This is a genomic window from Streptomyces sp. NPDC004721 (assembly GCF_053601495.1).
The window spans coordinates 114,879-170,473 of the sequence record NZ_JBSGBZ010000013.1 but is presented as its reverse complement, the minus strand read 5'-3'; the positions used below and the strand labels follow the sequence as shown (position 1 = coordinate 170,473).

At 73.0% G+C, this 55,595-nt stretch carries 52 protein-coding genes and 2 pseudogenes (2 of these 54 cut by a window edge); 23 read left to right on the top strand and 31 right to left on the bottom strand.

All coding sequences use genetic code 11. From position 1 onward, the window contains the following. Window positions 1-146 carry the end of a cytochrome P450 gene (locus tag ACWEK3_RS14995; protein WP_450541078.1) on the top strand. Its footprint begins 1,114 nt before the window's first position, so 146 of the gene's 1,260 nt are visible here — the last part of the coding sequence; its start codon lies off the left edge, out of view; it ends in the stop codon at window positions 144-146. 141 nt (window positions 147-287) lie between these two features. Here ACWEK3_RS14995 and ACWEK3_RS14990 read toward each other — a convergent pair whose 3' ends face one another. From ACWEK3_RS14990 to ACWEK3_RS14935, 12 genes are all read right to left on the bottom strand, one after another. Beyond that, window positions 288-1,514: a cytochrome P450 gene (locus ACWEK3_RS14990; RefSeq protein ID WP_453249828.1), complete on the bottom strand. Its 1,227-nt coding sequence runs from the start codon at window positions 1,512-1,514 to the stop codon at window positions 288-290. Between the two features lie 155 nt (window positions 1,515-1,669). Further along, window positions 1,670-2,254, bottom strand: coding sequence for an NUDIX hydrolase (locus tag ACWEK3_RS14985; protein WP_453249827.1), 585 nt, complete (start codon window positions 2,252-2,254; stop codon window positions 1,670-1,672). An 87-nt stretch (window positions 2,255-2,341) separates the two neighbouring features. Further along, complete coding sequence (locus tag ACWEK3_RS14980) at window positions 2,342-3,196, bottom strand: urease accessory protein UreD (protein WP_450541083.1); 855 nt, start codon at window positions 3,194-3,196, stop codon at window positions 2,342-2,344. Then, window positions 3,196-3,894 carry an urease accessory protein UreG gene (ureG, locus tag ACWEK3_RS14975; protein WP_450541084.1) on the bottom strand — a complete coding sequence of 233 codons (699 nt, stop codon included), beginning with the start codon at window positions 3,892-3,894 and terminating at the stop codon, window positions 3,196-3,198. The genes ACWEK3_RS14980 and ureG overlap by 1 nt, the downstream gene beginning before the upstream one ends. Continuing rightward, entirely contained in the window at window positions 3,884-4,627 is a 744-nt protein-coding gene (locus tag ACWEK3_RS14970; protein WP_453249826.1) for an urease accessory protein UreF, read from the bottom strand. Before ACWEK3_RS14970 ends, ureG begins: the two co-directional genes overlap by 11 nt. Before the next feature lie 22 nt (window positions 4,628-4,649). Beyond that, the gene (locus ACWEK3_RS14965; protein ID WP_453249825.1) at window positions 4,650-6,359 is read right to left on the bottom strand and encodes an urease subunit alpha; all 1,710 of its coding nucleotides are present in this window, start codon (window positions 6,357-6,359) and stop codon (window positions 4,650-4,652) included. Further along, complete coding sequence (locus tag ACWEK3_RS14960) at window positions 6,352-6,663, bottom strand: urease subunit beta (protein WP_100567204.1); 312 nt, start codon at window positions 6,661-6,663, stop codon at window positions 6,352-6,354. The genes ACWEK3_RS14965 and ACWEK3_RS14960 overlap by 8 nt, the downstream gene beginning before the upstream one ends. Before the next feature lie 176 nt (window positions 6,664-6,839). Beyond that, window positions 6,840-7,142 (bottom strand): urease subunit gamma, encoded by a 303-nt coding sequence (locus ACWEK3_RS14955; protein ID WP_365419634.1) that lies wholly within the window; start codon window positions 7,140-7,142, stop codon window positions 6,840-6,842. A 95-nt stretch (window positions 7,143-7,237) separates the two neighbouring features. Beyond that, window positions 7,238-7,729: a hypothetical protein gene (locus tag ACWEK3_RS14950; protein ID WP_376606632.1), complete on the bottom strand. Its 492-nt coding sequence runs from the start codon at window positions 7,727-7,729 to the stop codon at window positions 7,238-7,240. A gap of 169 nt (window positions 7,730-7,898) precedes the next feature. Beyond that, a complete protein-coding gene (locus tag ACWEK3_RS14945; RefSeq protein ID WP_453249824.1) occupies window positions 7,899-9,629 on the bottom strand; it encodes an N-acetylmuramoyl-L-alanine amidase in 1,731 nt (576 codons plus the stop codon). 435 nt (window positions 9,630-10,064) lie between these two features. Then, window positions 10,065-11,747, bottom strand: a complete 1,683-nt coding sequence (locus tag ACWEK3_RS14940; RefSeq protein ID WP_453249823.1) for a hypothetical protein — start codon at window positions 11,745-11,747, stop codon at window positions 10,065-10,067. 2 nt (window positions 11,748-11,749) lie between these two features. Beyond that, the gene (locus ACWEK3_RS14935) at window positions 11,750-12,112 is read right to left on the bottom strand and encodes a hypothetical protein (protein ID WP_453249822.1); all 363 of its coding nucleotides are present in this window, start codon (window positions 12,110-12,112) and stop codon (window positions 11,750-11,752) included. Between the two features lie 144 nt (window positions 12,113-12,256). On the opposite strand from ACWEK3_RS14935, the gene ACWEK3_RS14930 reads away from it, so the two are divergent. The 3 genes from ACWEK3_RS14930 to ACWEK3_RS14920 all read left to right on the top strand — a co-directional run bounded on the left by ACWEK3_RS14930 (window position 12,257) and on the right by ACWEK3_RS14920 (window position 15,696). Next, window positions 12,257-14,239 (top strand): histidine kinase, encoded by a 1,983-nt coding sequence (locus tag ACWEK3_RS14930; RefSeq protein WP_453249821.1) that lies wholly within the window; start codon window positions 12,257-12,259, stop codon window positions 14,237-14,239. Continuing rightward, complete coding sequence (locus ACWEK3_RS14925) at window positions 14,227-14,868, top strand: response regulator (RefSeq protein ID WP_453249820.1); 642 nt, start codon at window positions 14,227-14,229, stop codon at window positions 14,866-14,868. The genes ACWEK3_RS14930 and ACWEK3_RS14925 overlap by 13 nt, the downstream gene beginning before the upstream one ends. 132 nt (window positions 14,869-15,000) lie before the next feature. Beyond that, window positions 15,001-15,696, top strand: coding sequence for a ScbR family autoregulator-binding transcription factor (locus tag ACWEK3_RS14920; protein WP_453249819.1), 696 nt, complete (start codon window positions 15,001-15,003; stop codon window positions 15,694-15,696). A 70-nt stretch (window positions 15,697-15,766) separates the two neighbouring features. Here the strand turns inward: ACWEK3_RS14920 and ACWEK3_RS14915 are convergent, their stop codons facing one another. Together ACWEK3_RS14915 and ACWEK3_RS14910 are read right to left on the bottom strand one after the other, a co-directional pair. Beyond that, complete coding sequence (locus ACWEK3_RS14915; RefSeq protein WP_450541100.1) at window positions 15,767-16,135, bottom strand: MazG-like family protein; 369 nt, start codon at window positions 16,133-16,135, stop codon at window positions 15,767-15,769. Window positions 16,136-16,285: 150 nt separating this feature from the next. Continuing rightward, on the bottom strand, window positions 16,286-16,831 hold the full coding sequence (locus ACWEK3_RS14910; protein WP_450541101.1) for a DoxX family protein: 546 nt from the start codon (window positions 16,829-16,831) through the stop codon (window positions 16,286-16,288). 142 nt (window positions 16,832-16,973) lie between these two features. Between ACWEK3_RS14910 and ACWEK3_RS14905 the strand changes: the two genes are divergently transcribed. From ACWEK3_RS14905 to ACWEK3_RS14895, 3 genes are all read left to right on the top strand, one after another. Then, window positions 16,974-17,300, top strand: coding sequence for a nuclear transport factor 2 family protein (locus ACWEK3_RS14905; RefSeq protein WP_361409124.1), 327 nt, complete (start codon window positions 16,974-16,976; stop codon window positions 17,298-17,300). 29 nt (window positions 17,301-17,329) lie between these two features. Next, on the top strand, window positions 17,330-18,364 hold the full coding sequence (locus tag ACWEK3_RS14900; protein ID WP_453249818.1) for an aldo/keto reductase: 1,035 nt from the start codon (window positions 17,330-17,332) through the stop codon (window positions 18,362-18,364). 158 nt (window positions 18,365-18,522) lie between these two features. Continuing rightward, window positions 18,523-19,719 (top strand): D-alanyl-D-alanine carboxypeptidase family protein, encoded by a 1,197-nt coding sequence (locus tag ACWEK3_RS14895; protein WP_450541105.1) that lies wholly within the window; start codon window positions 18,523-18,525, stop codon window positions 19,717-19,719. A 317-nt stretch (window positions 19,720-20,036) separates the two neighbouring features. Here the strand turns inward: ACWEK3_RS14895 and ACWEK3_RS14890 are convergent, their stop codons facing one another. Both ACWEK3_RS14890 and ACWEK3_RS14885 read right to left on the bottom strand, forming a co-directional pair. Further along, a complete protein-coding gene (locus tag ACWEK3_RS14890; protein ID WP_453249817.1) occupies window positions 20,037-20,795 on the bottom strand; it encodes an SDR family oxidoreductase in 759 nt (252 codons plus the stop codon). A gap of 78 nt (window positions 20,796-20,873) precedes the next feature. Next, complete coding sequence (locus ACWEK3_RS14885) at window positions 20,874-21,914, bottom strand: Gfo/Idh/MocA family protein (protein WP_453249816.1); 1,041 nt, start codon at window positions 21,912-21,914, stop codon at window positions 20,874-20,876. 148 nt (window positions 21,915-22,062) lie between these two features. On the opposite strand from ACWEK3_RS14885, the gene ACWEK3_RS14880 reads away from it, so the two are divergent. From ACWEK3_RS14880 to ACWEK3_RS14860, 5 genes are all read left to right on the top strand, one after another. Beyond that, a complete protein-coding gene (locus ACWEK3_RS14880) occupies window positions 22,063-23,370 on the top strand; it encodes a multidrug effflux MFS transporter (protein ID WP_453249815.1) in 1,308 nt (435 codons plus the stop codon). Continuing rightward, complete coding sequence (locus ACWEK3_RS14875) at window positions 23,319-24,506, top strand: serine hydrolase domain-containing protein (RefSeq protein WP_450541113.1); 1,188 nt, start codon at window positions 23,319-23,321, stop codon at window positions 24,504-24,506. The genes ACWEK3_RS14880 and ACWEK3_RS14875 overlap by 52 nt, the downstream gene beginning before the upstream one ends. Window positions 24,507-24,953: 447 nt before the next feature. Continuing rightward, window positions 24,954-25,949, top strand: coding sequence for a small ribosomal subunit Rsm22 family protein (locus ACWEK3_RS14870; RefSeq protein ID WP_453249814.1), 996 nt, complete (start codon window positions 24,954-24,956; stop codon window positions 25,947-25,949). A 69-nt stretch (window positions 25,950-26,018) separates the two neighbouring features. Then, window positions 26,019-26,648 carry a TetR/AcrR family transcriptional regulator gene (locus tag ACWEK3_RS14865; protein WP_450545315.1) on the top strand — a complete coding sequence of 210 codons (630 nt, stop codon included), beginning with the start codon at window positions 26,019-26,021 and terminating at the stop codon, window positions 26,646-26,648. Window positions 26,649-26,748: 100 nt separating this feature from the next. Further along, window positions 26,749-27,483, top strand: a complete 735-nt coding sequence (locus ACWEK3_RS14860) for a bifunctional DNA primase/polymerase (RefSeq protein WP_384424955.1) — start codon at window positions 26,749-26,751, stop codon at window positions 27,481-27,483. Window positions 27,484-27,546: 63 nt separating this feature from the next. On the opposite strand, the gene ACWEK3_RS14855 is transcribed toward ACWEK3_RS14860, so the two are convergent. From ACWEK3_RS14855 to ACWEK3_RS14835, 5 genes and pseudogenes are all read right to left on the bottom strand, one after another. Further along, window positions 27,547-28,548 (bottom strand): hypothetical protein, encoded by a 1,002-nt coding sequence (locus ACWEK3_RS14855; protein WP_450545313.1) that lies wholly within the window; start codon window positions 28,546-28,548, stop codon window positions 27,547-27,549. Further along, window positions 28,508-29,380: an iron uptake transporter permease EfeU gene (efeU, locus tag ACWEK3_RS14850; RefSeq protein ID WP_450545311.1), complete on the bottom strand. Its 873-nt coding sequence runs from the start codon at window positions 29,378-29,380 to the stop codon at window positions 28,508-28,510. Before efeU ends, ACWEK3_RS14855 begins: the two co-directional genes overlap by 41 nt. Before the next feature lie 3 nt (window positions 29,381-29,383). Further along, entirely contained in the window at window positions 29,384-30,643 is a 1,260-nt protein-coding gene (efeB, locus tag ACWEK3_RS14845; protein WP_450545309.1) for an iron uptake transporter deferrochelatase/peroxidase subunit, read from the bottom strand. 10 nt (window positions 30,644-30,653) lie between these two features. After that, complete coding sequence (gene efeO, locus ACWEK3_RS14840; protein WP_453249813.1) at window positions 30,654-31,790, bottom strand: iron uptake system protein EfeO; 1,137 nt, start codon at window positions 31,788-31,790, stop codon at window positions 30,654-30,656. A 189-nt stretch (window positions 31,791-31,979) separates the two neighbouring features. Beyond that, window positions 31,980-32,629, bottom strand: a pseudogene (locus tag ACWEK3_RS14835) (heme ABC transporter ATP-binding protein); the annotation flags it as partial. Window positions 32,630-32,688: 59 nt separating this feature from the next. Between ACWEK3_RS14835 and ACWEK3_RS14830 the strand changes: the two are divergent. Both ACWEK3_RS14830 and ACWEK3_RS14825 read left to right on the top strand, forming a co-directional pair. Beyond that, window positions 32,689-33,183: pseudogene (locus ACWEK3_RS14830) on the top strand (HtaA domain-containing protein); the annotation flags it as partial. Between the two features lie 64 nt (window positions 33,184-33,247). Continuing rightward, complete coding sequence (locus ACWEK3_RS14825) at window positions 33,248-33,892, top strand: PhzF family phenazine biosynthesis protein (protein WP_453249812.1); 645 nt, start codon at window positions 33,248-33,250, stop codon at window positions 33,890-33,892. 37 nt (window positions 33,893-33,929) lie between these two features. On the opposite strand, the gene ACWEK3_RS14820 is transcribed toward ACWEK3_RS14825, so the two are convergent. Together ACWEK3_RS14820 and map are read right to left on the bottom strand one after the other, a co-directional pair. Beyond that, complete coding sequence (locus ACWEK3_RS14820) at window positions 33,930-34,577, bottom strand: biliverdin-producing heme oxygenase (protein ID WP_450545304.1); 648 nt, start codon at window positions 34,575-34,577, stop codon at window positions 33,930-33,932. 157 nt (window positions 34,578-34,734) lie between these two features. Further along, window positions 34,735-35,592 carry a type I methionyl aminopeptidase gene (gene map / locus ACWEK3_RS14815; RefSeq protein ID WP_384424975.1) on the bottom strand — a complete coding sequence of 286 codons (858 nt, stop codon included), beginning with the start codon at window positions 35,590-35,592 and terminating at the stop codon, window positions 34,735-34,737. Between the two features lie 58 nt (window positions 35,593-35,650). Between map and ACWEK3_RS14810 the strand changes: the two genes are divergently transcribed. Next, window positions 35,651-35,890 (top strand): hypothetical protein, encoded by a 240-nt coding sequence (locus ACWEK3_RS14810; RefSeq protein WP_453249811.1) that lies wholly within the window; start codon window positions 35,651-35,653, stop codon window positions 35,888-35,890. Between the two features lie 37 nt (window positions 35,891-35,927). Here ACWEK3_RS14810 and ACWEK3_RS14805 read toward each other — a convergent pair whose 3' ends face one another. Together ACWEK3_RS14805 and ACWEK3_RS14800 are read right to left on the bottom strand one after the other, a co-directional pair. Continuing rightward, entirely contained in the window at window positions 35,928-37,238 is a 1,311-nt protein-coding gene (locus ACWEK3_RS14805) for an MFS transporter (protein WP_450545301.1), read from the bottom strand. A 57-nt stretch (window positions 37,239-37,295) separates the two neighbouring features. Then, on the bottom strand, window positions 37,296-37,895 hold the full coding sequence (locus tag ACWEK3_RS14800) for a hypothetical protein (protein ID WP_361409178.1): 600 nt from the start codon (window positions 37,893-37,895) through the stop codon (window positions 37,296-37,298). A 107-nt stretch (window positions 37,896-38,002) separates the two neighbouring features. Here ACWEK3_RS14800 and npdG point away from each other — a divergent pair, with 107 nt between their 5' ends. Both npdG and ACWEK3_RS14790 read left to right on the top strand, forming a co-directional pair. After that, entirely contained in the window at window positions 38,003-38,707 is a 705-nt protein-coding gene (gene npdG, locus ACWEK3_RS14795; protein WP_361409180.1) for an NADPH-dependent F420 reductase, read from the top strand. Between the two features lie 87 nt (window positions 38,708-38,794). Then, window positions 38,795-39,007: a hypothetical protein gene (locus ACWEK3_RS14790; protein ID WP_361409183.1), complete on the top strand. Its 213-nt coding sequence runs from the start codon at window positions 38,795-38,797 to the stop codon at window positions 39,005-39,007. On the opposite strand, the gene ACWEK3_RS14785 is transcribed toward ACWEK3_RS14790, so the two are convergent. Continuing rightward, on the bottom strand, window positions 38,997-39,806 hold the full coding sequence (locus ACWEK3_RS14785; protein ID WP_453249810.1) for a site-2 protease family protein: 810 nt from the start codon (window positions 39,804-39,806) through the stop codon (window positions 38,997-38,999). The genes ACWEK3_RS14790 and ACWEK3_RS14785 overlap by 11 nt on opposite strands. 153 nt (window positions 39,807-39,959) lie before the next feature. Between ACWEK3_RS14785 and ACWEK3_RS14780 the strand changes: the two genes are divergently transcribed. After that, window positions 39,960-43,427, top strand: coding sequence for an AfsR/SARP family transcriptional regulator (locus tag ACWEK3_RS14780; protein WP_450545319.1), 3,468 nt, complete (start codon window positions 39,960-39,962; stop codon window positions 43,425-43,427). Between the two features lie 25 nt (window positions 43,428-43,452). Here ACWEK3_RS14780 and ACWEK3_RS14775 read toward each other — a convergent pair whose 3' ends face one another. The 3 genes from ACWEK3_RS14775 to panB form a co-directional block, all read right to left on the bottom strand. Then, on the bottom strand, window positions 43,453-44,334 hold the full coding sequence (locus tag ACWEK3_RS14775; protein ID WP_450545297.1) for an ABC transporter permease: 882 nt from the start codon (window positions 44,332-44,334) through the stop codon (window positions 43,453-43,455). After that, window positions 44,331-45,356, bottom strand: coding sequence for an ATP-binding cassette domain-containing protein (locus tag ACWEK3_RS14770; protein ID WP_390724884.1), 1,026 nt, complete (start codon window positions 45,354-45,356; stop codon window positions 44,331-44,333). Before ACWEK3_RS14770 ends, ACWEK3_RS14775 begins: the two co-directional genes overlap by 4 nt. A gap of 277 nt (window positions 45,357-45,633) precedes the next feature. Further along, on the bottom strand, window positions 45,634-46,500 hold the full coding sequence (gene panB, locus ACWEK3_RS14765) for a 3-methyl-2-oxobutanoate hydroxymethyltransferase (protein WP_365426812.1): 867 nt from the start codon (window positions 46,498-46,500) through the stop codon (window positions 45,634-45,636). Window positions 46,501-46,692: 192 nt separating this feature from the next. Here panB and ACWEK3_RS14760 point away from each other — a divergent pair, with 192 nt between their 5' ends. The 4 genes from ACWEK3_RS14760 (at window position 46,693) to ACWEK3_RS14745 (ending at window position 51,679) form a co-directional block, all read left to right on the top strand. Continuing rightward, a complete protein-coding gene (locus tag ACWEK3_RS14760) occupies window positions 46,693-48,291 on the top strand; it encodes an MFS transporter (RefSeq protein ID WP_453249809.1) in 1,599 nt (532 codons plus the stop codon). 121 nt (window positions 48,292-48,412) lie between these two features. Then, window positions 48,413-49,039 carry a TetR/AcrR family transcriptional regulator gene (locus ACWEK3_RS14755; protein WP_450545294.1) on the top strand — a complete coding sequence of 209 codons (627 nt, stop codon included), beginning with the start codon at window positions 48,413-48,415 and terminating at the stop codon, window positions 49,037-49,039. Window positions 49,040-49,215: 176 nt separating this feature from the next. Further along, a complete protein-coding gene (locus tag ACWEK3_RS14750; protein ID WP_450545293.1) occupies window positions 49,216-50,271 on the top strand; it encodes an endonuclease/exonuclease/phosphatase family protein in 1,056 nt (351 codons plus the stop codon). A 109-nt stretch (window positions 50,272-50,380) separates the two neighbouring features. Further along, window positions 50,381-51,679, top strand: coding sequence for an MFS transporter (locus tag ACWEK3_RS14745; protein WP_453249808.1), 1,299 nt, complete (start codon window positions 50,381-50,383; stop codon window positions 51,677-51,679). Window positions 51,680-51,728: 49 nt separating this feature from the next. Here ACWEK3_RS14745 and ACWEK3_RS14740 read toward each other — a convergent pair whose 3' ends face one another. Beyond that, a complete protein-coding gene (locus ACWEK3_RS14740) occupies window positions 51,729-53,483 on the bottom strand; it encodes an NAD+ synthase (RefSeq protein ID WP_450545290.1) in 1,755 nt (584 codons plus the stop codon). A 395-nt stretch (window positions 53,484-53,878) separates the two neighbouring features. On the opposite strand from ACWEK3_RS14740, the gene ACWEK3_RS14735 reads away from it, so the two are divergent. Further along, window positions 53,879-54,760: an alpha/beta hydrolase gene (locus ACWEK3_RS14735; protein WP_453249807.1), complete on the top strand. Its 882-nt coding sequence runs from the start codon at window positions 53,879-53,881 to the stop codon at window positions 54,758-54,760. Between the two features lie 7 nt (window positions 54,761-54,767). Here the strand turns inward: ACWEK3_RS14735 and ACWEK3_RS14730 are convergent, their stop codons facing one another. Beyond that, window positions 54,768-55,595, bottom strand: the end of a protein-coding gene (locus ACWEK3_RS14730) for a S53 family peptidase (protein WP_453249806.1). It continues 1,107 nt past the right edge of the window; 828 of the gene's 1,935 nt are visible here — the last part of the coding sequence; its start codon lies beyond the right edge, outside the window; it ends in the stop codon at window positions 54,768-54,770.

Genomic DNA, 55,595 nt, shown 5'->3' with positions numbered 1-55,595 from the left:
TGGCGCGGACGGCGGTCGAGACGCTGCTGGAGCGGCTGCCCGACCTGGTGCTGTCGGTGGAGCCCGAGGAGCTGGCCTGGCGCCCGTCGATCTGGATGCGGGGGCTGACGGCGCTGCCGGTGCGGTTCACGCCGGTGGTGCAGTAGGCGGGCGCCTGCTGGTGCCGTGGAGTGGGCGCCCGACAGCGCAGTGGACGGGCGCCTGGTGACGCGGCAGCGCGGGCGGGCACATGGGCCCCTGGAAGGGCCCATCACCTCGGCGGTGGTGCCGGTCGGACGGTCGGGCGGTCAGGCGGTCACGGGCGTGAACCGTACCGGCAGGCGCTGCGGGCCACGGGTGAAGACGCCCTCCTCCACCGGGTCGAAGCCGTCGGCGAGACGCATGTCGGGCATGGCGTCCAGCAGCTGGCTGACGCCGATCTCGACCTCCGCCTTGGCGAGCAGCGCGCCCACGCAGAAGTGCCGGCCGAGCGCGAAGGCGAGGTGGTCGGCGGCGGCGGAGAAGGCGGTCGTGGTGGTGAGATCGTCGCGGAAGATGTCGAAACGGTCCGGCTCGCGGTAGCGGCTCTCGTCGCGGTTGGCGGCGCCTATCAGGCAGGTGACGGTGACGCCCGGGGGTATGGTGCCGCCGCTGAGCTTCACCTCGGTCGCGGACTGCCGCATGATCATGTGGACGGGCGGGGTGTAGCGCAGGGTCTCGGCGAAGGCCCGCGGGATCAGGTCGCGGTCCGCGCGGACGGCGGCGAGCTGGTCGGGGTGGAGCAGCAGGTTCGCGAAGATGCTGGCGATCGCCTTGTCGGTGGTCTCGCCGCCGGCGGCGAGCAGCAGGCTGCAGAACGCCTTGATGTCCTCGTCGCTCATCCGCACGCCGTCGACCTCGGCGGCGCACAGCGTGGACAGCAGGTCGTCGCCCAGGTTCTCGCGGCGTTCGCGGATGATCGGCAGCATGTACTCGGCGAACTCGACACGGGTCCGCTCGCCCGCCGCGGCCACCTCGGGGTCGCCCGAGAGGTTGCCGAGGAAGGCGATGACGGTCGTGTACCAACGGTGGAAGCGCGCGTGGTCGGCCTTGTCGAGGCCCAGCATGTCGGCGATCACGTTGACCGGGAAGCGGGTGGCGTAGTCGTTGACCAGGTCGGCGGAGCCGGAGTTCCGGAAGGCGTCGATCAGTTCGCGCGAGTTGCGCTCGATGACGGGCAGGAACTTCTCCTGGAGGTCGGCACCGCGGAAGGCGGGGGCGACGAGGGCGCGGCGCACGGCGTGCTCACGGCCGCTGAGCTGGAGGATCGTCTTGCCGTGCACGGGCTCGATCTGCCAGTCGTAGTTGTCGGTGGTGAACTCGCCGTTCTTGTCCTTGAAGACGCGCTCGACGTCCTCGTAACGCGAGATGATGTAACTCTGCGTGGCCTCGTGCCAGATGAGGGGCGCGGTGTCGCGCATCAGGCGGTACGCCGGGTAGGGGTCAGCGGCGAACTCGGGCGAGAGGATGTCGGGCACCTGCTGCGCGGTGGACATGGGGCTCCCTCAAGGTCAGTGACTGGCTTACGGCACAAGGTAATTGATCAACCGTCAACCAAGACAGCCCCACTCCCTCACCAGCCGCCCCACAAGCACCCGTTGGCCGAAACCAGCCCTGAACGTGGCCAGAGCGACCAGGCCGTGGCGCTACGTCAGCTCGACGGGCCCGTACGGGGCGACGGACCGCCGGCCACGAGCTTGGCCCGCAGCGTGAGGGAGCCGACCTCCGCGAACGGTCGCCATGCGGCCCCGGAAACCTCCTCGTCCTGCAAAGCGACCGCCGGCGGCCGGTCGGCGGCGAGGTGGAACGCGAAGCGGAAGTCGTAGTGCTCGTGCGCCGGTTCGTCCTTGGCCGGACTGGCGTCGATGCGGTGGACGTCGATGCCGATCGGAGCGTCGAGGAACTGCGGCGTCGGGCAGAGATCCTCGGGCCGGATCCCGGTCTCCTCGCACACTTCCCGCAGCGCCGCGGCCAGGAGGGTGCGGTCGTCGGCCTCGACGTGCCCGCCCGGGGCGAGCAGCAGCCCGGTTGCCCTGTGCACGATGTGCAGCACGCGCCGGTCGCGGTCGATGACGACCGCGCTGCAGGTGACGTGGCCGGGCAGCGTCGTACGGCTGCACGGGTCGGCGGGACCGTCCAGAAGGGCCGGCAGCCCGGACAGGGCGTCCCGTTCTCCGGGGTGGCGGTTCAGATATGCGTCGACGACCTGGCGGATGTGGGAACGGGTGGGCGGCACGTCATCACCTCACGCTCGACGGGGACTTGCTGCCGCCGGCGGGGCAGGGTCCGATCGTGAAGTGACCAGCTTCTCAATCGCCTGACGTCACACGGTCTTTGGACACGTGTGTGTTTCGGCCGGTTCGGGAAGCCCGCCGCCGCGCTGCGTGGCGCAGTCGGTCGGCAGGTCGGTCATGCCCCGGTCGAGGTGCCGGCGCAGGGTGAGGGCGTCGTCCGCCAGGGCGGTGAGCAGGGTGGCGGTGGGGGTGAGGCGCATGACGGCCGTGTCGGCGTCGGTGGGGGCGGGGTTGGCCGGGCGGGTGTCGGCCGGGCTGTCGGGGGTGATGACGAGCAGGGTGCCCAGGGCCCGGTGTCCGCCGGTCACGGCTGGGCCGTGCCAGCCCGGGATGCCGGGGCCGACGGCGAATTCCTGGTCGTGGAGGGGACGGCCGGCGAGGGTCACCCGCAGACGCTGGCGGACCGTGCCCGGGGTCTCGCCGTGGCGGCCCAGGAGCAGTTCCTCGCGGGCGAGCAGGCGGGCGCCCGGTTCCAACTCGATGTGCGTCGTGGCGTGGTGGTCGCAGCGGCCGGCGGCGATGACCGGCTCGGGCAGCCAGACCAGGGTGCCGGCCGGCGCGACCCGCAGGTGGGTCTCGGTGCGTGAGGGACGGCCGTGCGGCCCCGGCAGCACCAGGGTCGCCGCCACGCTGCGTACGACGAGCGCCGCGCCCGCCGCGACCTCGACGTCCAGCCGCAGGTGGTCGCCGCCGATCGGGCCCGCGGCCGCGGCGGCCAGCGCCACGTGGGCGGCGCCGTCCGGGTTCCATCGGCCCGTCGGCTCGACGGCGGCGGTGGGGCGCAGGACCAGCGGCGCGTCGGAGCGGAGCCGGCTGATCCGGGTCCTGACCCGGCCGGACCGGTCCCGGTCCGCCGTCACCTCGAGGCGGGCGTGGGCACGCATCACCGGGCGGGAACGCCGAGGCACTGCCGCACCCACGCGGCGACGTCGGCCGCGGTGGGGTCCCGGACCAGGGAGGTGAACAGCACGGGCAGGTCACCGCGCTTGGCGCGGGCGTCGCGGTCCATGACGGCGAGGTCCGCGCCGACCTGCGGCGCCAGATCCGTCTTGTTGATGACCAGCAGGTCGGCCGAGGTGACACCCGGGCCGCCCTTGCGGGGAACCTTGTCCCCGCCGGCGACGTCGATGACGAAGATCTGGTGGTGGACCAGTCCGCGGCTGAACGTGGCGGTGAGGTTGTCCCCGCCGCTCTCCAGGAGGACGAGGTCGAGCGGGGGCAGGGTCGCCTCCAGCTCCTCCACGGCTTCGAGGTTGGCGGAGATGTCGTCCCGGATCGCGGTATGCGGGCACGCCCCGGTCTCGACCGCGCGGACCCGTTCGGCGGCCAGTACGCCGTTGCGCAGCAGGAAGTCGGCGTCCTCGGTGGTGTAGATGTCGTTGGTGACCACGGCCAGGGAGAGTTCCGGGGCCAGTGTGCGGCACAGCGCCGCGACCAGTGCGGTCTTGCCGGAGCCGACCGGGCCGCCGATGCCGATGCGCAGTGCTCGGCCGGGGCGGCGGGGCAGGGCTCCCGTCCCCCGCCCGCCGGAGTGCGGGTGATCGTGAGAGTGGGCGGGTCGCGGTGTGGGGTCAGGACGCAAAGAGACGCACCTCCCAGGCGGCGTGGTGTTCGGCACGGATGTCGAGGAGAGGTCCCGCGCGGGACGGCAGCTCCTCGGGTGCCGTGTGCGCGTGGCGCGCCGCCCCGGCGGCGACGGCGGCGATCCGTGGTCCCAGCCGGGCGACCGTCGCGTGGACCGCGAACGGGTCGAGCCCTAGCAGCCGCACGGCGGCCGTCGCCGGGGTGAGTACCGCGTCGTGGGCGGCGGCCAGCGCCGCGGCGTCCGGACCCAGGCCGGCCGCGGCGGCCACCGCGCCCAGGGCCACCGGCTGATGGAGGCCGTGCCGGGGCGCGGCGCTCAGCTCGTCCAGGCGGGGGTGGGGCCAGATCGTACGGCCCGCCCGCAGCAGTTGACGCCCCAGGCGGCGGGAGGCGGTCCGCAGCGCCGGTGACGGGGTCCTGGCGGCGAACTCGCGGTCCAGCACCTCCAGCACCTCCACGGCCTCGGTGGCCCGGCGGCCCGTTCCGCCGAAGGAGGCACACGCCGCCGCCGTGAACGCGGCGGTCACCACGCCGGTCGTCGCCAGGCGTCCCCGCAGGAACTCCTCCAGCGCGGCCAGGTCGTCCACGCCGTCCAGGGCCGCCGCCGCTTCCAGACCGCCGGAATGGGCGTGCCCGCCGGAGGGGAAGCGTCCGTCGGCGAGCAGCAGCAGCGCCGGCAGTGTCGCCTGCGGCTGCCGGTCCTGGGATTCCCGGGATTCCTGGACGTTCATCGGAGGGCGGTGGTGGCGGGGGTCAGAAGAGGAAGTAGCGCTGTGCCATCGGCACTTCGGCCGCGGGCTCGTGCTCGATCAGCTCGCCGTCGACCCGCACGCTGTACGTGTCGGAGTCGACCTCGATACGTGGAGTGGCGGTGTTCTCCGGGAGGTCCCGCTTGCCGCGGCCGCGTACGTTCTCCACGGCCACGAGCCGCCGCCGCAGCCCCAGGCGGTCGGCGAGCCCGTCCTCGACGGCCGCCGGCGCGACGAAGGCGACGCCGCTCGCGGCGGCGGCCGGGGTGCCCACGTTGTAGCCCAGCCGGTTCAGCACCGGCTGGGGGGTGGGGATCGACGCGTTCGGGTCGCCGAGGGCGGCGCTGGCGGCCATGCCGGCCTTGAACACGACCGTGGGCCGGACCCCGAACAGGGCGGGCTGCCACAGCACCAGATCCGCCAGCTTGCCGGGCTCGACGGAACCGATCTCGCGTTCGAGGCCGTGGGCCACCGCCGGGCAGATCGTGTACTTGGCGACGTAGCGGCGGGCCCGCTGGTTGTCGGCCCGGCTGTCGCCGGGCAGTGAGCCGCGCAGCTCCTTCATCCGGTGGGCGGTCTGCCACGTCCGCGTCACGACCTCCGCGACCCGGCCCATCGCCTGCGCGTCCGACGACATGATCGAGAGCGCGCCGACGTCGTGCAGCACGTCCTCCGCGGCGATGGTCGTGGGACGCACCCGGCTCTCGGCGAACGCGAGGTCGTTGGGCACCTGCGGGTTGAGGTGGTGGGCCACCATCACCATGTCCAGCGCCTCGGCCACCGTGTTGACGGTGAACGGGCGGGTCGGGTTGGTCGAGGCGGGCAGTACGTTCGGCTCGCCGGCGATCCGGATGATGTCCGGTGCGTGGCCGCCGCCCGCGCCCTCGGTGTGGTACGCGTGGAACGTCCGGCCGCCCACGGCGGCGAGCAGATCCTCCACGAAGCCCGCCTCGTTGAGGGTGTCGCTGTGGATCGCGACCTGCACCCCGGCCTGGTCCGCGACGGTCAGCGCGGCGTCGACCGCGGCCGGGGTGGCGCCCCAGTCCTCGTGCACCTTGAACCCGCCCGCGCCGCCCCGCAGTTGCTCCCACAGCGCCTCGGGGGACACGGTGTTGCCGCGGGCCAGGAACAGCACGTTGAGCGGCCAGGGCTCGCAGGCCTCCAGCATCCGCCGCAGCCACCAGGCACCCGGCGTGGCCAGGGTCGCCTTCGACCCCTCGGTGGGCCCCGTACCGCCGCCGACGAACGTGGTGGTGCCCGCCGCGAGGGCTTCCTCGAACAAGTCCGGGCCGACGAAGTGCACATGGGTGTCGATCGTGCCCGCCGTCAGGATCAGCCCGTTGCCGGCCACGATCTCCGTGGAGGGGCCGATGACGAGGCCGGGGTGGACCCCGTCCATGGTGTCGGGGTTGCCCGCCTTGCCCAGCGCCACGATCCGGCCGTCCCGGACGCCCACGTCGGCCTTGACCACGCCCCAGTGGTCCAGGACCACCGCGCCGGTGATGACCAGGTCCGGTGTTCCCTCGCCGCGGGTGGCCCGCGACTGGCCCATGGACTCCCGTATGGATTTGCCGCCGCCGAAGACGGCCTCGTCACCGCCGCCGCAGAGGTCCCGCTCGACCTCGATGAACAGGTTGGTGTCGGCCAGGCGGACACGGTCCCCGGTGGTCGGGCCGAACGAGGCGCCGTACTCCCGCCGGCTGATCTCAGCCATCGAGTTCACCTCCGCACAGACCCCGCAGTCCGGCCACGATCCGCCGGCCTCCGATCGGGACCAGTTCCACCTCCTCGACCGCGCCGGGCTCGAAACGCACCGAGCCGCCCGAGAGCACATTGAGCCGGCGCCCCCACGCGGCCTCGCGGTCGAACTCCAGCGCGGCGTTGACCTCCGCGAAATGGAAGTGCGAACCGACCTGGACGGGGCGGTCGCCGGTGTTCTCCACCCGCAGCCGGGTGACCTCCTTGCCGGCGTTGATCACGACCGGGTCGTCGCCGTAGAGCACTTCGCCCGGGATCAGGGGCTCGTCGGCCTCCGGCTGTTCCCCTGTGTAGTGCCGCCGGGCCGCCTGCCGTGACCCGGTTCCGCCCCGTCGAGGCGGGCTCGGGCTGCCGACGCCGCTGGAGGGGTGGATCACCGAGCCGTGCTGGTCCTGCCTGCCGGGGTCGTCGCTGGGATGCTCACCGCTCTCCATCATCATGGGATCGGCCCCGTCACCGTGATCAGCTTCGTGCCGTCGGGGAAGGTCGCCTCGACCTGCACCTGCCCCAGCATCTCCGGCACCCCCTCCATCACGTCGTCGCGACCGAGCACCGCCCGTCCGGACTCCATGAGTTCGGTGACCGTACGGCCGTCGCGCGCGCCCTCCAGCAGGAACGACGTGATCACCGCGGTGGCCTCCGGCAGATTCAGCTTCAGGCCCCGCTCCTTGCGCTCCAGGGCCAGCTTCGCCGCCGTGTAGATCATCAGGCGCTCACGCTCGTGCAACGTCAGAAGCATCGGCCGCCTCCACGGGGTGAGAGGAAGAACCACGCTCTTGCAGTTAATCCCAAACGTGCTCCCGTCGCAGAGCGAGAACTCACCCAGGGTGACGATCAGCGGACCCCTCCGACGCGTCGGACGTCCTCCGCGCGCACACCACCGGCCTGGGCGTCCGCCACGGTCGCCCGACGCGGCCGGCCGTGCAGGGTCAGATAGAAGATCTGGAGGGAATCCCGAGCTCCGCCCGTCTCGAAGCGGTTGACGACCTTGCCCAGCGGGTTCCACAGACGTCCGTCCTGCATGCGGACGCCGACCGGCTGGCCGAAGTAGGCCCGCAGGTCGGCGTCGAAGTCCACCCAGGTCGCACCCGCGTGGCGCACCAACACCTCACCCACGTACGCCCCGAGGCCGAGCAGCGGCCCGCGTACGCGCTCGCGTGAGGCACCGCCCTTGCGCATGCCGTCGATCAGGAAGTCGACGAGCCGCAGACTCGCCACGGAGTAGTCCAGAGGCAGCCGGCTGCGCCCCGTGAGACGGGCGACCAGGGTCGCCGCGTGCAGGTGCATCCCCTCCGCGTCCGGGTTGCTCTCGTCGGCCTCGGCCATGGAATCCCACCCCTTCGCTTGCTGTGGGGCCTTGTAGGGCTCCCCGGTTAGCAAGCGGATTCCGTCGCCGGAACGTCACGCGACGCCGGTACAGCGACCGGCGCCGCCGCCCCGGCCGATGGGGACAAGTCGGCCGGTGGGGGACGGGGCGGCGGCGTGGCCGGGCGGGTCAGCGCGTGGTGTAGCGGGACTGTCCGGCGGCGGTGCGGATGCCCGGCAGCGCGGAGTAGAGGGTCTTGCCGGGGCAGAGGGTGGCGTAGCCGTCCCGGTGGCCGGAGACGGTGTTCAGGACGGCCTTCTGGCCGGTCTTGTACACGCCGGTGTCGTCGGCCGCGGTGAGGGTGACCTTGGCCTGCGGGTCGACGCCGTCCAGGCCGAGCTTCCAGGCGGCGAGGTCGGCGATGGCCTGCTTGGCGGCGGCGGTCGGGGTGCCGCCGTTCTCGTAGTCGCCCAGCAGGGAGATGCCCGCGGAGTCGCCGTTGAAGCCGTAGGTGTGGGCGCCGCGCACCCGTTGGCCGACGCCGCCGGCGCGGCCCTCGAAGACGGTGCCGCACTTGTCGACGAAGAAGTTGTAGCCGAGGTCGTTCCAGCCTTGGGTGCGCACGTGGTAGACGAGGATCGCGCGCATGATGGCGGGTGAGTCGGCGCAGCCGTAGTCGTTGGTGCCCGCGGTGTGGTGGACGAAGACGGCCTTCACCTTGGCCAGGTACTCGGGCGGGTCCTTGACCAGGGACTCGTCGGCGCCCCAGGAGGCGCGGTCGACGATCGCGGGGGTGGCGGGCTCGGTCGGCCCGGTCGGCGCCGTCGTCTCGGGTGCCGAGGGGGCGGGCGGCTGGGAGGCTTCGCCCGTGGGCTTTGGGGCCGATTCGGCCGGCTCCGGACGGGTGCTGTCGCCGGGGGCCGGGGAGTCGCCGGAGTCTACGGGGCCGGTGGGCTCCGAGCCGGCGGTCGGCTGTGTGTCCGAGCCGGTGTCCGAGGTGGGTGCGGGTGCCTCGGTGGAGGGGTCGGCGGAGCCGGTCGGCTCCGGTGTCTTACCGCCGTCGTCGGTCGTGGCCTCGGCGGTGGGGGAGGGGGCCGGGTCCGAGGAGCCGTCGCCGTTGCCGGTGCCGCCGGTGGGCGTGGCGGACGAGGCGGTGTCCGGTGGGGTGTCGCCGGGCACGGAGGAGGAGTCGGGGGAGGACGGCTGCTGGGTGGGGGCCGCGGTCTCGCCCGCGGAGTCCCCTGGCTTCGTGCCACCCTTGCCGTTGCGGTTGCCGTTGCCGTTGCCGTTGCCGTTGCCGTTGCCCTGGCCTTGGCCGTTGCCCTTGTTCTGGCCGTTGCCCTGACCCGGGCCGTTCCCCTTGTTCTGGCCGTTCGCCTTGCCCTTGCCCTGGGGGGTGGTGCCGGGGTCGATCAGGTCGAGGCGCAGCCCGTCGGGGACGGTGGTCTGCTTCCCATCGGCCATGACCCGGGCCTCGACCGCGTCGGAGGGGCCCACCCACAGCGGTTCGGAGGCGCCGCGGGTGCCCGGGGCGCGGCCTTCGTCGGTCTCGGGGCCGACCGTGTCGAAGTCGAGGTCGTGCCAGTCGGTCCACTCGCCGTCGGCGGCGGCGCGGGTGCGTATCTGGGCAGTGCCGTCGAAGGTCCTGGCGCGGTCCTTCCAGGAGACACCGATCAGGGAGAAGGCCTTGGTGTCGGTGCGGGGAAGGGCGCGCTTCGAGCTGGCGGAGCCGATGAGCGCGATGGTGTCCGCCCTGGCCGGCCGGGCTTCGTCGGTGCCCGTGCCCGAGGAGTGATCGGGGGGCAGGACCACGGCGGCCGTGGCCAGACCCGCGCCGCCGATCACGGTGGCACCGACGGCCAGCCAGACCCGGCGTCTGTCGGTACGTGCGCGGCGGGAACGGGATCTTGAGGAGCTCATGGTCTTCCCTCGGGGTTGTCGAGTGCGTGCTCTTCGCGATCAGGCAGCGCGCGGGGAATGCCGGTCGGCGGATTCGAAGGCGACGCAGCTCGATGACGTGCCGTCGTCATTTCCGTCCTCCCGCACATGCCATTTCGCTGTTGCGTGAATCGGCGTTTATACCCGGCGCTGGTAACGGCTGTCCACTGCACGAAATAACGGACAATCGGCGCTCCTGCTTCGTTCGGAGAGTCAGTAAGGTTGGTCAAGTGCCGGTAATGTCCGGTCGCTTGACATAGCGCCTGCGAGATGGCTAGAAATCGGGCGCGGCCGCCCATGGCATTGCCCATGGGCGGCACGGAGGAAATACGTCGCACGTCACCCGCCGATCCGGAAAAAGGGGGTCCAATTTCTGGAACGCGGAATTCATGGCTCCGGTCGGTCTTCGGAATCGATTCACCGCCGCAGCGGCGGCAGGTCGAACTCGTCGTCGGGCATGCGCAGCAGCAACCGGCCGGCCGCCACGAAGCCGACCGCCGTGAGCCCCCATCCCACCAGGTCGAGTTCGCGCACCCCGCTCAGCACGGAGGCGAGGTGGATCGGCTGCGCCACCGTCAGTCCGGCCGCGAGCCAGACCGGCACCACCCGCGCCCGCCACAGCGCCAGCCCGAGCAGCACCGTGCCGAGCAGGTGGCCGATCACGAAGACCCCGGACAGTACGTCGGACCAGAACCCGTCCTGAAGGCCTGCCGCCAGCTGGAACGCGGTCTCCCGGTCCAGACCGTGCCGGGTGCCCACCGCGTGGGTGAGGATGTCCACGTATCCCCCGGAGGCGAACAGCGCGGTGTAGCCGGGGAACGCCACCAGTACGGCGGCCGTGGTGAGCACCGGCGCCCGCCGACGGGTCACCCAGGCGACCGCGACCACGCCACTGCACGCGAGAACTGGCCCGATCGCGCCCGTCCAGACGGCCACCGCCTGGTATCCGGTGGCGGCGACCAGCTTGTCGAAGATCTGGCGCGGTTGGTCGGACAGCGTGTCGTAGGGCAGGAGGTAGCGGCCGACGGTCACGATCAGGGCGGCGACCGGCGCGGTGACCGCGAGCAGCACCCGCCAGACCGTACGGGCGTCCCGCCCGGGCCGCCGGCCGTGTGCCGCCGCGTGTTCCCGCCCGGGCCGCCCGCCGTGTGCCGCCGCGTGTTCCCGTTCGGGCTCGTGCGCCGCCTGCTCGCGTCCGGGTGGCCCGCCGGGCGCGGTCTGCTCCGGTCCGGACAGCTCACTGGGTGCGGCAAGTTGACGCCCGGACGGCCCGCCGTCCGCCGTCCGCTCGCGTCCCGACAGCTCGCCGGTGGGCGCCCGTTCACGCCCGGACGGCCCGCCCGTCGACGTCGGTTCCCACCTTGTCCCCCCGTCGGCCGCTGCCAACTCCCGTCCGGCGGGAGGGAGGTCGAAATCGTCGTCGCCGGTGCGCAACAGCGTGACCGAGGCGCCGGCGTAGCCGACTGCGGTCACCACCCAACTCGCCGCGCAGGCCGTGGTGCTGACGGCCCCCAGCAGATGCGCGGGGCCGGACACCGCGAGGGCCGCGCCGACCCACGCGTGCGTCACCCTGCCCCGCCACAGTGCCAGGCCCAGCAGAGCCAGCCCGATCGCCTGCCCGAGCAGGAAGAACACGGTCAGCAGCCCCGCCACGGGGTGCGCCTGCACGGCGTCGTCCAGAGCCGTCGCCAGCCCCGGATCGAGACCCTTCTCGGCGGCGACCAGGGCAGCCTGGTCGGAGTCGGGCGCTCCCATGGAGGCGGCGAACGCCGTCATCGTGAGCAGCCCGCCGTACAGCGCCAGGCGCGGGGCGCCGCGGCGGGCGGTCCAAGCGGTCACCAGAGTCGCCGGGATCATCAGCAGCACGAAGACCAGCGACAGCCAGAGCGCGGCCCGGGCGGCGCCGAGGTGGGCCGCACTGCCGGCGATCGCCCGGCGGAAGTCGGCACCCGGCGGGAACGGGACGACGAGCATGTTCACCGCCACCGCCAGCGCGGGCAGCGGCGCGACGACCGCCGCCGTCACCCGCCAGAAGCCGCGTAGGTCGCGGACGGGACGACGGGTCGGCACGCGGGTGGAGGTGTCGGCCACGGTGGTCATGGTCATCCCTCCGTCGCGGCGCGGTCCCGCAGTCCCGGGGCGATCAGGGCGACGCAGGCGAGGGTGAGCAGGATGGCGAGCACGACGAGGCCGACCAGCGCTCCCGGCACATCGTCGGCGAAGAACACCGGTACGGCGCTGAGCGCCGACAGCAGTCGGGTGACGATCACGGCCACCGCTCCGGCGCGGCTGCCGCGCCAGGCCAGGACGACGCCGACCAGGGTGATCAGTCCGATCATGGCGCCCGCCACGGCGACCGCGAACGGGGGGTGTTCACCGTCCCCGAACGGCATCGAGACCACGTCGATGAGACCGAGCAGGCCGGCCAGGACCAGCCCGGTGACCAGAACACGGGAGCGCTTCACGGGATCCTCCTGTGCAGGGGGCGAAATACCGACGTCCGGAGTCTGGGGCCGCGTACCGGGCGAACGGATCGGGGCCGGCCCGGGACCGTGTCTCCGTGCTGACACGTATTCACTCCCGGTGACCGCCCGAACTACCCTGAGGACGTGGCAACTCGGCGTCTGTCCGCGACCGCCGCCGCAGTCCTGACGTGCCTGCTGGCGGTTGCCGGAGTGGTGCTCGCCGTGCTCACCGGCGACGCCGGCGCGGCTGCGGCGTTCGCGGTCGGCGCGGCCTTCGGGCTGCCGTCCGTCGTGCTCGGCGTGCTCGTCGCCGTCCGCCGGCCGGACAGTGTGGTCGGCCTGCTGCTGGTGCTGGTCGGCGCGACGACGGTGTGGCTCACGGTCAGCGACCTGTCAGCGTCGGCCCTCGCCCGGCGACCCGACCTGGCGGTCTCCTCCTGGTACGCGGCGCTGTCGCAGGGCGACTGGATGTTCCTCTACGTGCCCGCCGCGCTGCTCATGCTGGTCTTCCCCGACGGGCGGCTGCCGGGCCGGCGCTGGCGCTGGGCGGTTGCCGGGCTGCTGGTCGTGCCGACGCTGTTCACGCTGATCACGGCTGTGGACCCCGGACCGTTCCGGCAGCCCTTCGAGTCGATCCCGCACCCCCTGCGGCTCTCCGAGCCCTATGGGCCGGTGCTGGGCGCGGTGGCGCTGTTCCTGCTGCCGGTCTTCCTCGGGCTGCTGATCGCCTCCGCGGCGGCGGTGGTCGTCCGCTACCGGCGGGCCACCGGCGAGGTGCGGCGGGCACAGCTCAAGTGGTTCGCGCTCGGTGCCGCCTTCCTGCCGCTGACCCTGCTGCTGTGCTGGGCCGGCTACCTGCTCCTCGGCGGGCCGGAGTTGGCCGTCGTCGGTCTGGCGGCGACGGCCCTGGCGATCCCGGTGGCGACCACGATCGCGGTGCTGCGGCACGACCTCTACGACATCGACCGGGCGATCAGCACCGCCGTCAGCTACGGCCTGGTGACCACGGTCCTGCTGGGCTTCTACACGGCGGCCTCGTTCGTGGCCGGCCTCGGCGCCGGACGGACCTCACCGGCGGTGGCCGCGGCGGCCACCGCTGTCTGCGCCGCCGCCCTGTCTCCGCTGCGCTCCCGGCTCCAGCGATGGGTCGACGGACGGTTCTACCCGGCGCGGCAGGCCGCGTTGACCGCCATCGAAGGCCTGCGCGTCCGTACCCACGCCGGCCAGGACCGGCCCGAGCGGTTGGAGCAGGCGCTGCGCGAGGCCCTGCGCGATCCGTTGCTCCGGGTCGGCTACCGGCTGCCCGGTGCGTCCGGGCTGGTCGACGTGGCGGGCACGACGCTGGATCCGGGGGAGGCGCACGTGGCTCCGGTGCGACTCGGCGGCCATGACATCGGCGCGATCGTCCGCGGTGGCACCGGCAGCCGGGAACTGCTGCGCGAGGTGGCGTCCGCCTGCACCCTGCTCATCGAGGTGGTCCGGCTGCGTATCGAGGTCAGCCGGGCACTCGACGAGGCCGCGGCCGGCCGCACCCGGCTGCTGCACGCCGGATACGAGGAGCGGCGACGTCTCGAACGCGACCTGCACGACGGGGCGCAGCAGCGACTGGTCTCCCTGGGCATGGCGATCCGCCTGGCGCAGCGCCACCTCGCCGACGGCACGGTCGACGTCGACGACCTGCTCGACCAATCGGTGTCCCAACTGGCTTCAGCTGTGGCCGAGTTGCGGCAGATCGCGCACGGTCTGCGGCCGAGCAGCCTCGATGACGGGCTCGGCAACGCGCTGGCCGTACTGGCCGGCCGGGCACCGGTGCCGGTGCGGCTCGAGGTCGCCGCCGACGACCTTCCCGAGGATGTGGCCATGACCGCCTACTACGTGGCGAGCGAAGCGATGACCAACGCGGTCAAGCACGCCGGCCCGGCCGCCATCGGGGTCCGTGTCCACCAGGTCGCCGGCCAGGTCACCGTGCGGATCGGCGACGACGGGCCGGGCGGGGCCACCCTGCGCCCGGGTGCCGGGCTGGCGGGGCTCGCGGACCGGGTCGAGGCGGCCGGTGGCACGCTGCGGCTGACCAGCCCGGCGGGCGGCGGCACCGTGGTGGAGGCGGTGCTGCCGTGCGTGTGGTGATCGGTGAGGACTCGGCGCTCTTCCGGGAGGGCCTGGCCCGTCTGCTGGCCGACTCCGGGTACGAGGTGGTGGCCAAAGCGCAGGACGCACCAGAGCTGGTCTCGGCGGTCACGGCCACGCGCCCCGATCTGGCGATCATCGACATCCGGATGCCGCCCGACCTCACCGACGACGGCGTCCGGGCGGCCCGGCGGATCCGCGACACCCACCCGGAGATCGGGATCGTCCTGCTCTCCCAACATGTCGAGACCCGGCACTCCGTCGACCTGGTGTCCCGGGGGAGGTTCGGCTACCTGCTCAAGGACCGGGTGTTCGACGTCGACGACTTCCTGGACGCGCTGCGCCGGGTGGCGGCCGGGGGCTCCGCCCTCGACCCCGAGGTGGTGTCGCGACTGATCGGGGCGCACCGGACCGCCGATCCGCTGGAGTCCCTGACCGTCCGGGAGCGCGAGGTGCTGGCGCTGATGGCGGAGGGCCGCACCAACGTCGGCATCGCGCGCCGGCTGTGGCTCACCAACCGCACGGTGGAGACCCACGTCAGTTCCATCCTCACCAAGCTCGGCCTGGCCCACTCCGTGGAGGACCACCGCCGTGTGCTGGCGGTGCTCCTCTATCTCAACCGGGCCTGACCGCTCGTCACCGGATCCGACTCGACCCGTCGTCACCAGCCGCTTCTGCGGAGGACTTCACCGGGCTCGGCAGGGTCCATCCTGCGCTAAAGTACGTCAAATTCGGTCCGCTTTTCCCCTTGGGAGAGTCCCGTGGCTCAGCAGGAGCGTGCCATCCGGACCCGCCGCGCGGTGCTTGAGGCGGCCGCCGCGGTCTTCGCCGAACGGGGTTACGCCGCGGCCACCGTCGCCGAGATCCTCAGCCGGGCCAAGGTGACCAAGGGCGCCATGTACTTTCACTTCGACTCGAAGGCCTCCCTGGCCCGGGGCGTGCTCGCGGCGCAGGCCGGCATCGAGTACCACGTGCCCCGCGAACTCAGGCTCCAGGAATGGGTGGACGCGGGGATGACGCTCGCCGTCCGCCTCCCCAGGGAACCCCTGCTCCTCGCCGGTGTGCGGCTCTCCGCCGATCTCCAGGGCCGTGACGTCTTCGGCAGCGTCTGGCCCGCCTGGACGCAACGCACCGCGGATTTCATCGAGGAGGCCAAGAGGCGCGGCGAAGTGCTGCCGCACGTCGTGCCGGAGACGACCGCGCACCTCTTCCTCGGGGCCTGGATCGGCGTCCAGTTCGTCTCCCAGGCGGTCGCCGGATGGGCCGATCTGGAGCGGCGGATGGCCGATCTCTTCGAGCACGTGCTGCCGGCCATCGCCACCCCGGCGGTACTGGCCCGGCTCGACACGGCTCCCGACCGGGGAAGCCGTGTCATCGCGGAGGCGGAGGCGGAGGCGGTGTCGCAGTCGGAGCCGGAGGCCGTGTCGCCGACCGTCGTGGCCGCCGGCGGCGGATGAACGGCGGGACGCTCGCCGCACGGCCGGTCGGAACCGGCCAGTTGGAACCGGCCGATCGGAACCGTTCCGGTCAGGCCTCCCCGCCCGACCCCAGTGACCGCTGCCTGACCCGGTCCAGATGACGGGTGAAGACCTCCCGGGCCTGCGGGGTCAGGGTGCGCAGGGCCACCAGAGCGGTGATCACCACGTCGCACAGCTCCGCCTCGACGTCGTCCCAGGTGTGGGTGGTGCCCTTGCGCGGGTTCCGGCCGGTCGCGCCGATCACCGCCTGGGCGACCTCGCCGACCTCCTCCGACAGCTTCAGGACCCGCGGCAGCACCGCAGCCTCCCGGCCCTCGCCGAGGGGGCGGTGCGCGTCCAACCAGGCCCACAGGTCGTCGACGGTGGACCAGATGTCCTCGTGCGGTGCCGGCGCGGTGCCGGGGTGCTGATCGCTCATGCAGCGCAGCCTGCCACGACCGCCGGTTCCTGTTCCCGGTCTGGCCGCGGCCCGCCATGGCCGTCGGACCTGTTCCCGGCCTTGCGGCGGCCCGCCATGGCCGTCGGACCCGTTCCCGCCCGCGCCGCGGCCCGCCACGACCGCCGCGTCCTACTCCTCGAAAAGCGCCTCCTGCTCCCCCTCCTTCTCCTTACGCAGCCGCCGCACCCGCGCGCCCAGGACCACGGACGTCGCCGCGGCCACCGTCGCGAACGCCGCCGGGACCATCCAGCCGCGGTTGACGGTGTGCCCGAGGGCGTGGTCCACGGAGAGCCGGCCGGGGCCCGCGATCGCCAGGCCCGCGGAGGTCAGGCCCAGCGAGGCGGCGTACTCGTAGCCGCCGCTCTGGGCGAAGAAGCCGCTGGGCGCGTGCACCGCCGCCGCCCCCGCCATCGCGCCGGCCGCCGACGCGCCCGCCGCCGGGGTCGCCAGGCCCATGGCCAGCAGCAGACCGCCGCCGGCCTCCGCCAGCCCCGCCGCCATCGCGCTCGCCTTCCCCGGCCGGTAGCCCACCGACTCCATGAACCGGCCGGTCCCCTCGATCCCGCCCCCGCCGAACCAGCCCAGCAGCTTCTGCGCGCCGTGCGCGGCCAGCACGCCGCCGGTACCCAGCCGGAGCAGCAGCAGGCCCAGATCGCGTCGGTCGTAACAGGTCACGGTGACTCCCCAGGCAGACGGCGGAGGAGCAGCGGTTTCGGACTCCTTCCGGGTGTCCACCGTCGCACCGACCACACCCGCCGGGCCCGCCCTGCGCGCCGTTCGGGTGGCGGGGCCCGGGAACCGGTGTGACGCTGCCGACATGACGATTCAGACCGCCCGACTGAGCGACCCGGCTGTCCGTGCCTTCGTCACCGCCGTCAACGCCCACGACCGCGAGGGCTTCATGCAACTCCTCGCGCCCGGCGCGACCATGGCGGACGACGGAGCCGACCGCGACCTCGCCGAGTGGATCGAGCAGGAGATCTTCTCCACGCACGGCCACATGGAGGTCGACAAGGAGTCCGCCGGCGGCCGCGCCCTCCTCGCCCGCTACAGCAACGACACCTGGGGCGAGATGCGCACCCGGTGGTCGTTCACCATCACCGACGACGGCCGGATCTCGCGGTTCGAGACCGGCCAGGCGTAGAACACGGACACGAGTCCCCGTACGGTGCCTTGCCCTCGCGCGCACTCCAACTCGTAGCGTTCCCGGGCATAGAGACCACCACCTGCACAAGGACACTGGGACGTGGCGGGATCGAGGTCAGCGCGCTCGGCTTCGGGTGCTGGGCGATCGGAGGGGAGTGGCAGTCGGCGGACGGGCAGCCGCTCGGGTGGGGCGCGGTGGACGACGAGGAGTCCGTACGGGCCATCCGGCGCGCCCTCGACCTCGGCGTCACCTTCTTCGATACCGCTGATGTCTACGGCTGCGGGCACAGCGAGCGGCTGCTCGGGCGGGCCCTGGGCAAGCGCCGGGACGAGGTCGTCGTCGCCACCAAGTGGGGCAACCTCTTCGACGAGCGCACCCGCACGGCCGACGGGCAGGACGCCACGCCCGAGCACGCGCGTCGCGCCCTCACCGCCTCCCTCGCCCGCCTCGGCACCGACCACGTCGACCTGTACCAGCTGCACCTCTCCGACGCCCGTCCCGACGACGCGGCCGGCCTCCGGGACGCCTGCGAGGAGTTCGTGGCCGAGGGGCTGATCCGGGCCTACGCCTGGAGCACGGACGACCCCGCCCGCGCGGCCCTCTTCGCCGAGGGAGAGCACTGCACGGCCGTGCAGCACGCGCTGAACGTGCTCCAGGACGCGCCCGGGATGCTCGCGCTGTGCGAGGAGAGGGACCTCGCGAGCGTCGACCGCAGCCCGCTGGCCATGGGACTGCTCACGGGCAAGCACGCCGGGCGCGCACCCCTGGAGGCGGGGGACATCCGCAGCCGGCCGCCCGCCTGGCTGCCGGGCTTCGGCGACGGCTCCGGTGCAGACCCGGAGTGGCTGGCCCGCGTCGAGGCGCTGCGCGAGGTCCTGACCAGCGGCGGCCGCACGCTTGCCCAGGGCGCCCTGGCCTGGCTGTGGGCGCGCAGCGCGCGGACCGTTCCCATCCCCGGGTTCCGCTCGGTCGCCCAGGCCGAGGAGAACGCGGGCGCGCTCGCCAAGGGCCCGCTGACCGCCGCCCAGCTGGCCGAGACCGACCGCATCCTGGGGCGGTGAGCTTGCGAGAAGCGTGCGTGGCACGGGCGGGAGCGGGCGTGGAGAGGGCGGGAGCGCAATCCGACAGGGCATTCGGTAACCTGTCCTTTGATGATCTTTTAATCAGGCTTTGAGGACATGTCACGCATGGGCTCGGGCTCGCTTTGTACGGTCCCCGGGTGCTTGATTCCTCTCGGTCCCCCCACCATCTGTCCCGGCGTTCCCTGCTCACCCTGGCCACGGCCGCCCCGCTGACCGCCGTGACCGCCACCGGCCCGGCCGCGGCCGCGCCCCCCGCCCGCGCCGCCGGCGTGATCGGTGGCGAGCGGCTGGCCCGTGCGGGGGTGCAGGTGAGCGGTGCCACCGGCCTGCCAGGCCGCCTCACCGCCCGTGCCTGGCTCCTCGCCGACTGGGAGACGGGTCACGTGCTCGCCGCCCACCGCGCGCACCAGCCCCTCGCGCCCGCCTCCACGCTGAAGATGCTGTTCGCGGACACGGTGCTGAGGAAGTTCCACCGCGACGAGCGGCACACCGTCACCGACGCCGAGCTGGCCGACATCCCCATGGGCTCCAGCCTCGTCGGGATTCAGGCCGGGACCACCTACACGGTGGAGCAGCTGTGGCAGGGCGTGTTCCTGCGCTCGGGCAACGACGCCGTGCACGTGCTCGCCCACATGAACGGCGGGGTGGCGAAGACGGTCGCCGAGATGCAGGCCAGGGCGGAGGACCTCCAGGCCCTGGACACCCACGTGGTCAGCCCCGACGGCTTCGACCACCCCGGTCAGCTGTCCTCGGCGTACGACCTGACGCTGATCGCCCGGCACGGGCTGCGCAACGCCGACTTCCGCGGCTACTGCGGCACGCACGACGCCGACTTCCCGGCCGGCCGGAACAAGAGCTTTCAGATCCAGAACACCGACCGCCTGCTGACCGGCGCCTGGGACCTGAGGGCGTACAAGGGCCTGATCGGGGTGAAGAACGGCTACACCAGCGACGCCGGAAACACCTTCACCGGCGCGGCCGTACGCGGCGGCCGCACCCTGCTGGCCACGGTGCTGAACCCCCCGACCGGCAGCAACGCCGTCTACGAGGAGACCGCCGCCCTGCTCGACTGGGGCTTCGGACAGGGGCGTTCCGCGCAGCCCGTCGGCACGCTGGTCGAGCCGCTGAGCGAGGGTGGGGCGAAGGTGGACGCGGGCCCCCCGCTCGGGAAGCAGGCCGCCGCCGGTCCGCCGGGCGCGGCGGCCGGCCGCCCCTCGACCTGGCGGCTGCTGGAGGGCGCGGGCGGGACGGTCGCGCTGCTGACCGGCGGTATGTGGGCGCTGCGCCGGCGCCGGGCCGCGGCCGCCGACTCCGGAGGCCGCCACCGGCGCTGAGCCGCGGCCGTCCGAGCCGCAGCTTTATGTGCGGCAGCCGTTCCACGCACCGGTGCGTACCCCGCGATCCCCCCTTGCGGGGTCCACCCCCGACCGGTGGCGTGGAACGACTGCCGCCTTCCCCCCCGAGATGTGGCTCTGGGTCCGGCCGGCGGAAGCGCGCCGCTCCAACTGTGAAGCTCTGATGGAGGAGATGTCGAGCATAGGTGTGCCACCGGCCCCGATGGTAAGGAGGTTGGAAATCCGCTTGTGCAGATTGCCCGTCGGCGGCCCGTTTCGCCGTCCGTCCCGGGCCGTTCGGCTCCGTTCCGGACCGCTCAGCCCCGCCCCACGTACGGCATCGTCGTCGCCAGCACCGTCGCGAACTGCACGTTCGCCTCCAGCGGCAGCTCGGCCATGTGCAGCACGGTGCGGGCCACGTCGGCGACGTCCATCACGGGTTCCGGGACCACCTCCCCGTTGGCCTGGAGGGCGCCCGCCTCCATCCGGGCCGTCATGTCGGTGGCCGCGTTGCCGATGTCGATCTGCCCGACCGCGATCCGGTACGGCCGCCCGTCCAGGGAGAGCGCCTTGGTCAGGCCGGTCAGGGCGTGCTTGGTGGCGGTGTAGGGCGCCGAGTGGGGCCGGGGCGTGTGCGCCGAGATCGAGCCGTTGTTGATGATCCGGCCGCCCTGCGGGTCCTGCTCCTTCATCTGCCGGTACGCCGCCTGCGCGCACAGGAAGGCCCCGTTGAGGTTGGTGTCCACCACGTGCCGCCACGCCTCGTAGGACAGGTCCTCCACCGGCACGCCGCCCGGTCCGAACGTGCCCGCGTTGTTGAACAGCAGGTCGACGCGTCCGAACCGCTCGACGGTGGCCGCGAACAGCGCGGCCACGTCGTCCGGCCGGGCCACGTCGGTGCGTACGGCGAGGGAGGCGGCCTCCGGGGCGAGCGCCGCCGTCTCCTCCAGCGTCTCGGGGCGACGCCCCGCCAGGGCCACGGCCCAGCCCGCGCGCAGCAGTTCCACGGCGACGGCCCGCCCGATGCCCGAGCCGGCGCCGGTCACCACGGCGATCTTCGATTGCCTGTCGGTCATGGCACGGAGCGTACGAGGCCGGTCCGCCACGCGGAATCCACTGTCCGCCATACGGATGCCCGCCCGATGCCGCGGGGCTCAGGCGAGCGCGGGCTCCCGGTCCTGGCCGGCCTCCGGTCCGCCCGCCTCCCCCGGATACCGCACGCCGATGCGCTCCCGCACCGCGTCCAGCGTCCGCATCACCGCCAGGGTGCCCTCCAGCGGTACGAGCGGCGACTCCGTCTCGCCGGCACGCAGGGCCCGCATCACCTCCAGCGCCTCGTGTCGCAGGCTGGTGCGCGGACCGTCGGCCGGCTCCGCGGCGAACTCCTCCGGCTCACGGCCGTGCCGGCTCAGCACGAAACGCTCCGGGTGGAAGAAGCCGGCGGGCACGTCGATCCGGCCCTCGGAGCCGGTGACCGAGGCGCAGGTCGCCGTGGAGCCCGTGATGGAGCAGTGCAACTGGGCCAGCGCGCCGCCGTCCCAGGAGAGCAGCGCGCCGGTCTGGAGGTCGACGCCCTCCGCGGAGAGCACCGCCCTGGCCGTCACGTCCGACGGCTCGCCGAGCAGCAACTGCGCGAACGACACCGGGTAGACGCCGAGGTCGAGCAGCGCCCCGCCGCCCAGGCGCGGGTCGCGCAGCCGGTGCGAGGGCGGGAAGGGGCCGGCGAGCCCGAAGTCGGCCTGGACGGTGCGCACTTCGCCGATCGCGCCGTCCTCGACCAGTGCCTTCAGGCGCCGTACCAGTGGATTGCAGTACATCCACATGGCCTCCATCAGGAACCGGTCGTGTTCCCGGGCGAGCGCGACGAGTTCCCGGGCCTGCCGCAGGTTCAGCGTGAACGGCTTCTCGCACAGCACGTTCCGCCCGGCCTCCAGGCACAGACCGGCGGCCGCCCGGTGGGCCGCGTGCGGGGCGGCGACGTAGACGACGTCGACGTCCGGGTCGTGGGCGAGCGCCTCCCAGTCGCCGTAGGCCCGCGGGATCCCGAACCGTTCCGCGAACGCCTTCGCCGGCTCCTCGGTGCGCGAGGCCACCGCCACGACCTCGGCGTCCGGCAGGTCCACCAGGTCCGCGGTGAACGCGGCCGCGATCTGGCCGGTCGCCAGAATCCCCCAGCGCACCGTCTTTTCCGCCATCCCGGACATTTCCGACATCCCGGACCCCACCCTCGATCACGCGTTCCTCGGCACGGTGTACGAGCTGAGAGCATAGGCGGCGGATCAGACGGAGAGGGCCGGACAAGGCCGAAGACGGCCGGTGAGGGCCGGAGAGGGAGGGCCACACATGTCGGAGGGTGGGGCGCCGGCGCCGCACGCGCCGCGGACGGCCGTACCGGAGCGGGGACTCGCCGGACCACCGGCGCGCGCGGCCCGCAGTGCCGGGCTGCTGGTGACCCTGATCCTCGGCGGGCTGACCGCGACGCCCCCGCTCGCGATGGACATGTACCTCCCGTCGCTGCCGGAGGTCACCCGGTCCCTGCACGCCCCGGCCGCGACCGTCCAGCTCACGCTGACCGCCTGCCTGGCCGGCATGGCGCTCGGGCAGATCGTGGTCGGCCCGATGAGCGACCGGTGGGGGCGCCGCCGCCCGCTGCTGGCCGGGCTGGCCGTCTACGTCCTCGCCACCGCGCTGTGCGCGTTCGCCCCGAACGTCGAGACGCTGGTCGCCTTCCGGCTGGCCCAGGGCCTGTCGGGCGCGGCCGGCATCGTGATCGCCCGCGCGGTCGTCCGGGACCTGTACGACGGCGTGGCCATGGCCCGCTTCTTCTCCACCCTGATGCTGATCTCCGGAGTCGCTCCGATCGTGGCGCCGCTGATCGGCGGGCAGATCCTGCGGGTGACGGACTGGCGGGGCGTGTTCGTCGTCCTCACGGTGGTCGGGGCGCTGCTGGCCGTCGTGGTCTGGACCCGGCTCCCGGAGACCCTGCCGCCCGCCCGGCGGCACGGCGGCGGGGTGGGCGAGACGCTGGGCTCGATGCGCCGGCTGCTCGCCGACCGCGCCTTCACCGGGTACCTGCTCGCGGGCGGCTTCGCCTTCGCCGCGCTGTTCGCGTACATAGCCGCCTCGCCGTTCGTGATCCAGGAGATCTACGGCGCCTCCCCGCAGACGTACAGCCTGCTGTTCGGACTCAACTCGGTCGGGCTGGTCATCGTGGGCCAGATCAACGGCCGGGTGCTGGTCGGCCGGGTCCGCCTGGACCGGGTGCTGGCCGTCGGCCTCGCCGTGGTCATCCTGGCCGCGACCGGCCTGCTGCTGATGGCCGCGGGCGTCTTCGGGCACGTGGGCCTGGTGCCCGTGGCCGCCGCGCTGTTCGTGCTCATGTCCGCGATGGGCGTCACCCTGCCCAACACCCAGGCGCTCGCCCTGATGCGCACCCGGCAGCACGCCGGTTCCGCGTCCGCCCTGCTCGGCACGTCGTCCTTCCTCATCGGCGCGGTCGCCTCCCCGCTGGTCGGGATCGCCGGGGAGCACACCGCCGTGCCCATGGCGCTGGTCCAACTGGCGGCCGCACTGGTGGCGCTTGCCTGCTTCATGGGAATGTGCCGTCCCTGGAGGCCACGTGCGGCCGAGAGCCCGGGGGAGGAGAGCTGAGCGCACCGAGACTGCGCGGGGACACACCGGAGAAGGCCGGACTGGACCCCGCCGAGCTGCGTCACCTCGTCCGCGAGGTCCACGACCTCACCACCGGGGAGAACCCCTGGGCGGCGGGCACCGTCGTGATCGCCGGGCGTGGTCCGGTGGTCGCCGTCGCGGAGGCTGCGGGCTGGGCGGTGCGGTACGCGTCCTACGACCCCGCCACCGACCGGGGGGTCGAACTGCCGCCCGCCCAGCGGGTGCCGATGACCCTGGACACGCCGTTCGACCTGGCCTCCCTCACCAAGCTGTTCACCGCGGTCGCCGCCGTGCAGCAGATCGAGCGGGGCACGCTGGGCATCGACGCGCGGGTGGGGGCGTACCTGCCGGAGTTCCGGGCGGCCGCCGCGCACGGCGTCACCGTACGGCAGTTGCTCACCCATACCTCCGGGCTGCGCCCCGAACTCCCGCTGTACGACTGCCCCGACGACGCGTCCCGGTCGGCGATGCTGCGCGCGGAGGCCCCGCTGGGCGAACCCGGCACGTACACCTACTCGGACCTCAACCCGCTGCTGCTCCAGCACGTCCTGGAGCGGATCACCGGACGCACGCTGGACGTCCTGGTCCGCGACGGGATCACCCGCCCGCTGGGCATGGCGTCGACCCGCTTCGGCCCGTGCCCCGGCGCGGCGGCGACCGAGGACCAGCGGCGGCCGTGGGCCAAGGCGGACCGGGGGATGCTGCGCGGTGAGGTCCACGACGAGAACGCCTGGGCGCTGGGTGGTGTGGCCGGGCACGCGGGCCTGTTCTCGACGGCCCCCGACCTCGCGGTCTTCTGCCGCACGCTCCTCGCGGGCGGCTCCTACGGCCCCGCCCGGATACTGGGCCCCGACTTCGTCGAGCTGCTGCTCGCCGCGCCGGGCCTGGGTTTCGCCGTGGATCAGCCGTGGTTCATGGGCGAACTGGCGGGCGGCGGCGCGGCGGGCCACACGGGCTTCACCGGTACGTCCCTGGTCCTCGACCCCGCCACGGACACCTTCCTGATCCTCCTGGCCAATACGGTCCACCCCCGCCGCCGCCCACCGACAAGCACCCCACGCGCGGCAGCGGCGACCTGGCTGGCCCGAGCGGTACGGGCGGCCCGCCGGGTTTGAGGGGCGCGGGGGTCTGGGCGGTGTGTCGGGCCTGAGGGGCGCGAGCGGTCTGGGCGGTGTGCCGGGCTTGAGGGGCGCGGGCGGGTCCGGGGCGGCTCGCCGCGACCTGGCTGGCCCGAGGGGTACGGGCGGCCCGCCGGGCCTGAGGCGCGCGGGCGGTCCGGGCGGCCTGCGCGGCGTGAACGGCGGGAAACGGTCCGGGCGCCTGTGGGCTTTGGAGGCGCGAGTGATCTGGAGGCGGCCTCCGGGGCTTGATTGAGGCGTGAGGGGTCCGGGCGGCCTGCCGGGCATGAGAGGCGTGAGCGGTCCTGGCGACCCGCCGAGCCCGTGGGCGCGGCGGTTTGGGTGGCCTGCGCAGCATGAGCGGCGGGAGCGGTCCGGGTGGCCTGCCGGGCCTGGGGGACGCGCGCGGTCCGGGTGGCCTGCCGGACCTGAGAGAATCGCACGGTGAACGACGTCGTACCCCCGTCGGAGACCCTCCGCTCCGCGCTCTCCGGTCTGCTCGACGGGCTGCCGCCCCGGCAGGCCGCGGGTGCCGTGGAGCGGCTGATCGCCAACTACCGGGGGAGCACCCCGACCGACGCGCCGATCCTGCGCGACCGCGCCGACGTGGTCGCCTACGCCGCCTACCGGATGCCGGCCACCTTCGAGGCGGTGCGCTCGGCGCTGGAAGCGTTCGCGGAGGCCGCACCCGAGTGGACGCCCAGCAGCCACACCGACGTCGGCGGCGGGACCGGCGCCGCCGCCTGGGCCGTCGGTGCCACCTGGGACGGCATCCGGCCGGTGACCGTGCTCGACTGGGCCGAGCCCGCGCTCGCCCTCGGACGGGAGATCGCCGAGGCCGACCCGGCCCTGCGGGAGGCCCGCTGGCAGCGCGCCCGGATCGGCGCGGCGCTCACCCTCGACGACACCGATCTCGTCACCGTCTCCTACGTCCTGGGCGAGCTGACCGAGGCCGACCGCGCGGCCGTCGTGGACGCCGCCGCGGCCGCCGCCCGCGCCGTCGTGGTCGTCGAACCCGGCACACCCGACGGCTACGCCCGGGTCATCGAGGCCCGGGGCCGGCTGATCGCGGCCGGCTTCCAGGTCGCAGCGCCCTGCCCGCACAGCGCCGCCTGCCCGATCGTGCCCGGCACCGACTGGTGCCACTTCTCGGCCCGGGTCAGCCGGTCGTCCCTGCACCGCCAGGTCAAGGGCGGCTCCCTCGCCTACGAGGACGAGAAGTTCAGCTACGTCGCCGCCACCCGCTTCCCGGTCGCCCCGGCCCCCGCGCGCGTCGTCCGCCGCCCCCAGATCCGCAAGGGCCAGGTCCTTCTGAACCTGTGCGCGCCCGACGAGGGCCTGCGACGGGAGACGGTCACCAAACGCCACGGCGACCTGTACAAGGCGGCCCGCGACACGGACTGGGGCGACCCCTGGCCGCCCCCCGACCCGACGCGCTAGCAACCGGCCCCGCTCGGTGCGGAAGGAGCGGCGAGACGCGTCGTCTCACGCCCCTGCTACCGTCGGCGCATGCCCGACAAGCCCGCCCCCGACGCCAGCCGCCGCAGTGAGAAGTCCCGCCGCGCGATCTACGCCGCCGCCCTCGCGCTCGTCGCCGAGACCGGGTACCCGAAGACCACGATCGAGTCGATCGCCGCGCGGGCCGGCGTGGGCAAGCAGACGATCTACCGCTGGTGGCCCTCGAAGGCGGACGTGCTCATGGAGGCGTTCCTCGACCTCGGCGAGCAGGCGGCGGCCCGGCAGGGAGACGCGCAGGGGGAGGGGCAGCCGGACGGGATCCCCGACACCGGCGACCTCGCCGCCGACCTCAAGGCCGTCCTGCGCGCCACCGTCGACGAGCTGTTCGACCCGGCGTTCGAGGCGCCCGCCCGGGCCCTGGCCGCCGAGGGCGTGGTGAACGAGCAGCTCGGCCGGGAGTTCGTGGCCAAGCTGCTCCAGCCACAACTGGAGCTGTACGTCCGCAGGCTGCGCTCGGCCCAGGACGCCGGCGCCGTACGCCCCGGCGTCGACCCGCGCATCGCCCTGGAGCTCTTCGTCTCCCCGCTCGCCCAGCGCTGGCTCCAGCGCACCGCGCCGATCTCCTACGAGTACACCGACACCCTCGTCGACTACGCGCTGTACGGGCTCGCGCCACGCTGAGCGCCGCCGCGGCCACCCCGGTTGCGGGCTCCGGCCCCCCGAGGCGGAGGATGGTGGGAGCATGGGGCATGCTGTCCACACCAGCGAGGTCAGGGGATAGATGAGCGCGGAGTTCGGCGACCGCACCGGCCGGCAGGGCAAACTCACCAGGTGGCTGCGGGGACGCCGCCCCAAGGAGACGGCCGGCGACGGCGGTCGTGAGGACCTGCTGCTCGCTGCCGCCACCGCGGGACTTCCCCTCGCGCCCGCCGCGCACCCGGCCACCGGATACGGCTGCTCCTGCGACCGCGTCGGCTGTCCCACGCCCGCCCGGCACCCGGTGTCGTTCGCCTGGCAGACGCAGTCGACCACCGACCGCGCCCAGATCGAGCGCTGGGCCCGGCACCAGCCGCAGGCCAACTTCATCACCGCGACCGGAATGGTGCACGACGTCCTCGACGTGCCCCTGGAGGCCGGCCGCAAGGCCCTGGAGCGGCTGCTCGCCGAGGGCGTCGAGGTCGGTCCGGTCGCCGAGAGCGACGACGGCCGCATGCTGTTCTTCACCCTCACCCGCGGCACGCCCGAGGACGAGGACGAGTGGTGGCCCTGCGAGCTGGACTGCCATCCGGAGACCATGGACGAGCACCCGGGCCTGCGCTGGCACTGCCGCGGGTCCTACGTCCTGGTCCCGCCGGCCCGCCTGCCCGGCGACGACCAGCAGGTGCGCTGGCTGCGCGGCCCCGAGTACGCCCTCCCGGACCCCCTGAGCCTCCTGGAACCCCTCACCGACGCCTGCGCCCGCCACGCCGCCCAGGAGCCGGACTCCCACTCCACCACCTGGCCCCTGCACCACTGAACCTTCGTGGCCCGGGGGTTTCGACCGGGACGCCGTGTGCGCGGTCCGTGCGGGTCCCGGGCGCTACTCGCCCTGGGCCGAGGTGAGGCCCTGGACGCGGGCCAGTATCGACACCCGTTGACCGGCCGCGCCCCTCGGCGGGTCGAGGGCCACCTGGTTGGATATGAACTCCATCGTCAGGGACTGCCTGACCTCGCCCGTGGTGAGGGCCTGGACGTCCTTGTTGGGGGTGGGGACGGAGGCCCCCTCGGCGGCGGTCTGCTTCTCGTAGTGGCGGGTGGCGAAGAACACCAGCGCGCCGCCGTCCGCGGTGCGCAGCGCCAGCGGGGCGTAGGCGCCGTCCGCCATGGGCTGGTCGATGTACTGCCGCGCCAGCCCCGGCCGGCTCGCGGCCTTGGTACGCAGCTTGCGCCAGCCGGTGGTGTGCGTGCCGTCGGCGAAGGCGTCCCCGCCGCTGTCCAGGTACGTCGCGTAGTCCTTGCTCAAGTCGCCGGGCGCGGCCGCCAGTTCGGTGCTGCTCTCGGGCAGGGCCTCGGCCAGGCCGTCCGTGTCCTTCCGGAACTCCGGCACGTCGCCGGGGGCCGCCAGCGTCAGATACGCCACCCGCCACTCCTCGGTGGCGCCGTAGCGCAGGAACACCAGCAGCCAGCGCTGGTCGCCGCCCTTGTTCCCCTTGGCGTCGGCGAGGAACCAGCGCGGCCAGCCCGCCTTCTTGGGGATCGTGAACTTCGCGTCCGTCAGCGTCAGCGGCGTGTGCGCCGAGTTGCCGCTCGGGTTGTTGGTGCGCCCCGCCTTCAGCCGCGCCCCGTCGATGGCGCCGAGCGCGCCGGTGACGAAGTCCGCGTCCAGGGTGCGGTCGTAGGCCTTGTCGGCCTCGTTGTAGGCGTCGGTGAACCGTGTCAGCGCCTGCGCGGCATCCGCGGGGGTGGTGGCCGGAAGCACCTCACGCTCTCCGTGCACCACCACGCACCCGCTCGCCGTCAGCGTCAGCGCGGACGCCGTGACCGCCGCCGTCGCCCAACGCTCAAGCCTGCGAAGCCTGTGAGGGCCGCGAACCCTGCTCATCAGCCACCGAAACCTTCCTCTTCCCGGAGGCGAACCCTACCGGGGCGAAGAAGAGCGTGAGCGTCGGGACCAGGTACAGCAGCCACACCGTGACCTGGAGGATGGTCGGGTCGGGCTGGAAGTTGAACACGCCCTTCAGCAGCGTGCCGTACCAGCTGTCCGGCGGGATGGTGCCGCTGATGTCGAAGGCGAGGTTGCCCAGCCCCGGCACCCAGGCGGCCTCCTGGAGGTCGTGGACGCCGTACGCCAGCACACCCGCCGCGACGACGACCAGCATGGCGCCGGTCCAGGTGAAGAACTTGGCGAGGTTGATCCGCAGCGCGCCCCGGTAGAACAGCCAGCCCAGGAAGACCGCCGTGGCCAGGCCGAGGGCGACCCCGATCAGCGGGCGCGGGGTGCCGTCGGAGGCCGCGTGGACCGACGCCCACACGAACAGGGCTGTTTCCAGGCCCTCACGGCCCACGGCCAGGAACGCGGTGGCGACCAGCGCGCCCGTGCCCATCGCCAGGGCCTGGTCCAGCTTGCCGTGCAGTGCGGACTTCAGATGCCGGGCGGTGCGCCGCATCCAGAAGACCATCCAGGTCACCAGGGCGACGGCGAGGACCGACAGGCCGCCGCCGAGCGCCTCCTTCGCCTCGAACGTCAGCTCCTGGGAGCCGAATTCGAGGACACAGCCGAAGCCCATGGCGATGGCGACCGCGATGCCGATACCGGCCCAGACGGGCTTCAGGGCGTCCCTGCGGCCGGTCTTGACCAGATAGGCGATCAGGATGCACACGACGAGGCTGGCTTCCAGCCCCTCGCGCAGACCGATCAGATAGTTGGAGAACACGGGTCACGCCTCCTCGGACAGCAGGGTGCGTCCCCACCAGTCGTGCGGGTCACGCACGCCGGGCGGGATCGCGAAGACCGCCGAACCCACGTGCTGGATGTACTGGTTGAGCGCGTCCGACGCCGCCAGCTTGCGCTGGAGCGGGATGAACCCGTTGCGCGGGTCGCGCTGGTAGGCCAGGAAGAACAGTCCGGCGTCCAGGCGGCCGAGGCCGTCCGTTCCGTCGGTGAAGGAGTAGCCGCGGCGCAGGATCGTGATCCCGCCGTTGGCGTCGGGGTGCGAGAGCCGTACGTGCGCGTCGGGCTTCATCGCCTTCAGGAACGGCTCGTCGTGCTCCTTGGCTTTGCCGACCGGTGCGCCCTCGCCCTTGTCCCGGCCGAAGATGTCCTCCTGCTCCTGGAGCGGAGCCCGGTCCCAGGTCTCGATGTTCATCCGGATGCGCCGGGCCACGAGGTACGAACCCCCGTGCATCCAGGCGTCGTCCGCGCCGCCGTCCTTGTCGCCGACCCAGACGAACTTGTCCAGCCGGCCGTTCTCGGTGCCCGCGATGTTGCGGGTGCCGTCCTTGAACCCGAAGAGGTTGCGCGGGGTGTGGGCGTCCGGGGTGGTGGAGGAGGTCTTGCCGAAGCCGAGCTGGGACCAGCGGACGGCGACCTTGCCGAAGCCGATGCGGGCCAGGTTGCGGATCGCGTGCACGGCGACCTGCGGGTCGTCCGCGCAGGCCTGGATACACAGGTCGCCGCCGGTGCGGGAGCGGTCCAGGTTGTCGCCGGGGAACTTGGGCAGGTCCACCAGGGCGGCCGGCCGCCTGTCCCCCAGCCCGAACTTCTCGAACAGCGACGGCCCGAAGCCGATGGTCAGCGTCAGCCGCGAGGGCTTGAGGCCCAGCGCCTCGCCGGTGTCGTCGGGCGGCGCCTCGGCGAGTCCGCCGTACGCGCCCTCACCGACCTCCTTGCCGGCGGTCATCCGGCGCGCGGCGGCCGTCCAGTCCTTCAGCATGCGCACGAACTCGGCGCGGTCGTCGGTCTTCACGTCGAACGCGGCGAAGTGCAGCCGGTCCTGCACGGGCGTGGCGATGCCGGCCTGGTGGGCGCCGTGGAACTCCACCGCGCCGCCCGCCTCCGCGCCGACCGGGTCGAGGTCGGAGCCGGCCTTGGTCATCGCCACCGCGCCACCGGCCGCGACGGCGCCGAGCGCGATCCCGGCCCCGCCCCAGCCGATCACGGCGCGGCGGGACGGAGTGCTGCCCTGGGTCTCGGTCATCTCCCGTCCCCTACTTCACGACGGCCGCGGCGAGCTTGGACAGCGGCTCGGCGAGCGCGTTCACCGCGTCCGAGAGCTCCTTGCGGTCGTCCTTGCCGACCTTGTCGTAGGAGACGAACTCGTACGACGCCTTGTCCGTGCGGTACTTGTCGAGGAGCGCCTCGAGCGCGGCGAACTGCTTGTCGAGCTCCTTGGCCAGCGCCGGGTCGTTCTTCGAGGCGACCGGCTTGAGGAGTTCGTACGCCTTCTGCGCGCCCTCGACGTTGCCCTTGAAGTCGACCAGGTCGGTGTGGGCGTAGCGGTCCTCCTCGCCGGTGACCTTGCCCTGGGCGACCTCGTCGAGGAGTTCCTTGGCGCCGTTGGCCATGGAGGTCGGGGTGATCTCGGCGGTGCCGACCCGCTTCTGCCAGTCCTGGAGGTCGGTGAGGAGTTGCCCGGCGAGCGTCTTCTCCTCGGCGCCGATCTTGCCGTCCTTCCACAGCGCCTTCTCCAGGCGGTGCCAGCCGGTCCACTTCTGGCCGTCCTCCAGGCCGTCCTCGCGGACGTCGACCTTGGGGTCGATGTCGCCGAAGGACTCCGCGACCGGCTCGGTGCGCTCCCAGCCGAGGCGGGAGATCGCGTACGCCTTCTTGGCGGCCGGCACATCGCCGGCCTTGATCGCCTTCACGAAGGCCTCGACGCGGGGCAGGGTCTCGTCGGCCTGCTCCTGGACGTACTGACGGTACTGGGCCACGGCCGCGTCCAGCTTGGGGTCGCGCTTGGCGGCCGTGCCGCCGGCCGCCTTGACCTCCTGGCGGATGCCCTTGCCCTTCATTCCCGGCTTGCAGGCGATGACGTAGTCGCCGGCCTTCACCTCGGCGGTGATTTTCTGCTTGATGCCGGGGCCGATGTTCTCGCGCTCGGCGACGATCCGGTCGTCCGGGAAGAGGAGGTAGACCTCGGTGATCTTCGAGCCCTTGTTCTCGATGGCGAGCTCGACGTGCCCGGCCGGGAACTCCTTCTTCGAGACCTCGCAGGCGTCGTCCTTCGCGGTCACACCGACCACGCGGTCGCCGTCCTGTGTGCCGCTCTTCTGCGTACAGGCCGTCACGGCGGTCAGAGCGACCGCTGCGGCGGCGGTGATGACGGAGAGGCGGACGGCTCGCATGCGAGGGCTCCCGGAAGTGGCTGGAAGGTGACCTGACACCCCACGACCATTGGTGAGGCTTGCCTAACTTAACCGAGGCTTACCTGGTTCCTACCCGTGTGGACCGTGATTCAGGTCTCATGATCCGCGTACGGGAACGAACTGATCGCGAATACGTCAAGCAAGGGCAAAGGGATGGTCAAGGGCAAGTCAAGGGCTCCGTCTGGGGGTCACCAGGACCGCGCCGTACGCGGGTGCGGAAGCACTTCCACCTGCTGGTCGTAGACCCGGGAGAGCAGCGCCTCGGAGAAGACCTCGGTGGGCGGTCCGTCGGCCACGACACGGCCGGCGCACAGGATCGCGGCCCGGTGCGCGTACGCGGCGGCCAGCCCCAGGTCGTGCAGCACCACGACGACCGCGTCCCCGGCGTGCGCCCTTTCCCGGCACAGCCGCAGCACCATCTCCTGGTGCTTCAGGTCGAGCGCGGCGGTCGGCTCGTCGAGCAGCAGCAGTGGTGGTGCCCGCTGGGCCAGCACCCGGGCGAGCGCGACCCGGGCCCGCTCGCCGCCGCTGAGGGCCGGGAACGGGCGCGCGGCGAACGCGGTCACCTCGGCGGCGGCCATCGCCTCGGCCACGATCCGCTCGTCCTCGTCCGGGGAGGCCGAGGACGCGTGCGGGGCTCGGCCCATCCGTACGACCTCCTCCACGGCGAAGGGGAAGGAGAGCGCCGCCGACTGCGGGAGCACGGCGCGGCGCAGCGCGAGTTCGGGCGCGGACCACTCGGAGACCGGGCGGCCGTGGACGCGCACCACGCCCCGCGTGGGCGGGAGATCGGCGGCGAGCGCGCCCAACAGGGTCGAACTTCAAGGGCCACCAGGGCGAGGGCGGCGGCTACGGGCTCGACCTCACCCTCGACAATGTCCGGGCCGCCCTCGACGGCGGGTCCGGCAAGCTGACCGCCGATGTCACCAGCTTCGGCGAGAGGTCGCCGAACGTGGTCCTGGCGGACCTGAAGGCCGGCTCCGCCGAGCTCACCGCCAAGAACGACGTCATCACCGTGAATGACGTGACGGCGACGCTGACCGAGGCCGGTGCCAAGGCGTTCGGCGGCTTCTACGACAAGGGCACCACGCTCGATCCGGTGAACCTGTCCGTCGCCCTCACCAAGGGCGCCGAACTCCCCGCCGGCAACGGCACTTCGGGCAGCGGCTCCGGCACGGGCGGCACCGGCAGCACCGGCACGTCGGGAGGCACGGGGGGTACCGGCTCGACGACCGGCGGCATCGGCGGCAGCATGGCCGCCACCGGGTCGGACGTCCCGGTGGGCGCCCTGGGCGCGGCCGCCGCGGCGACCGTGGCGGCGGGCGCGGGCGTGCTCTTCGCACTGCGCAGGCGGCGCGACACGCAGGCCTGATCCGCGTCGGCGGCGGTACCGTCCCGTTCGGACGGCACCGCCGCCGCGATGCTTCAATGCCCGGGTGACTGATTACGACGTCCTGCGCGTCTTCTGCGGGCCGCGCGGCGGCTACGGCAACGAACTCGGTGTCGTACGCGACGGCTCGCTCGTCCCCGACCAGGACGACCGCCAGGAGCTGGCCGCCAAACTCGGCTTCAGCGAGACGGTGTTCGTCGACGACCCCGAGCGCGGCGTCATCGACATCTACACCCCCACCCTGCGCCTGCCGTTCGCGGGCCACCCCGGCGTGGGGGTGGCGTGGCTCCTGGACGTGCCGGAACTGGTCACCCCCGCCGGCACCGTGAGCACCCGCCTGGACGGCGAGTTCACCTGGATCGAGGCACGCCCGGAGTGGGCCCCACCGCGCACCCTGCGCCAGTACGCCACCGCCGCGGAGGTCGACGACCTGCCCGTACCGCCGCCCGGCGAGTGGATCTACGCCTGGTCCTGGGAGGACGAGGCCGCCGGCCGTATCCGCGCCCGCGCCTTCCCCGGCCGCGACGACGGCATCGAGGAGGACGAGGCAACAGGAGCGGCTGCCCTGCTGCTTACGGCCCAACTGGGCCGCGCCCTGAACATCGTCCAGGGCGCGGGTTCGCAGATCCTGACGGCACCCCAGCCGGGCGGCTGGGCGGAGGTCGGAGGCAGGGTGGTCCTGGAACGCTGACGCGCACGGGCCGTGCCCTGGTGGACCCTGGCCAGGGTCACGCCGACAGGGGGAACTCCTCGCCCAGGGCGTGGAAGACCGCCGTGTTCAAGGAGAACGCCTTCTTGCACTCGGTCACGATCCGCTGCCTCTCCAGGTCGTCGGCGTTGACGGTGTCCAGGAGTTCGCGGTAACTCCGCTTGAAGGCGGCCGGGTTGGGGATCTCCTCGAAGACGTAGAAGCGGACGCCGTCGCCCCTCTTCGTGAAGCCCCACGTCTTCTCCGCCTTGTCCCGGATGATCTGGCCGCCGGAGAGGTCGCCGAGGTAGCGGGTGTAGTGGTGGGCGATGTAGCCGGCCGGCCACCGCTCGGCGCACTCGCGCACCCGTGCCGCGTACGCCTCGGTCGCGGACAGCACGCTCACCTCCGAGCGCCAGGAGGCACCGCGCAGATGCTCCAGATCCCGCTCCAGCGCGGCCAACCGGAACAGCTCGGGCCGGATGAACGGGCCCGCCACCGGATCCGACGCCAGCCGTCCGGCCCCGTCCTCCAGTGCCTCGTACACGAACCAGAGCTGCTCGGTGTACCGCGCGTACGCGTCCACGCCGAGCCGGCCGCCGAGCAGATCACTCATGAAGGTCGAGGTCTCCGCCTCCGTGTGCTGCTCGTGGGAGGCGGTGCGGATGAGTGTCGAGAAGGAATCCATGAGGCCATCCTCTAAGGTAAGCCTTACCTAAGTCAACGGGTTTACCGACACCCTGTCGGGAAAACTGTACGTCGAATTCCAGCCAAACGGACACTTGAGGATGTAAGAAAAGGCCCGCCCCCGAAGGGAGCGGGCCACAGCCGAGGCGGGCGCGGTGCTACGGCAGCGTCAGGATCTCCGCCCCTGTCTCCGTCACCACCAGCGTGTGCTCGAACTGGGCGGTGCGCCTGCGGTCCTTGGTGACGACCGTCCAGCCGTCCTCCCAGACGTCGTACTCGTACGTGCCCAGCGTCAGCATCGGCTCGATCGTGAAGGTCATCCCGGGCTGGATGACCGTCGTGGCGTGCGGGCTGTCGTAGTGCGGGACGATCAGCCCGGAGTGGAACGACGTGTTGATGCCGTGACCGGTGAAGTCCCGGACCACGCCGTAGCCGAACCGCTTGGCGTACGACTCGATGACCCGGCCGATGATGTTGATCTGCCGCCCGGGGCGGACCGCCTTGATCGCGCGGTTGAGGGCCTCGCGGGTGCGCTCCACCAGCAGGCGGCTCTCCTCGTCCACGTCACCCACGAGATACGTCGCGTTGTTGTCCCCGTGCACCCCGCCGATGTACGCCGTCACGTCCAGGTTGACGATGTCGCCGTCCCGCAGCACGGTCGAGTCCGGGATGCCGTGGCAGATGACCTCGTTGACCGAGGCGCACAGCGACTTGGGGAAGCCGCGGTAGCCGAGCGTGGAGGGATAGGCGCCGTGGTCGCACATGAACTCGTGCGCCACCCGGTCCAGCTCGTCCGTGGTGACGCCGGGCGCGATGTGCCGCGCCGCCTCCGCCATCGCCTGCGCGGCGATCCTCCCGGCGAGCCGCATCGCCTCGACGGTCTCCGGCGTCTGCACCTCCGGCCCGGCGTACGGCTTCGGCGCCGGCCTGCCGACGTACTCGGGGCGACGGATGTTTCCGGGCACGGAACGGGGCGGGGACAGCTCCCCGGGGACGAGCAACGACTGGCCAGACATGTCGGCGAGTCTATCCGGGGGCGATGGGGGAACATGTCCGTGGCGAGAGGAGCTGGTCATGGCCCTGTTCAAGAAGCGGACCGTCGGAAAGCCGGGCGAGTGGTACTACTGCCTGGAGCACAAGAAGGTCGAGGAGGGGCCCGAGTGTCCCGCCAAGGACCGGTTCGGCCCGTACGCCTCCCGCGAGGAGGCCCAGCACGCGATGGACACCGCCCGCGAACGCAACCTCCAGTGGGAGAACGACCCCCGCTGGCACGACGCGCCGACGGGAGGCGCCGAGGAGGGCAGCGGGGGCTGATCAGGCCCGAAGGCGCCGATCACACCGATCACAGGGATCACGCGGCCGCGCGCACGGCGGCGGCCGCGCGGTCCTCGCGCAGCCGCACCGCATGCTCGTTCGTCCGGGCGTCGTACCGCATCAGCCCCGGCAGGCACAGCGCCAGCAGCCCCACCGCGCCCGCGCACAGCAGCCCGCCCGACCACACCGACGCCCGTACGCCCCACCACGCGGCGAACCCGCCCGAGCGGACCTGCCCGAGCTGCGGGCCCGCCGAGTAGGACAGCAGCTCGATCCCGGCGAGCCGGCCGCGCAGCGCGTCCGGGATCGTCTGGTTCCACATGGCGCCCCGGAAGACCCCGCTGACCATGTCGCAGCCGCCGGCCACGGTCAGGAACAGCAGCACCAGCCACACATTGCCCACGACACCGGCGGCGGCCACCGCCAGCCCCCACAGCAGCGCCGCCAGCACCACCATCCGCCCGTGCCGGTGCACCCGGGAGGTCCAGCCGCTGGTCAGGCTCACCAGCAGCGAGCCGAGCGGCACGGCGGCGTACATCAGTCCCAGCGCCCAGCGCGCGTCCAACTCGTCCGCGAGGAAGGGCAGCACGGCCAGCGGCATCGCCAGGAACATCGCGGCCAGGTCGACCACGTACGTCCCCAGGAGTTCCTTGCGGCCCCAGGCGTACCGGGCGCCCTCGGCGATGGCCCGCAGGGACGGCTTCGCGGCCTCGTGGGTGGCCGGCTGGGCGGCGATGCGCACGACCAGGACGACCGAGACCGCGAACGTCACCACGTCCGCGGCGTACGCCCAGGACAGGCCCGCGTACGCCACCACCACGCCCGCCGCGGCCGGACCCGCCACCCCGCCGACCGTCCAGCGCAGGGAGTTGAGCGCGGTCGCCGCCGTGAGGTGCTCGTGCGCAACGATCCGCGGCCACAGCGAGTCCAGCGCGGGCCGCTGCACGGAGGTCAGGGCGGCACAGAGGGCGGCGATCAGGTACAGCGGCCACACGGCGGGGTGCGGCAGCAGCGATCCGGCCAGCAGCGCCGCGCTGAGCAGCCCCTGCCCGACCTCGGTCCACACGATCAGCCGGCGCTTGTCCAGCGCGTCCGCGAGTGCCCCGCCGTACAGCCCGAACACGATCAGCGGGACCAGCTCCACGGCCCCGAGCGCGCCCACCGCCGCGGCCGAACCGGTCAGCTCCTTCAGCTGCACCGGCAGCGCGACGAAGGTGAGGAAGCTGCCGAAGTTCGAGATCAGGCCCGACACCCACAGCCGCCGGAAGTCGCGCGAGGCCTTCCAGGGGGCGAGGTCGGGGAGCACGGCCCGCAGGCCGGAGACGGGGGCGGGGGAGTCGTCGGTCACGAGGGGCCATCGTCGGCAGGTGGAGGGCCGGCGGCAACCGGTTTTCCGCGTGGCCCGCTACCAGCGCGGCGGGGGAGGCGCCGTCAGGAGGTCCGTCAGCCGCGACAGGCGGTCCCGGAAGCGGCCGCGGCCGCGCGGGGCCGGCAGCGCGTTCTCCCCGGCCGCCGCGCTCACCAGGTGCTGCACGGTGTCCAGGTCCAGCTCGGCCCCCGGCGGCACCGCCAGCGTCTCGTGCGCCATCGCCTCCAGCTCGCCCCCGCCGGAGCCCAGGGCCAGCACCGTCGCTCCGGCCCGCCGGGCCTCGTGCACCCGCTCCAGGAGCGGGGCGGGCTCCTCCGGGGCCACCACGAGCAGCGTCTCGCCGCGCCGGGCCGCCGCCAGCCGCCCCAGACCCACGGCCAGGTGCTCCCGGTCCGCGGGGCGCGGGGCGTGCCGGACGAGCGTCGGGGCCAGCTCCGGGGTGCCCGACCAGGCGGCCTCGTCCACCAGATGCGCCGCCAGGTGCCAGGGCTCGTCCTCCGGGGTGCCCACGAGCAGCAGCCCGCCCCCGTGCGACACCACGGCCCCCCGCAGTACCCCGGCGAACCGACGGGTGGCCCCCAGCCACTCCGTTCCGGCGAGCACCTCGCGCAGCAACGTGACCCGTACGGCGTCCATACGCGCGCATCCTGCCGCAAACAGGCAGGGCCGGCGCGGACTTCGGTACGCCTTCGCTCTTCCGGGGGACCCGGCGGCAGCGGGGGCCGCGGACGTAGAGTCGGCGCATGACCTCTAGCGACAGTGCACACAAGGCCCCCGCCAAGGACCCCTGGGACCTCCCCGACGTCTCCGGGCTGATCGTGGGCGTGCTCGGAGGAACCGGTCCGCAGGGCAAGGGCCTGGCCTACCGGCTCGCCCGCGCCGGGCAGAAGGTGATCATCGGCTCGCGCGCCGCCGAGCGGGCCCGGGCGGCGGCCGAGGAGACCGGGCACGGCGTCGAGGGCGCCGACAACGCCGAGACCGCGCGCCGCAGCGACATCGTGATCGTCGCCGTGCCGTGGGAGGGCCACGGCAAGACCCTCGAGGCCCTGCGCGAGGAACTGGCCGGCAAGCTCGTCGTGGACTGCGTCAACCCGCTCGGCTTCGACAAGAAGGGCGCCTACGCGCTCAAGCCGGAGGAGGGCAGCGCCGCCGAGCAGGCCGCGGCCCTGCTGCCGGACTCACGGGTGACGGCGGCCTTCCACCACCTGTCGGCGGTCCTCCTCCAGGACTCCGGCATCGAGCGGATCGACACCGACGTGATGGTCCTCGGCGAGGAGCGCGCCGACGTGGAGACCGTCCAGGCGCTGGCCGGCCGCATCCCCGGCATGCGGGGCGTCTTCGCCGGGCGGCTGCGCAACGCCCACCAGGTGGAGTCGCTGGTCGCGAACCTGATCTCGGTCAACCGCCGCTACAAGGCGCACGCGGGACTCCGCATCACGGACGTATGAGCCGATGGGGGACACTGTTGCCGGACGCTTCCGCACGGAGGCCTCCGCCACGCTCGAAGCAGTGTCCCCCGACAGGAGCCGACCGCCATGCAGCCCTCGCCCCCGTCCAGCCCGGCCCGGCGACTCGCCCTCTACGCCCTGATCGTCTGCGTGCTCGCGGTGGCCGCGGCCGTCGTCTCCTTCGTCCAGGGCAGCTGGCTCGGGGTGGTGTGGATCCTGCTGGCCGGGCTGTCGTCCAACATGACCTGGTACTACGCCCGCCGCGGCCGGACGGGGCAGGACCGCTCCGTCACCGGCTGACCACGCACGACGCGCTGGGGCTTTCCCAGAAGCGGTACAGGTTCCCGCCGCAGGCCTGGTCCAGGTACCCGACGCCCAGGTGACCCAGGATCGCGTGGATCATGTCGAAGAAGGCGCTCCCGACCGACGGCAGGAACAGCAGCGCGAAGACCAGCAGCACGCCGAACGGCGCGATCGACTGCACCTGGCGCTTGACGCCCTGCGACAGCCAGGGCTCGATGACGCCGTAGCCGTCCAGGCCCGGGACCGGCAGGGAGTTCAGGATCGTCGCCGTCACCTGGAGCAGCGCGAGGAAGGCCAGCGCGAACCGGAACTCGCGGGGCACGCCGTCCAGCGCGTCGAGCCAGAACGGGGCCGTGCACACCCCCGCGAACAGCGCGTTCGTCAGCGGTCCCGCCGCCGAGACCAGGCTGTGCCGCCAGCGGCCCCGGATCCGGCCGCGCTCGATGAACACGGCGCCACCGGGCAGCCCGATCCCGCCCATGATCAGGAACAGGAGCGGAAGCAGGATGCTCAGCACGGCGTGCGTGTACTTCAGCGGGTTCAGCGTCAGGTAGCCCTTGGCGCCGACCGTGACGTCACCGCTGTGCAGCGCGGTGCGCGCGTGCCCGTACTCGTGCAGGCACAGCGAGACGACCCAGGCCGCGGTCACGAACAGGAACACCGACAGGCCCGGGCGGGCCGGAATCGGGTGGAATCCGGTCCAGGCGGCCCAGCCCGCGACCGCGGTGACGGCCAGGATGCCGAGGAAGACGGGGCTGATCCGGCGGTCGCCGCGGCGGGTGGTGACGGACGTCATGGGGGACGGCTCCTGTGCTCGTACGGTTCGGCCGGCGAGCCCGACCGTACCGGGCACACGGGGAGAACGTCCCGCCCCGGGCCGCGGGTTCCGGGACCGACCGGGCGCCGCGCCGCCGAAATCCCGTGACCGGCCGTGACATCACCGGAGACAATGGACCCCGTGCGCTACCGCATCCTCGGCACCACCCAGGTGCTCCGCCCCGACGGCACCGCCGTCCCGGTCGGCGGGGCGCGGCTGCGTGCCCTGCTGACCGTGCTCGCCCTGCGTCCCGGCCGTACGGTCCCGGTGCGCGTCCTCGTCGACGAGGTGTGGGACGGCGAGCCGCCCGCCGACGCCACGGGCGCGCTCCAGGCCCTGGTCGGGCGGCTGCGCCGGACCCTCGGCGCGGACGCGGTGGCTTCCGCGGAGGGCGGCTACCGGCTCGCCGCCGCGGCCGACGACGTCGACCTGCACCGCTTCGAGCGGCTGTCCGGGGAGGGCCTGCGCGCGCTGGCCGACGGCGACCCCGCGAAAGCGGCCGTCGTCCTCGACGACGCCCTCGCGCTGTGGCGCGGCCCCGCCCTCGCCGACCTGCCCGACCGCACCGCCGAGGCGGCCCGCTGGAACACCCGCCACCTGGACGTGCGCCGCGCCCGCCTCACCGCCGCCCTCGCCCTCGGGTACGCCGAGCAGAGCCTGCCCGAGCTGACCGCCCTGTGCGACACCCACCCCCTCGACGAACCCTTCCAGACCCTCCGCCTGCGCGCCTTGCGCGACGCGGGCCGCACCGCGGAGGCCCTGGCCGCCTACGAGGACGTACGCCGTCTGCTGGCCGACCGCCTCGGCTCCGACCCGGGCCCGGAACTGCGCGCGCTGCACGGGGAACTGCTGCGGCCGCACGGGCCGCGCCCCGACGGCGGGCCGCGGCAGGCGCCGGGCTCGGCCGCCACCGGGGCCCGGACCGCCGCACCCGGTTCCGGCACGGTGTCGGGGCCGCGCGCCGCCGAGAACACCGCCGCCCCCGCGACGGCACTCCTCGCCGGGCCCGCCGCCGGCGTCCCGGCCGGCGGCGGGGGCGAGCAGGCGGACCCCGCCGCGGCCCCCGTGACGGTCACCTTCCGACCCCCGAGCAACCTCCGCGCCCGGCTCACCTCCTTCGTGGGCCGCGAGGCCGACATCGAGACGATCCGGGCCGACCTCGGGGCCGCGCGTCTCGTGACGCTGCTCGGGCCGGGCGGCGCCGGGAAGACCCGGCTGTCGCAGGAGGCCGCCGAGGCCCTGCGGCCGGTGCCGCGGGACGGGGTGTGGCTGGCCGAACTCGCGCCCGTCGACGACGCCGAGGCCGTGCCCGAGGCCGTGCTCACGGCCGTCGGCGCCCGCGAGACCGTGCTGTACGGCGCCGGGGCCGAGGAGATGCGCGCCGTGGTCGCCGAGCGGCACGACGACCCCGTCGACCGGCTGGTGGAGCACTGCGCCCGGCGCCGCATGCTGCTCCTGCTCGACAACTGCGAGCACGTCGTCGACGCGGCTGCCCGCCTCGTCGAGGAGCTGCTCGCCCGCTGCCCCCACCTCACCGTCCTCGCCACCAGCCGGGAACCCCTGGGCATACCCGGCGAGGTGCTGCGGCCGGTCGAGCCGCTGCCCGAGCCGGTAGCGCTGCGGCTGCTCGCCGACCGCGGGGCCGCCGTACGGCCCGGGTTCCGCCCCGACGCCGACCAGGACACCGCGGACGCCTGCGCCGAGATCTGCCTGCGCCTGGACGGGCTGCCGCTCGCCATCGAACTCGCCGCCGCCCGGCTGCGGATGCTGGCCCCACGGCAGATCGCCGACCGGCTCGACGACCGCTTCCGCCTGCTCACCTCCGGCAGCCGTACCGTCCTGCCCCGCCAGCAGACCCTGCGGGCCGTCGTCGACTGGTCCTGGGACCTGCTCGACGCCGAGGAGCGGAACGTCCTGAGCCGGCTGTCCGTCTTCGCCGGCGGCTGCGACCTCGCCGCCGCCGAGGCCGTGTGCGGCCCCGCCGCCTTCGACGCCCTCGCCTCCCTCGTCGACAAGTCCCTCGTGGTGGCCACCCCGGCCGCCGACGGCGGGATGCGCTACCGGCTGCTGGAGACCGTCGCCGAGTACGCCGGGGAACGGCTCGACGAGGCCGGCGGCCGCACCGAGACCGGGCGCGCCCACCTGACGTACTACCGCGAACTGGCCCGCACCACCGACCCGTTGCTGCGAGGCCCCGGTCAGCGCGGCGCCATCGAGAAGCTGGAGCGGGAGTACGAGAACCTGCGCACCGCCCTGCGCCACGCCGTCGCCGTGCGCGACGAGCAGGAGGGGCTGTGCCTGATCCTGTCGCTCGTCTTCTACTGGCAGCTGCGTGACGCGCGCATCGAGGCCCGCAACTGGTGCGGCGAGGTCATGGCGCTCGGCCCCGACCCCTTCGCCGAGCCGGTTCAGCGCGCCGCCCCGGTCCGGCAGCGGTGCACGGACACCCCGCCGCCGATGACCGGCGAGGTCCTCGCGGAGGCCCGCCGCGGCCTGCATCTCGCCCATCTGGCCTGCATGGATACCGAGTTGGAGGCCTGGGAGTCCCCGGAGGCGCAACGCAAGCTGCGCGTCATCACCGAGGTCTACGAGCCGGGTATGCCGCAGGTCTGCCGCAGCCCCGGCGTGCTCTGGATGTTCGCGGTGATGCTGACCGGTGACGTGGAGCGTCTGCGCGAGGTCAGCGACGCCGCCGTACGCACCTGCCGCAGCGATCCGGGATTCGAGTGGGAGCTCGCCCACGCCCTCCAGTGGCGTGCCAACCTGCTGGCCAACCGCACCGACTCGGCCGGGGACGCCGGCCGCGACGCCGACGAGTCGCTGGAGATCTTCAGCCGCCTCGGGGACGCCTGGGGCACCGCCGAGGCGCTCTCCGCGCGCGCGGAGGCGCACGAGCGCACCGGAGCCCACCTGGCGGCCGCCGCCGACTACCGCGCGGCCGTCGAGCACGCCGAACGCCTCGGCGCCCACGCCCAGATCGCCGTCCTCAACGTCCGCCTCGGCGGCGTCCTGCTGGAGACGGGCGAGGCCGAACAAGGCGAGCGGATGCTGCGCGAGGTCGTCGAGCGGAGCGACGGCGGCCACAACGAGGCCATGCCGGCCGCCCGGATCTTCCTCGCCGGCCGGCTCAGCATGACCGGTCGCATCCCCGAGGCGCGCGAGCAACTGCGCCTCCTGCGCGAGGAATTCACCATCTCGCACTTCGTCGTCTTCGACGCCTTCATCCTCGGCGCGGAGGCCTGGCTGGATGCGGCCGACGGCTACTACGAGAACGCCCTCGACAAGTCCCGCCGGGCGCTGGAGCAGGCCCAGAACCCGCTGTCCCAGGCCATCGCGCCCCATATGCACTCGGTGTACCTGACCATCGGGGCCACGGCCCTGGCCGGTGTGGACGGCGGAGGCCGGGCCCGGGACGCCGCCCGCTGCGTCGGCGCCGCCGACGCCTTGCTGCCGCCCCGCCATGTCTTCTCGTCCCTGGAACGCCATGTCCGCGACGAGGTCGTCGCGCGGACGCGGGCACTGCTCGGCGAGGAGGCGTACCAGGCCGCGTACGCGGAGGGCGGCGGCCTGTCCCCGCAGGAGGCCGCCGCCCTGATCTGAGCCGCACCGGCGCGTAGCCGTGCGGTCAGCTCTTGGTGCGGAACTTGTGGATCGCCACCGGCGCCATCACCGCCGTGAGCACCGCCGACCAGGCCAGGCTCACCCACAGGCTGTGCGCCACCGGGCCGCCCACCATCAGCCCGCGGGCGGTGTCCGCGAGCGCGGACAGCGGGTTGTACTGGGTGAAGGTCCGCAGCCAGCCCGGCATCGTCCCGGGCGGGGCGAAGATGGACGAGCCGAACTGGAGCGGCATCAGCACCAGGAAGCCCATCGCCTGCACGGACTGCGCGTTCTTCATCACCACGCCGAGCGTGATGAACACCCACATCAGCGCCGAGCCGAACACCGCCGACAGGCCCACGGCGGCGAACAGGCCGGGCCAGTTCTCGATGTCGAAGCCGACCAGGACGCCGACGATCAGCAGGATCGCGGTGGCGATCAGCATCCGCAGCAGCTCCACCGCGATCTTGGCGAACAGCACCGAGCCGCGCCCGATCGGCAGGGACCGGAAGCGGTCCATGACACCGGAGTTGAAGTCCTGGTTGAAGCCGGTGCCCACGCTCTGGGCCAGGTTCATCCCCATCATGGCCATCAGGCCGGGCACGATGTACTGCACGTACTGCTGCTGCCCGCCGCCCAGCGACTGCCCGATCGAGCCGCCGAAGACGTACACGAACAGCAGCGTGAAGATCACCGGGAACAGAATCGCGTCGAACATCGACTCCGGGTCCTGCCGGATCCACAGCAGGTTGCGGCGGACCAGCGCGCCGGTGTGCCGCAGATGGCTGCGCAGCGGGATCCGGGCGTCGGCCTTGAGGCCGGGGGAGCCCAGGGGGGTCGTGGCATCCAAGGGGGCGGCGCGGAGCGCCTCGTTCAGGGTGGTGGTGGGCGACGGGTGGGCGCTCATGCGGCGACCTCTTCGCGGGTGTCGGCGGGCACGGTGTCCTGCGGGGCACTGGCGCGGTGGCCGGTGAGGGACAGGAACACCTCGTCCAGGCTGGGGAGTTCGGTGGTGATGGAGCTGATCGTGATGCCGCGCGCGGTGACCGCGCCGACCACGGCGGTCAGCTGCTCGTCGCTGAGGACCGGCACGAGCAGGGAGCCGGTCGCGGTGTCGACGGTCGTCGCGGCGAGCCCGGTGATGCCCAACTCGTCGAGCATCCCCGCCAGCGGGCCCAGTTCGAGCGCGTCGGCCGGCTTCACGCGCAGGGTGCGCCCGCCGACCTTCGCCTTCAGCTCCTCGATGCCGCCGCCCGCGACGACCTTGCCGCGGTCGACGACGGTCAGCTCGGAGGCGAGCTGTTCGGCCTCCTCCATGTACTGGGTGGTCAGCAGCACGGTGACCCCGTCGCCGACCATCGCCTTGACCTCGCTCCACACCTCGTTGCGGGTACGGGGGTCGAGGCCCGTGGTCGGCTCGTCCAGGAACAGGACGTTCGGCCGCCCGATCATCGAGGCGGCGAGGTCGAGCCGCCGCCGCATGCCGCCGGAGTAGGTGCGGGCCGGCCGCCGCGCGGCCTCGGTGAGCGAGAACCGCTCCAGCAGTTCGTCGGCGCGGGCGCGGGCCTCCTTGCGCGGCAGGTCGAGGAGCCGGCCGATCAGGTACAGGTTCTCCCAGCCGGGGAGCTTCTCGTCCACGGAGGCGTACTGCCCGGTCAGCCCGATGACCCGGCGCAGCTGCCGGGGCTGCCGTACGACGTCGTAGCCGGCCACGGTGGCCTGTCCGGCGTCCGGGGCGAGCAGGGTGGACAGGATGCGTACGAGGGTGGTCTTGCCGGCTCCGTTCGGCCCGAGCACGCCCATCACGGTGCCCTCGCGCACGTTCAGGTCCACGCCGTCCAGTGCCTTGGTCTCGCCGTAGTGCTTGACCAGCCCCCGCACGGTCACGGCGTTCGGCACGCCGCCGGGGTTGTCGTCGATTCGCGTCATGCCCCGTACGGTGCCAGCCCCCACCGACAAACCACCGACAGCCCACCGACAGACAGCCGACCAGCCCGCGCAGCCGCGGGCAGCCGTGCCGCAAGGCCTGCGGGCAGTCGTGCCGCTGGGGGCGGCACGGGTGGGCGAAGGCAGCACCCGCCAGGCGCGGCGAGCCGACCCACCTCCCAGCCGCGGCACCGGCCCACCGTTCAAGAAACCGGCAGCCCCCGCCGACGGGGGAAGATCGGCGGGGGCTGCCCTGGTACCGCGATGGCTCAACTGGAGGTCAGTGCACCGAGTGCTCCTCCAGCGGGAACGTCCCGCCCACCACATCCTCCGCGAAGGCCTTGGCCGCGTTGCCCATGACCTCGCGCAGGTCGGCGTACTTCTTGACGAACTTCGGCACGCGCCCGCCGGTCAGCCCGAGCATGTCGGTCCACACCAGCACCTGCGCGTCCGTGTCGGGACCGGCGCCGATGCCGACCGTCGGGATGTGCAGCACCCGCGTCACCTCGGCGGCCAGTTCGGCCGGCACCAGCTCCAGGACCACCGCGAACGCGCCCGCGTCCTGAACGGCCTTCGCGTCCCGCAGCAGTTGCTGCGCCGCCTCCTCGCCGCGGCCCTGGACGCGGTACCCCATGGCGTTGACGGACTGCGGGGTCAGGCCGATGTGGGCCATGACCGGGATGCCGGACTCCACCAGGAGCCGGATCTGCTCGTGGGAACGCTCGCCGCCCTCCAGCTTCACCGCGCCGACGCCCGCCTCCTTCACCAGCCGGGTCGCCGAGCGCAGCGCCTGCACCGGGCCCTCCTGGTAGGAGCCGAAGGGGAGGTCGCCGACGATCAGGGCGCGTTGGGTGCCGCGGACGACGGCGGCCGACAGCATGGTCATCTCGTCGAGCGTGACGGGCACGGTCGTCTCGTAGCCGAGGTGGCAGTTGCCCGCGGAGTCGCCGACCAGCATCACCGGGATGCCGGCCTCGTCGAAGACGGACGCGGTCATCGCGTCGTAGGCGGTGAGCATGGGCCACTTCTCGCCGCGTTCCTTGGCGAGGGAGATGTCGCGAACAGTGATGCGGCGGGTGCCCTTCCCCCCGTACAGCGCCTTGCTGCCGTCGGAGGGCTTGTTGTGGGCAGCCGAAAGCTGCGTCATGACAACGGCTCCTTCAGTCATCTCGGGGCGCCCTTACGGCGTCCCCGGATCCCTCTCATGGTGGCACCTCGTGCCGGACGCGGCCAGAGGAGCCCCATGTGCGCAACGTCTCGGCACAGAAGGCGTAAGATCTGGGTAAAAGATTGCGATACGAGACGGTCTCGTATCGGAAGTAGCCCTACGCTCGGCGCCATGACTACTCCTGCCGACCGCGCCGCCCCCGGCCCCCGGGTTCCGGAAGCGGTGCACCGCCGCCGTTGGGCGATTCTCGGCGTGTTGATGCTGAGCCTGCTGATAGTGGTGCTCGACAACTCGATCCTGAACGTCGCGATCAAGACCATCTCGACCCCCGCCCCGACCGGCCTGGGCGCCACGCAGAGCGAGCTGGAGTGGGCGATCAACGCCTACACCCTCGTCTTCGCGGGCCTGCTGTTCACCTCGGGCCTGGTCGGCGACCGCATCGGGCGCAAGAAGGTCCTGATCGGCGGCCTCGTCGTGTTCGGCGTCGGTTCCGCGCTGGCCGCCGAGTCCGGCTCGCCGGGCCAACTCATCGCCTTCCGCGCCCTGATGGCCCTGGGCGCCGCCTTCGTCATGCCGGCCACCCTGGCCGTCCTGATGAACGTCTTCGAGCGCGAGGAGCAGCCCAAGGCCATCGGCATCTGGGCGGGCGGCGTCGGCCTGGCCATCGCGATCGGCCCGATCACCGGCGGTCTGCTCCTGGACCACTTCTGGTGGGGCTCGGTCTTCCTGGTCAACGTTCCCATCGTCATCCTCGGGGTCGCGCTGATGCTGTGGCTGGTGCCCGACTCCCGCGACCCACGGCCCGGCCGCCTCGACCCGATCGGTGTGGTGCTGTCCGTCGTCGGCCTGGTCCTGCTCGTCTACGGCATCATCCGGGGCGGCGAGCTCGCCGACTTCACCAACGCGACCGTGCTGTCGACGATCGTGGCGGGCCTGCTCGTCCTCGCGGCCTTCGTGGTCTACGAAAAGCGCAGCGACCACCCGTCCCTGGACGTCACGTACTTCAAGAACAAGGTCTTCTCGGCCGCCATGACCGCCATCGCGCTGGTCTTCTTCGCACTGATGGGCGTGACGTTCTTCGGCGTCTTCTACACCCAGAGCGTGCGCGGCTACTCGCCGCTGGAGTCCGGTGTGCTGATGCTGCCGCTCGCCGTCGCGCAGTTGATCTTCGCGCCGCGGGCCCGGCTGGTCGTCGACCGCTTCGGCAACAAGGCCACCACCACGGGCGGGCTGATCCTGCTCGCCGCCATGCTGGCCGCCTTCGCCGGCTTCGAGGCCGACACGCCGATCTGGCTGCTGGAGGTCGTCTTCTTCCTCATGGGCACCGGCATGGCGCACATCATGACGCCGACCAGCGTCGTCATCATGCAGGCGCTGCCCCGCGAGAAGGCCGGCTCGGCCTCCGCGCTCAGCAACACCTTCCGCCAGGTCGGCGGCGCTCTCGGCATCGCCGTCCTCGGCTCGGTGCTCTCGACGGCGTACCGCAACGACATCGAGGGCAAGCTCGGCCTGCTGCCGGCCGGACTGCGCGACAAGGCCGGCGAGTCCATCGAGGCCACCCTCGGCATCGCGGCCAAGCTCGGCCCGCAGGGCAAGGCCCTGATCGGTCCGGCCAACGACGCCTTCCTGCACGCCATGCACGTCACCGCGCTGTGCGGCACCGTGGTCGCGCTCGTCGGCGCGGTCGTGGTGGCCGTGTTCCTGCCGGGCAAGGAGGCCCTGCCGCAGAAGGGCGAGGAGGAAGAGGAACTGGTGGCCGCGGTGGAGTAGCCGGGGCACGGGGGCCACGCGGCGACGGGGGACTGCCGGCCGGGGGAGGCCGTCGGTGGGTTGAACCCACCGACGACCGCCCGATAGGACAATCTCCCTGTACGACGAAAGGACGGCCTACGTGAGCCTTGCCGACAGCCACGCCGCTGCCGACGCCCCCGTGCGGGGGCGCCCCCGCAGCGAAGCGGTGGAACGCGCCATCGTGGAGGGCGTGATGAAGCTGCTGGAGGACGGTGTGCCGCTGGCCGAACTCTCCATTGAACGCATCGCCCGCACCGCGGGCGTCGGCAAGGCCACCATCTACCGGCGCTGGAGCGGCAAGGAGGAGCTGTTCGTCGACGTCGTACGCGCCACCGAGCCCCCCGACCCCGAGCTGCCGGGCACCTCCATGCGTGACGACCTCGTGGCCATCCTCGAACAGCTGCGCCGCCGCGGCCTGGTGAGCCGCAGCTCGCTCATCCTGCACAACGTCTACGCCCAGATGAAGAGCAGCCCGAAGATCTGGTGCGCCTACCACGCGACCGTCATCGAGCCGCGGCGCAAACTCCAGGTGGAGGTCCTGCGGCGCGGGCAGCGCGACGGCGAACTGCGCCGGGACATCGACGTCGACCTGCTTGGCGACCTCTTCGTCGGCCCCATGCTGGTGCGCAGCGTGATGCGCCCCGACGCCGGCCTGCCCGAGGGGCTGTCGGAGCAGATAGTGGACGCGGTGCTCGAAGGGCTACGGCCTGTCAGTTCCTCGCGTTGATGTGCGCGTTTCGTCACAGATGGGGCTGCGGGCGGCGCGACCGGAACTCCGCGCGCCGACTTCTTCGTCCTCCTGCCCGTACGGCCGTCAAGGACGGCGGGAACGGTGCCGATCATCCCCTAGGGTCGTAGAGCGCGGGGGTGAACGGTGTGCACGGCAGGCAGTGAGGCGACGGTATGGCGCGACAGGCGTACGTGACGGAGACGGCGGGCGGCTCGGGGCCCGAGCGCCCAGGGGACCGGCTCCGGCGCCTGGCGCGCGGCTTCTCCGACGGCCGGCGCGGCGACGCGGGGATCTGGCGCCGGGGCCTCCTTCTCGCCGCGTTCGCGGTCGCCCTCGCCCTGGTGATGCTGATGCACGCGCAGATCCCCAACCGGATCGGCAACCTCGGCAGCCTCATCGAGACCTTCCTGCCGTGGGCGGGCCTGTTCGTGCCGGTGCTGCTGGTGCTGGCCCTGGTACGCAGGTCGCCGATCGCGCTGATCGCCGTGCTGCTGCCCGGGATCGTCTGGTTCCACCAGTTCGACAGCCTGCTCACCGACAAGACGGGCACCGGCGGCGAACTGATGGTCGCCACGCACAACGTCAACGCCGACAACCCCGACCCGTCCGGCACCGCCCGGGATCTGGCCGCCTCCGGGGCCCAGGTGCTCGCCCTGGAGGAGCTGCAGACGTCCGCGCTCCCCGTCTACGAGCGGACGCTCGCCCCGGCGTACCGGTACCACACGGTGCAGGGCACGGTCGGGCTGTGGAGCAAGTACCCGATCAGCGGCGTCCGCTCCGTCGACATCAAACTTGGCTGGACGCGCGCCCTGCGCGCCACCGTGGGGACGCCCGAGGGGGCCGTCGCGGTGTACGTCGCCCATATGCCCTCGGTGCGGGTGAAGCTGAACGCCGGGTTCACCGCCGCACAGCGCGACGAGAGCGCGGACGCACTGGGCGAGGCGATCGCCGGTGAGCAACTGCCCCGGGTGGTCCTGCTCGGCGATCTGAACGGCACCATGAACGACCGCTCGCTCAACGCGGTCACCTCCCAGATGCGCTCCACCCAGGGCGCCGCGGGCAGCGGGTTCGGGTTCAGCTGGCCGGCGTCGTTCCCGATGGCGCGGATCGACCAGATCATGGTCAGGGGAGTGGAGCCGGTCAGCTCCTGGACCCTGCCGCGCACGGGCAGCGACCATCTGCCGGTGGCCGCGCGTGTGAACGTCACCACATCGGCAACCGGGTCTTAACCTGGTGGAATACTGGGCCTGAGAGGCTTTGTTCCGTCTCTGAACATACGCGGATCACCGCGGTGCGGAACTCCTGCACCGCACGCTTCGAAGCTCTGAAAGGCCCTCCATGCCCCTGGCTGTGCTCGCCCTCGCCGTGGGCGCCTTCGGCATCGGTACCACCGAGTTCGTCATCATGGGGCTGCTCCCCGACGTCGCCGACGACCTGCACGTCTCGATCCCCGCCGCCGGGCACCTGGTCTCGGCGTACGCGCTGGGCGTCGTCATCGGCGCCCCGCTGCTGGCCGCTGTCACCTCGCGGCTGCCCCGCCGGCACGTCCTGATCGGCCTCATGGCCCTGTTCGTCGTCGGCAACGCGCTGTCCGCCCTCGCCCCCGGCTACGACTGGCTGCTGGCCGCCCGCTTCCTCAGCGGGCTGCCGCACGGCGCCTTCTTCGGTGTGGGCGCCGTCGTCGCCGCGACCATGGTGCCGCCGGAGCGCAGGGCCCGCTCGGTGTCCCTGATGATGCTCGGCCTGACCCTGGCGAACGTCGTCGGTGTCCCGGCCGCCACGCTCATGGGCCAGCGCCTCGGCTGGCGGGTGACCTTCCTCGCGGTCAGCGTGATAGGGGTCGCCGCGATAGCGTCCCTCGTCCTGCTCGTCCCGCGCGACCGCGGCCACGCCCCCGCGGCCGGCCTGCGCCGCGAACTGGCCGCCCTGCGCTCCCTCCCGGTCTGGCTGGCCCTGCTGACGACCGTGGCGGGCTTCGGCGCGCTGTTCTCGGCCTACAGCTACATCACGCCGATGCTCACCGGCTCCGCCGGGTACGCCGAGGCCGGAGTGACGCTGCTGCTGGCCCTGTTCGGAGTGGGCGCGACCGTCGGCAACCTGCTGGGCGGGCGCCTGGCCGACCACTCGACGCGGGGCACGCTGTTCGGCGGGCTCACCGCGCTGGCGGTCGTGCTGGCGCTGTTCCCGCTGCTGATGCGGACCGAGTGGAGCGCGGCCCTCGCGGTGGCCCTGCTGGGCACGGCGGCGTTCGTCACCGGTTCGCCGCTCCAGCTCATGGTCATGGAGAAGGCGTCCACGGCCCCCTCCCTGGCCTCCGCGGCCAACCAGGCCGCGTTCAACCTGGCGAACGCGGGCGGCGCCTGGATCGGCGGCCTGGCGCTCGCCGCGGGCCTCGGCGTGACCTCGCCGGCGCTCGCGGGGGCCGCCCTCGCGGTGCTGGGCCTCGCGGTGGCCGGCCTGGCGTACCGGGTGGACCTGCGGCGGGCGGGTGGCGTGCGGGTCGGGCGGGAGCGCGTGGTCGCCTCGCACATGCCGTCCGCGGCCCGTACCGGGGTCCCATCCCGCTCGACGAGCACGGGGGAACTCCGGGACCGGGCCGTCCGGGCCGAGGGCGGTGCGGGTGGTCCGGGGGCCTAGCCCCCGGGGGGCACCCGCACCCTCGTTGCTCCTGTACGGGAGCCGGTGCCTACGCCGACTCCCGCCAGCCGTTCGTGATCGGCAGGCGCCGGTCCTTGCCGAAGCCCTTCGCGGAGATCTTCGTGCCCGGCGGGTACTGGCGCCGCTTGTACTCGGCCGTGTCGACCATGCGGAGCGTCTTCGTGACCAGCTCGCGGTCGTATCCGGCCGCGACGATCAGGTCGGCGCCCTTGTCCTGGTCGACGTAGAGCTCCAGGATCGCGTCCAGCACCGGGTAGTCCGGGAGCGAGTCGGTGTCGACCTGGCCGGGGCGCAGCTCCGCGCTCGGCGGCTTGGTGATGGAGTTCTCCGGGATCGGCGGGACCTCGCCCCGCTCGGCCGCGGCCCGGTTGCGCCACTCGGCCAGCCGGAAGACCGACGTCTTGTACACGTCCTTGATCGGGCCGTACGCGCCCACCGAGTCGCCGTACAGCGTCGAGTAGCCCACCGCCAGCTCCGACTTGTTGCCGGGCGCGAGGACGATGTGGCCCTCCTGGTTGGAGACCGCCATCAGCAGCGTGCCGCGCAGCCGGGACTGGAGGTTCTCCTCGGCCAGGCCCGTCAGGCCCAGGGAGCCCATGTACGCGTCGAACATCGGCTCGATCGGGACGGTGCGGAAGTTGAGGCCGGTGCGCCGTGCCAGCTCCGCGGCGTCGTCCTTGGAGTGCTCCGAGGAGTACTTGGACGGCATGGAGACGCCGTACACGTTCTCCGCGCCCACCGCGTCGCAGGCGATCGCCGCGACCAGCGCGGAGTCGATGCCGCCGGACAGGCCGATCAGCACGGAGCGGAAGCCGTTCTTGCGCACGTACGCGCGCAGGCCCACGACCAGCGCCGTGTAGACCTCCTCGTCGTCGTCCATGCGAGCGGCGTACTCGCCGGTCGGCTCCGGCTCGTAGGCCGGCAGCGGCTCCTCGGACAGCACCACGCGGTCGATGCGCAGACCGTCGTCGACCACGCCCGCGGGCGCCTGCGCCGAGGCGGCCGGCAGGTCCAGGTCCAGCACCATGAGGTCCTCGGCGAACTGCGGCGCCCGCGCGACCACCTCGCCGTCCGGGGCGACCACGATCGAGTCGCCGTCGAAGACCAGCTCGTCCTGCCCGCCGGTCATGGCGAGGTAGGCGAGGGTGCAGCCGGCCTCCTGGGCCCGCTTGCGGACCAGGTCGAGGCGGGCGTCGTCCTTCAGGCGCTCGTACGGCGAGGCGTTGATCGAGACCAGCAGCCCGGCGCCCGCGCTGCGGGCGGCCGGCACCCGGCCGCCGTCCTGCCACAGGTCCTCGCAGATGGCGAGCGCGACGTCGACGCCGTGCACCCGCAGGACCGGCATGGTGTCGCCGGGGACGAAGTAGCGGAACTCGTCGAAGACGCCGTAGTTCGGCAGGTGGTGCTTGGCGAAGCTCAGCACCACCTCGCCGCGGTGCAGCACCGCCGCCGCGTTCTGCGGCGCGCCGGCGGGCATGCCGTACTTCGGCTGAGCGGTCTCACCGCGGTCGAGATAGCCGACGAGCACCGGCAGCTCCCCGAGGTCCTCCGCGGCGAGCCGGGCGGCGAGGGCGCGCAGCGCGGCGCGGGACGCCTGCACGAAGGACGACCTGAGGGCCAGGTCCTCGACGGGGTACCCGGTCAACGCCATCTCCGGGAACACCGCGAGATGCGCTCCGCGCTCGGCGGACTCCCGGGCCCGGCGGACGATCGCCTCGGAGTTACCGGCGAGGTCTCCGACGCGCGAGTCGATCTGGTTCAGGGCGAGACGTAGTTGAGGCACGCGCCCAGTGTAATCGTCAAAGCGACGCGATAGCCGGGTGCGGAGGTGTGGGCCACCCCACGCCGCCCCGGCCCGCGCGCGTGGCGGTAACCGACACCGTGTCCGTGTGCTCGGCGCGCGTCTGTGCCGGTGGGCTGTCCGGGCGTCTGCCCCTGTGGGCCGGCGCCTGGCCGCGAGGAGTCGCCCGCTCTCATGCGACCCGTCCGCCGACCGGCCGCGGGTCCCGGCGGGCAGGGGATCGCTCGCGGGCGTGACGGTGCCGCCCCGTGCGCTCGTGTCGGCGGTCCGGGCGCCCGTCCTCGTCGGCCGGTGGCCGTTCGCCTGGGGGCTTGCTCCGTGTTCCTGCGGCTCGCGCTGTCATGATGCTCCTACGGACCACGCGGGAGGACGTACCCATGACCTTCGTCCGCGTCGACGGCGTCGTCCACCACGTCGTCGTCGATGGCAGCGGGCCGCTCTGTGTGCTGAGTCCGGGGCTCGGGATGTGCTGGTTCGACTGGGACGGTGTGGCCGCGCTGCTGGCTCCGTACCGGACGGTCGTGCGGTTCGACCGGCCCGGGCTCGGGCTCAGCGGGCACGCGCGTGCGTGGCCGACGCTCGGGGCGGAGGCCCGGCGTATTGCGGCCGTACTCGACGCGGTGGGCGCGGACGGGCCCGCCGCGGTCGTCGGGCACTCGATCGCCGGGTTCCACGCCGAGGCCTTCGCCCGGATGTTCCCCGAGCGGACTGCCGCACTCGTGCTCGTCGACTCCAGCGTGGAGGAGGACCCCCGCCCCCGCCGGGCGCGCGCCGCCCGCGACGCCGCCACGCGCGCGTGCGGCGCGCTGGTGAGCGCGGCCGGCCTGCCCCGCGCCGCCGGACCGCTGCTGCGCCGCGCGGCGGTCCGGGCGGGCCGGGTCGGAGGAGGCGAACCGGCGTCGTACGACCGGGTCCGCGGTGCCTACTCCACGAGCCGCTGGCTGCGCGCGACCCTGGCCGAGAACGCCACCTATGCCGACCAGGCCGTCGAGCTCGCGGCCCTGCGGCGGTCGCGGACGCTGCCGCCCGGCCTGCCGGTCACCGTGCTCGCCGCCGACGACCCGCGCCGGCCCGGGCCCCGGCGGGAACGGTGGCTCGCCCGGCAGCGGGCGCTCGCGGTCCTGGGCGGCGCGTTCCGGCCGAGCGCACCCGCCGGCCACCTGCTCATGCTCGACCGCCCCGAGGACGTCGCCGACGCCGTGCTGGACGCACGCGTGCGCCCGCCCCTCCCGGAGGAGAAGCGGGCGCACGGCCGCTGACCTGGCGTCAGCGGCGGTAGGACTCCACGTAGCCGTTCGCGGGAGAGCCGACGCCGGTGACGGTGTCGTAGCCCTTGACCGCCTTGAGCGAGCTGTCCTTGCCGAGGCTGCGGACGGAGACGCTCAGGCCGTCCGCGGCGTCGACGCCGTTGACGTAGTCGACCCGCGCGACCGCGAGGTCCTTGCCGGTCGGCTGGTCCACCACGTCGTGGTAGACCTTCGAGCCGTACTTGGCGTAGATCGCCGGGTTGGCGAAGCCGATCGCCTTGCCGCCGCGGGCCTCCTGGGCGAGGCCCTGGACGGCCGCCATGACCGGCGCGGCCAGCGAGGTGCCGCCGATGCGGTACTCGCTGTACCGCTGAGACCCGTCCGGGAAGGTCTGCGTCTGGCCCACCAGGAAGCCGGTGTTCGGGTCGGCGACCGCCGCGATGTCCGGGACGACGCGGTTGCCGGCCTTGTTGTTGGCCGTGGCCAGCGCCTTCGGCACGACGCCCGTCTGGTACGACGGCTGCGGCACGGTCCGGCTGGTGCCACCGCCCGCGCCCGAGGTGAACGCGCCGGGGAAGCCCGCCCAGCTCCTGCCGTCCGCGGACAGCGAGGCCTTCTGGGTGCCCCAGCCGGTCTCCCACAGGTACTTGTGGCCCTTGCCGACGGCCAGCGAGGTACCGCCGACGGCGGTCACCCACGCCGAGTTGGCCGGGGTGTCGACCTGCTTCGTACCGGTGTTGGCGACCTCGTCGCCGTCGTCACCGGAGGAGAAGTAGAAGCCGATGCCCTCGACCGCGCCGAACTGGAAGACCTGGTCGTAGGCCGCCGCGACGTCCGGCGTCTCGTT

What these genes read in the sequence shown, in the direction of transcription:
- ACWEK3_RS14990 (WP_453249828.1), bottom strand. Translation starts at nt 1,514, where the DNA reads ATGTCCACCGCGCAGCAGGTGCCCGACATCCTCTCGCCCGAGTTCGCC.
- ACWEK3_RS14980 (WP_450541083.1), bottom strand. Translation starts at nt 3,196, where the DNA reads ATGCGTGCCCACGCCCGCCTCGAGGTGACGGCGGACCGGGACCGGTCC.
- ACWEK3_RS14970 (WP_453249826.1), bottom strand. Translation starts at nt 4,627, where the DNA reads ATGAACGTCCAGGAATCCCGGGAATCCCAGGACCGGCAGCCGCAGGCG.
- ACWEK3_RS14965 (WP_453249825.1), bottom strand. Translation starts at nt 6,359, where the DNA reads ATGGCTGAGATCAGCCGGCGGGAGTACGGCGCCTCGTTCGGCCCGACC.
- ACWEK3_RS14955 (WP_365419634.1), bottom strand. Translation starts at nt 7,142, where the DNA reads ATGCTTCTGACGTTGCACGAGCGTGAGCGCCTGATGATCTACACGGCG.
- ACWEK3_RS14950 (WP_376606632.1), bottom strand. Translation starts at nt 7,729, where the DNA reads ATGGCCGAGGCCGACGAGAGCAACCCGGACGCGGAGGGGATGCACCTG.
- ACWEK3_RS14945 (WP_453249824.1), bottom strand. Translation starts at nt 9,629, where the DNA reads ATGAGCTCCTCAAGATCCCGTTCCCGCCGCGCACGTACCGACAGACGC.
- ACWEK3_RS14940 (WP_453249823.1), bottom strand. Translation starts at nt 11,747, where the DNA reads ATGACCACCGTGGCCGACACCTCCACCCGCGTGCCGACCCGTCGTCCC.
- ACWEK3_RS14915 (WP_450541100.1), bottom strand. Translation starts at nt 16,135, where the DNA reads ATGAGCGATCAGCACCCCGGCACCGCGCCGGCACCGCACGAGGACATC.
- ACWEK3_RS14905 (WP_361409124.1), top strand. Translation starts at nt 16,974, where the DNA reads ATGACGATTCAGACCGCCCGACTGAGCGACCCGGCTGTCCGTGCCTTC.
- ACWEK3_RS14890 (WP_453249817.1), bottom strand. Translation starts at nt 20,795, where the DNA reads ATGACCGACAGGCAATCGAAGATCGCCGTGGTGACCGGCGCCGGCTCG.
- ACWEK3_RS14885 (WP_453249816.1), bottom strand. Translation starts at nt 21,914, where the DNA reads ATGGCGGAAAAGACGGTGCGCTGGGGGATTCTGGCGACCGGCCAGATC.
- ACWEK3_RS14880 (WP_453249815.1), top strand. Translation starts at nt 22,063, where the DNA reads ATGTCGGAGGGTGGGGCGCCGGCGCCGCACGCGCCGCGGACGGCCGTA.
- ACWEK3_RS14865 (WP_450545315.1), top strand. Translation starts at nt 26,019, where the DNA reads ATGCCCGACAAGCCCGCCCCCGACGCCAGCCGCCGCAGTGAGAAGTCC.
- ACWEK3_RS14860 (WP_384424955.1), top strand. Translation starts at nt 26,749, where the DNA reads ATGAGCGCGGAGTTCGGCGACCGCACCGGCCGGCAGGGCAAACTCACC.
- ACWEK3_RS14855 (WP_450545313.1), bottom strand. Translation starts at nt 28,548, where the DNA reads ATGAGCAGGGTTCGCGGCCCTCACAGGCTTCGCAGGCTTGAGCGTTGG.
- efeB (WP_450545309.1), bottom strand. Translation starts at nt 30,643, where the DNA reads ATGACCGAGACCCAGGGCAGCACTCCGTCCCGCCGCGCCGTGATCGGC.
- efeO (WP_453249813.1), bottom strand. Translation starts at nt 31,790, where the DNA reads ATGCGAGCCGTCCGCCTCTCCGTCATCACCGCCGCCGCAGCGGTCGCT.
- ACWEK3_RS14820 (WP_450545304.1), bottom strand. Translation starts at nt 34,577, where the DNA reads ATGGATTCCTTCTCGACACTCATCCGCACCGCCTCCCACGAGCAGCAC.
- map (WP_384424975.1), bottom strand. Translation starts at nt 35,592, where the DNA reads ATGTCTGGCCAGTCGTTGCTCGTCCCCGGGGAGCTGTCCCCGCCCCGT.
- ACWEK3_RS14810 (WP_453249811.1), top strand. Translation starts at nt 35,651, where the DNA reads ATGGCCCTGTTCAAGAAGCGGACCGTCGGAAAGCCGGGCGAGTGGTAC.
- ACWEK3_RS14800 (WP_361409178.1), bottom strand. Translation starts at nt 37,895, where the DNA reads ATGGACGCCGTACGGGTCACGTTGCTGCGCGAGGTGCTCGCCGGAACG.
- npdG (WP_361409180.1), top strand. Translation starts at nt 38,003, where the DNA reads ATGACCTCTAGCGACAGTGCACACAAGGCCCCCGCCAAGGACCCCTGG.
- ACWEK3_RS14790 (WP_361409183.1), top strand. Translation starts at nt 38,795, where the DNA reads ATGCAGCCCTCGCCCCCGTCCAGCCCGGCCCGGCGACTCGCCCTCTAC.
- ACWEK3_RS14785 (WP_453249810.1), bottom strand. Translation starts at nt 39,806, where the DNA reads ATGACGTCCGTCACCACCCGCCGCGGCGACCGCCGGATCAGCCCCGTC.
- ACWEK3_RS14780 (WP_450545319.1), top strand. Translation starts at nt 39,960, where the DNA reads ATGGACCCCGTGCGCTACCGCATCCTCGGCACCACCCAGGTGCTCCGC.
- ACWEK3_RS14775 (WP_450545297.1), bottom strand. Translation starts at nt 44,334, where the DNA reads ATGAGCGCCCACCCGTCGCCCACCACCACCCTGAACGAGGCGCTCCGC.
- ACWEK3_RS14770 (WP_390724884.1), bottom strand. Translation starts at nt 45,356, where the DNA reads ATGACGCGAATCGACGACAACCCCGGCGGCGTGCCGAACGCCGTGACC.
- panB (WP_365426812.1), bottom strand. Translation starts at nt 46,500, where the DNA reads ATGACGCAGCTTTCGGCTGCCCACAACAAGCCCTCCGACGGCAGCAAG.
- ACWEK3_RS14760 (WP_453249809.1), top strand. Translation starts at nt 46,693, where the DNA reads ATGACTACTCCTGCCGACCGCGCCGCCCCCGGCCCCCGGGTTCCGGAA.
- ACWEK3_RS14750 (WP_450545293.1), top strand. Translation starts at nt 49,216, where the DNA reads ATGGCGCGACAGGCGTACGTGACGGAGACGGCGGGCGGCTCGGGGCCC.
- ACWEK3_RS14745 (WP_453249808.1), top strand. Translation starts at nt 50,381, where the DNA reads ATGCCCCTGGCTGTGCTCGCCCTCGCCGTGGGCGCCTTCGGCATCGGT.
- ACWEK3_RS14735 (WP_453249807.1), top strand. Translation starts at nt 53,879, where the DNA reads ATGACCTTCGTCCGCGTCGACGGCGTCGTCCACCACGTCGTCGTCGAT.